This window comes from Paenibacillus sp. FSL P2-0322 (assembly GCF_037975315.1).
Classification (GTDB): domain Bacteria; phylum Bacillota; class Bacilli; order Paenibacillales; family Paenibacillaceae; genus Paenibacillus; species Paenibacillus polymyxa_B.
Window position 1 is genome coordinate 5615686 of sequence record NZ_CP150243.1, and the last position, 57478, is coordinate 5673163.

General features: G+C 48.0%; 60 protein-coding genes, 2 pseudogenes and 1 riboswitch (2 of these 63 running past the window's edge). Of the genes and pseudogenes, 16 read left to right on the forward strand and 46 right to left on the reverse strand.

Features of this window, described 5'->3' with window-relative positions:
* The 5 genes from MKY24_RS24815 to MKY24_RS24835 form a co-directional block, all read right to left on the reverse strand.
* Positions 1–607, reverse strand: partial view of an LLM class flavin-dependent oxidoreductase gene (locus MKY24_RS24815; RefSeq protein ID WP_028540726.1) — the 5' portion only. 407 nt of this gene lie to the left of the window's left edge; only the first 607 of its 1014 coding nucleotides appear in the window; the start codon lies at positions 605–607; the stop codon falls past the left edge of the window.
* A 104-nt stretch (positions 608–711) separates the two neighbouring features.
* The gene (locus tag MKY24_RS24820) at positions 712–1875 is read right to left on the reverse strand and encodes an AI-2E family transporter (protein WP_023990752.1); all 1164 of its coding nucleotides are present in this window, start codon (positions 1873–1875) and stop codon (positions 712–714) included.
* Between the two features lie 150 nt (positions 1876–2025).
* Positions 2026–3039, reverse strand: coding sequence for an LCP family protein (locus MKY24_RS24825; RefSeq protein ID WP_013312376.1), 1014 nt, complete (start codon positions 3037–3039; stop codon positions 2026–2028).
* Positions 3040–3130: 91 nt separating this feature from the next.
* A complete protein-coding gene (locus tag MKY24_RS24830) occupies positions 3131–4033 on the reverse strand; it encodes a cation diffusion facilitator family transporter (protein ID WP_023990753.1) in 903 nt (300 codons plus the stop codon).
* 209 nt (positions 4034–4242) lie between these two features.
* Entirely contained in the window at positions 4243–5892 is a 1650-nt protein-coding gene (locus MKY24_RS24835; RefSeq protein WP_339201075.1) for a DEAD/DEAH box helicase, read from the reverse strand.
* Between the two features lie 350 nt (positions 5893–6242).
* On the opposite strand from MKY24_RS24835, the gene MKY24_RS24840 reads away from it, so the two are divergent.
* From MKY24_RS24840 to MKY24_RS24870, 7 genes are all read left to right on the forward strand, one after another.
* Complete coding sequence (locus MKY24_RS24840) at positions 6243–6851, forward strand: hypothetical protein (RefSeq protein ID WP_226887729.1); 609 nt, start codon at positions 6243–6245, stop codon at positions 6849–6851.
* A gap of 39 nt (positions 6852–6890) precedes the next feature.
* Positions 6891–7535 carry an immunity 50 family protein gene (locus MKY24_RS24845; RefSeq protein ID WP_023990756.1) on the forward strand — a complete coding sequence of 215 codons (645 nt, stop codon included), beginning with the start codon at positions 6891–6893 and terminating at the stop codon, positions 7533–7535.
* Entirely contained in the window at positions 7528–7935 is a 408-nt protein-coding gene (locus MKY24_RS24850) for a hypothetical protein (RefSeq protein ID WP_053326289.1), read from the forward strand. The genes MKY24_RS24845 and MKY24_RS24850 overlap by 8 nt, the downstream gene beginning before the upstream one ends.
* A gap of 177 nt (positions 7936–8112) precedes the next feature.
* Positions 8113–8742: a hypothetical protein gene (locus MKY24_RS24855; protein ID WP_053326290.1), complete on the forward strand. Its 630-nt coding sequence runs from the start codon at positions 8113–8115 to the stop codon at positions 8740–8742.
* Between the two features lie 82 nt (positions 8743–8824).
* On the forward strand, positions 8825–9352 hold the full coding sequence (locus tag MKY24_RS24860; protein ID WP_049828352.1) for an SMI1/KNR4 family protein: 528 nt from the start codon (positions 8825–8827) through the stop codon (positions 9350–9352).
* Positions 9336–9896, forward strand: a complete 561-nt coding sequence (locus MKY24_RS24865; RefSeq protein ID WP_023990760.1) for a hypothetical protein — start codon at positions 9336–9338, stop codon at positions 9894–9896. Before MKY24_RS24860 ends, MKY24_RS24865 begins: the two co-directional genes overlap by 17 nt.
* A gap of 2 nt (positions 9897–9898) precedes the next feature.
* Positions 9899–10342, forward strand: a complete 444-nt coding sequence (locus MKY24_RS24870) for an immunity 26/phosphotriesterase HocA family protein (protein ID WP_339201076.1) — start codon at positions 9899–9901, stop codon at positions 10340–10342.
* A gap of 62 nt (positions 10343–10404) precedes the next feature.
* Here MKY24_RS24870 and MKY24_RS24875 read toward each other — a convergent pair whose 3' ends face one another.
* Positions 10405–10944: a hypothetical protein gene (locus tag MKY24_RS24875; RefSeq protein ID WP_023990762.1), complete on the reverse strand. Its 540-nt coding sequence runs from the start codon at positions 10942–10944 to the stop codon at positions 10405–10407.
* Positions 10945–11374: 430 nt separating this feature from the next.
* On the opposite strand from MKY24_RS24875, the gene MKY24_RS24880 reads away from it, so the two are divergent.
* Together MKY24_RS24880 and MKY24_RS24885 are read left to right on the forward strand one after the other, a co-directional pair.
* The gene (locus tag MKY24_RS24880) at positions 11375–12034 is read left to right on the forward strand and encodes a hypothetical protein (protein WP_339201077.1); all 660 of its coding nucleotides are present in this window, start codon (positions 11375–11377) and stop codon (positions 12032–12034) included.
* A complete protein-coding gene (locus MKY24_RS24885) occupies positions 12015–12374 on the forward strand; it encodes a hypothetical protein (RefSeq protein WP_023990764.1) in 360 nt (119 codons plus the stop codon). Before MKY24_RS24880 ends, MKY24_RS24885 begins: the two co-directional genes overlap by 20 nt.
* Here MKY24_RS24885 and MKY24_RS24890 read toward each other — a convergent pair.
* A complete protein-coding gene (locus tag MKY24_RS24890) occupies positions 12364–13998 on the reverse strand; it encodes a DUF6138 family protein (RefSeq protein ID WP_076295251.1) in 1635 nt (544 codons plus the stop codon). The two genes, MKY24_RS24885 and MKY24_RS24890, sit on opposite strands and share 11 nt — an antisense overlap.
* Positions 13999–14156: 158 nt before the next feature.
* On the opposite strand from MKY24_RS24890, the gene MKY24_RS24895 reads away from it, so the two are divergent.
* From MKY24_RS24895 to MKY24_RS24905, 3 genes are read left to right on the forward strand one after another with little or no spacing between them, the layout of a single operon-like run.
* Positions 14157–14933, forward strand: a complete 777-nt coding sequence (locus MKY24_RS24895; protein ID WP_023990766.1) for an SMI1/KNR4 family protein — start codon at positions 14157–14159, stop codon at positions 14931–14933.
* 17 nt (positions 14934–14950) lie between these two features.
* On the forward strand, positions 14951–15574 hold the full coding sequence (locus tag MKY24_RS24900; protein WP_339201078.1) for an SMI1/KNR4 family protein: 624 nt from the start codon (positions 14951–14953) through the stop codon (positions 15572–15574).
* Between the two features lie 33 nt (positions 15575–15607).
* On the forward strand, positions 15608–16372 hold the full coding sequence (locus MKY24_RS24905) for a hypothetical protein (RefSeq protein ID WP_339201079.1): 765 nt from the start codon (positions 15608–15610) through the stop codon (positions 16370–16372).
* Positions 16373–16440: 68 nt separating this feature from the next.
* On the opposite strand, the gene MKY24_RS24910 is transcribed toward MKY24_RS24905, so the two are convergent.
* Together MKY24_RS24910 and MKY24_RS24915 are read right to left on the reverse strand one after the other, a co-directional pair.
* A complete protein-coding gene (locus MKY24_RS24910) occupies positions 16441–17055 on the reverse strand; it encodes a TetR/AcrR family transcriptional regulator (protein ID WP_023990768.1) in 615 nt (204 codons plus the stop codon).
* A gap of 25 nt (positions 17056–17080) precedes the next feature.
* Entirely contained in the window at positions 17081–18565 is a 1485-nt protein-coding gene (locus tag MKY24_RS24915; RefSeq protein ID WP_339201080.1) for an NAD(P)/FAD-dependent oxidoreductase, read from the reverse strand.
* A 423-nt stretch (positions 18566–18988) separates the two neighbouring features.
* Here MKY24_RS24915 and MKY24_RS24920 point away from each other — a divergent pair, with 423 nt between their 5' ends.
* Complete coding sequence (locus MKY24_RS24920; RefSeq protein WP_075154869.1) at positions 18989–20221, forward strand: PHB depolymerase family esterase; 1233 nt, start codon at positions 18989–18991, stop codon at positions 20219–20221.
* A 383-nt stretch (positions 20222–20604) separates the two neighbouring features.
* Here MKY24_RS24920 and MKY24_RS24925 read toward each other — a convergent pair whose 3' ends face one another.
* Both MKY24_RS24925 and MKY24_RS24930 read right to left on the reverse strand, forming a co-directional pair.
* Positions 20605–20712 carry a putative metal homeostasis protein gene (locus MKY24_RS24925; RefSeq protein ID WP_158451783.1) on the reverse strand — a complete coding sequence of 36 codons (108 nt, stop codon included), beginning with the start codon at positions 20710–20712 and terminating at the stop codon, positions 20605–20607.
* Positions 20713–20957: 245 nt separating this feature from the next.
* Positions 20958–21318, reverse strand: a pseudogene (locus MKY24_RS24930) (hypothetical protein).
* 167 nt (positions 21319–21485) lie between these two features.
* Between MKY24_RS24930 and MKY24_RS24935 the strand changes: the two are divergent.
* Positions 21486–21728 carry a helix-turn-helix transcriptional regulator gene (locus MKY24_RS24935; protein WP_023990771.1) on the forward strand — a complete coding sequence of 81 codons (243 nt, stop codon included), beginning with the start codon at positions 21486–21488 and terminating at the stop codon, positions 21726–21728.
* 483 nt (positions 21729–22211) lie between these two features.
* Here MKY24_RS24935 and MKY24_RS24940 read toward each other — a convergent pair whose 3' ends face one another.
* The 11 genes and pseudogenes from MKY24_RS24940 to MKY24_RS24990 all read right to left on the reverse strand — a co-directional run bounded on the left by MKY24_RS24940 (position 22212) and on the right by MKY24_RS24990 (position 31224).
* Entirely contained in the window at positions 22212–23087 is an 876-nt protein-coding gene (locus tag MKY24_RS24940) for a cysteine ABC transporter substrate-binding protein (RefSeq protein ID WP_025721633.1), read from the reverse strand.
* An 18-nt stretch (positions 23088–23105) separates the two neighbouring features.
* Complete coding sequence (locus MKY24_RS24945; RefSeq protein ID WP_025721631.1) at positions 23106–23861, reverse strand: amino acid ABC transporter ATP-binding protein; 756 nt, start codon at positions 23859–23861, stop codon at positions 23106–23108.
* 18 nt (positions 23862–23879) lie between these two features.
* Positions 23880–24557, reverse strand: coding sequence for an amino acid ABC transporter permease (locus MKY24_RS24950; RefSeq protein ID WP_023990775.1), 678 nt, complete (start codon positions 24555–24557; stop codon positions 23880–23882).
* A complete protein-coding gene (locus MKY24_RS24955) occupies positions 24538–25203 on the reverse strand; it encodes an amino acid ABC transporter permease (protein WP_023990776.1) in 666 nt (221 codons plus the stop codon). Before MKY24_RS24955 ends, MKY24_RS24950 begins: the two co-directional genes overlap by 20 nt.
* A gap of 219 nt (positions 25204–25422) precedes the next feature.
* Positions 25423–26871: a SulP family inorganic anion transporter gene (locus MKY24_RS24960; RefSeq protein WP_068938975.1), complete on the reverse strand. Its 1449-nt coding sequence runs from the start codon at positions 26869–26871 to the stop codon at positions 25423–25425.
* 288 nt (positions 26872–27159) lie between these two features.
* Positions 27160–27546: pseudogene (locus MKY24_RS24965) on the reverse strand (PIN domain-containing protein); the annotation flags it as partial.
* Between the two features lie 18 nt (positions 27547–27564).
* On the reverse strand, positions 27565–27804 hold the full coding sequence (locus MKY24_RS24970; protein WP_339201081.1) for a hypothetical protein: 240 nt from the start codon (positions 27802–27804) through the stop codon (positions 27565–27567).
* Positions 27805–27870: 66 nt separating this feature from the next.
* A complete protein-coding gene (locus tag MKY24_RS24975; protein WP_339201083.1) occupies positions 27871–28428 on the reverse strand; it encodes a hypothetical protein in 558 nt (185 codons plus the stop codon).
* A 23-nt stretch (positions 28429–28451) separates the two neighbouring features.
* The gene (locus MKY24_RS24980) at positions 28452–30122 is read right to left on the reverse strand and encodes an AarF/ABC1/UbiB kinase family protein (protein ID WP_023990781.1); all 1671 of its coding nucleotides are present in this window, start codon (positions 30120–30122) and stop codon (positions 28452–28454) included.
* Position 30123: 1 nt separating this feature from the next.
* The gene (locus tag MKY24_RS24985; RefSeq protein WP_013312404.1) at positions 30124–30483 is read right to left on the reverse strand and encodes a phasin family protein; all 360 of its coding nucleotides are present in this window, start codon (positions 30481–30483) and stop codon (positions 30124–30126) included.
* 102 nt (positions 30484–30585) lie between these two features.
* Positions 30586–31224 (reverse strand): ThuA domain-containing protein, encoded by a 639-nt coding sequence (locus tag MKY24_RS24990; RefSeq protein ID WP_023990782.1) that lies wholly within the window; start codon positions 31222–31224, stop codon positions 30586–30588.
* A gap of 439 nt (positions 31225–31663) precedes the next feature.
* Here MKY24_RS24990 and MKY24_RS24995 point away from each other — a divergent pair, with 439 nt between their 5' ends.
* Positions 31664–32113, forward strand: a complete 450-nt coding sequence (locus MKY24_RS24995) for an AbrB/MazE/SpoVT family DNA-binding domain-containing protein (RefSeq protein WP_023990783.1) — start codon at positions 31664–31666, stop codon at positions 32111–32113.
* Between the two features lie 135 nt (positions 32114–32248).
* Here MKY24_RS24995 and MKY24_RS25000 read toward each other — a convergent pair whose 3' ends face one another.
* From MKY24_RS25000 to MKY24_RS25090, 19 genes are all read right to left on the reverse strand, one after another.
* The gene (locus MKY24_RS25000; protein ID WP_339201084.1) at positions 32249–33706 is read right to left on the reverse strand and encodes a cobyrinate a,c-diamide synthase; all 1458 of its coding nucleotides are present in this window, start codon (positions 33704–33706) and stop codon (positions 32249–32251) included.
* On the reverse strand, positions 33699–34787 hold the full coding sequence (locus MKY24_RS25005) for a cobalamin biosynthesis protein (RefSeq protein WP_053326305.1): 1089 nt from the start codon (positions 34785–34787) through the stop codon (positions 33699–33701). Before MKY24_RS25005 ends, MKY24_RS25000 begins: the two co-directional genes overlap by 8 nt.
* Positions 34780–35574, reverse strand: coding sequence for a precorrin-4 C(11)-methyltransferase (gene cobM / locus MKY24_RS25010; protein ID WP_053326306.1), 795 nt, complete (start codon positions 35572–35574; stop codon positions 34780–34782). The genes MKY24_RS25005 and cobM overlap by 8 nt, the downstream gene beginning before the upstream one ends.
* Positions 35571–36287: a precorrin-2 C(20)-methyltransferase gene (gene cobI, locus MKY24_RS25015; protein ID WP_023990787.1), complete on the reverse strand. Its 717-nt coding sequence runs from the start codon at positions 36285–36287 to the stop codon at positions 35571–35573. Before cobI ends, cobM begins: the two co-directional genes overlap by 4 nt.
* A gap of 31 nt (positions 36288–36318) precedes the next feature.
* The gene (gene cbiE / locus MKY24_RS25020; protein ID WP_339201085.1) at positions 36319–37575 is read right to left on the reverse strand and encodes a precorrin-6y C5,15-methyltransferase (decarboxylating) subunit CbiE; all 1257 of its coding nucleotides are present in this window, start codon (positions 37573–37575) and stop codon (positions 36319–36321) included.
* Positions 37568–38713 carry a cobalt-precorrin-5B (C(1))-methyltransferase gene (locus MKY24_RS25025; RefSeq protein ID WP_160788661.1) on the reverse strand — a complete coding sequence of 382 codons (1146 nt, stop codon included), beginning with the start codon at positions 38711–38713 and terminating at the stop codon, positions 37568–37570. Before MKY24_RS25025 ends, cbiE begins: the two co-directional genes overlap by 8 nt.
* Positions 38714–38787: 74 nt before the next feature.
* Positions 38788–39432 (reverse strand): precorrin-8X methylmutase, encoded by a 645-nt coding sequence (locus tag MKY24_RS25030; RefSeq protein ID WP_013312413.1) that lies wholly within the window; start codon positions 39430–39432, stop codon positions 38788–38790.
* A gap of 379 nt (positions 39433–39811) precedes the next feature.
* On the reverse strand, positions 39812–40591 hold the full coding sequence (gene cobK / locus MKY24_RS25035) for a precorrin-6A reductase (RefSeq protein WP_053326309.1): 780 nt from the start codon (positions 40589–40591) through the stop codon (positions 39812–39814).
* Positions 40588–41661 carry a sirohydrochlorin chelatase gene (locus tag MKY24_RS25040; RefSeq protein WP_279833572.1) on the reverse strand — a complete coding sequence of 358 codons (1074 nt, stop codon included), beginning with the start codon at positions 41659–41661 and terminating at the stop codon, positions 40588–40590. Before MKY24_RS25040 ends, cobK begins: the two co-directional genes overlap by 4 nt.
* A gap of 92 nt (positions 41662–41753) precedes the next feature.
* On the reverse strand, positions 41754–43550 hold the full coding sequence (gene cobJ, locus MKY24_RS25045) for a precorrin-3B C(17)-methyltransferase (RefSeq protein ID WP_053326311.1): 1797 nt from the start codon (positions 43548–43550) through the stop codon (positions 41754–41756).
* Between the two features lie 310 nt (positions 43551–43860).
* Positions 43861–44048: riboswitch (cobalamin riboswitch) on the reverse strand.
* 56 nt (positions 44049–44104) lie between these two features.
* Positions 44105–44659 carry a TIGR00730 family Rossman fold protein gene (locus tag MKY24_RS25050; protein WP_023990794.1) on the reverse strand — a complete coding sequence of 185 codons (555 nt, stop codon included), beginning with the start codon at positions 44657–44659 and terminating at the stop codon, positions 44105–44107.
* A gap of 206 nt (positions 44660–44865) precedes the next feature.
* Positions 44866–45717, reverse strand: a complete 852-nt coding sequence (locus MKY24_RS25055) for a uroporphyrinogen-III synthase (protein WP_160789013.1) — start codon at positions 45715–45717, stop codon at positions 44866–44868.
* A 101-nt stretch (positions 45718–45818) separates the two neighbouring features.
* On the reverse strand, positions 45819–46973 hold the full coding sequence (locus MKY24_RS25060; RefSeq protein ID WP_339201087.1) for an endospore germination permease: 1155 nt from the start codon (positions 46971–46973) through the stop codon (positions 45819–45821).
* Positions 46974–47016: 43 nt separating this feature from the next.
* Entirely contained in the window at positions 47017–47241 is a 225-nt protein-coding gene (locus MKY24_RS25065) for a hypothetical protein (protein WP_023990797.1), read from the reverse strand.
* A complete protein-coding gene (locus MKY24_RS25070) occupies positions 47234–48451 on the reverse strand; it encodes a Ger(x)C family spore germination protein (RefSeq protein WP_028540746.1) in 1218 nt (405 codons plus the stop codon). Before MKY24_RS25070 ends, MKY24_RS25065 begins: the two co-directional genes overlap by 8 nt.
* On the reverse strand, positions 48451–50076 hold the full coding sequence (locus MKY24_RS25075; protein WP_023990799.1) for a spore germination protein: 1626 nt from the start codon (positions 50074–50076) through the stop codon (positions 48451–48453). The genes MKY24_RS25070 and MKY24_RS25075 overlap by 1 nt, the downstream gene beginning before the upstream one ends.
* A gap of 180 nt (positions 50077–50256) precedes the next feature.
* Complete coding sequence (locus MKY24_RS25080; protein ID WP_028540747.1) at positions 50257–50595, reverse strand: hypothetical protein; 339 nt, start codon at positions 50593–50595, stop codon at positions 50257–50259.
* Between the two features lie 15 nt (positions 50596–50610).
* Complete coding sequence (locus tag MKY24_RS25085) at positions 50611–51339, reverse strand: pirin family protein (RefSeq protein ID WP_339202405.1); 729 nt, start codon at positions 51337–51339, stop codon at positions 50611–50613.
* A 43-nt stretch (positions 51340–51382) separates the two neighbouring features.
* On the reverse strand, positions 51383–52240 hold the full coding sequence (locus MKY24_RS25090; protein ID WP_023990802.1) for a LysR family transcriptional regulator: 858 nt from the start codon (positions 52238–52240) through the stop codon (positions 51383–51385).
* Positions 52241–52421: 181 nt separating this feature from the next.
* Between MKY24_RS25090 and MKY24_RS25095 the strand changes: the two genes are divergently transcribed.
* Positions 52422–53402, forward strand: a complete 981-nt coding sequence (locus MKY24_RS25095; RefSeq protein ID WP_226887718.1) for a DMT family transporter — start codon at positions 52422–52424, stop codon at positions 53400–53402.
* Positions 53403–53520: 118 nt separating this feature from the next.
* On the opposite strand, the gene MKY24_RS25100 is transcribed toward MKY24_RS25095, so the two are convergent.
* The 5 genes from MKY24_RS25100 to MKY24_RS25120 form a co-directional block, all read right to left on the reverse strand.
* Complete coding sequence (locus tag MKY24_RS25100) at positions 53521–55509, reverse strand: methyl-accepting chemotaxis protein (protein ID WP_053326316.1); 1989 nt, start codon at positions 55507–55509, stop codon at positions 53521–53523.
* A 154-nt stretch (positions 55510–55663) separates the two neighbouring features.
* Positions 55664–56071 carry a DoxX family protein gene (locus tag MKY24_RS25105; protein ID WP_023990805.1) on the reverse strand — a complete coding sequence of 136 codons (408 nt, stop codon included), beginning with the start codon at positions 56069–56071 and terminating at the stop codon, positions 55664–55666.
* Positions 56072–56188: 117 nt separating this feature from the next.
* Positions 56189–57049 (reverse strand): M56 family metallopeptidase, encoded by an 861-nt coding sequence (locus MKY24_RS25110; RefSeq protein ID WP_023990806.1) that lies wholly within the window; start codon positions 57047–57049, stop codon positions 56189–56191.
* Between the two features lie 3 nt (positions 57050–57052).
* A complete protein-coding gene (locus MKY24_RS25115) occupies positions 57053–57466 on the reverse strand; it encodes a BlaI/MecI/CopY family transcriptional regulator (protein ID WP_023990807.1) in 414 nt (137 codons plus the stop codon).
* Positions 57467–57476: 10 nt separating this feature from the next.
* Positions 57477–57478: a 2-nt sliver of a hypothetical protein gene (locus MKY24_RS25120; protein ID WP_256703601.1), read on the reverse strand. It continues 124 nt past the right edge of the window; only 2 of the gene's 126 nt are visible here; its start codon lies off the right edge, out of view — the gene reads right to left on this strand; only part of the stop codon is in view: it crosses the right edge, with 2 bases visible at positions 57477–57478.

The window sequence follows — 57478 nt, forward strand, 5'->3', positions numbered from 1 at the left end:
TAGCCCCTGTGCCGCCTTCACCATTAATGAACTGCGCAAACGCAAAGCCCACGCCACGCTCGGCTGCCAGACCTGCGCTATCACCGCTGGAGCCGAGCAACCACATTTCCGGTACAGTTTCTATGAGCGGCATCGCCTGTAGCGAACCGAAACGGTGATCATTGCCTGTGCTGTCATGTAAATAAGCTAACAGGTCATCCAACTGCTCAGGGTATAGATCTACGCCACCTCGCATTTTGCCTTCTTGCAGTGCTCTGGTAGCAATGGGCATTCCTCCAGGCGCTCGTCCCAGACCCAGATCAATGCGTCCCGGATACAACCCCTCCAGCACACGAAAGTTTTCCGCTACTTTATAAGCGCTGTAATGAGGCAGCATCACACCACCCGACCCCACTCGAATGGTTGAAGTCCGGGCGGCCAGATGTGAAATCAGTACCTCCGGACTGGACCCTGCAAGATTTGCGGCAGAATGATGCTCTGATACCCAAAAGCGATGATAACCCAAGCGTTCCGCCTCTATAGCAAGCTCAGCGGTCTTTTGTAATGCCTGCGCATGCGTCATGCCTTCCGATACCGGAGATTGGTCAAGAATGCTGAGTTTTATCATAAAAGTCTGACCTTTCTATTTTGGAATAAGGATAGGCATTAATTATAGCACGCGTAGCCACAGTTACCCAAGGGGGACCCATATCAATTTTATAGTGGAAAATTTTATTTCTCGTAAAGACTTGCATTCTCTTTATCCGCCTCATAGAGATGCGAACGCTTTTTAAAGAAACTATACAGATGTGTAACGATTACTTTCAAGACAGCATATCCCGGAACCGCCAGTACAATTCCCACCACACCAAACAAATTGCCTGCGGTCAGAATAACGAAGATAATCGTGATCGGATGTACTCGAAGAGATTTGCCCATAATTTGTGGAGAAATAAATTTACCCTCAATGAGCTGTACGACTGTCCATACGATAACCATCTTGAGCAGCATAATCGGTGAGGTGACCAAGGCTACAATTAACGCAGGTGTAATGGCAATGACGGGACCTAAGTAGGGGACAACGCTCGTAAAGGACGCAATGACTGCAAGCGTCAGAGAGTAGTCTAATCCAATGATTAGATAACCAATATACAACAGCGCCCCAATACAGAAGCTGACAATAATCTGCCCACGAATATAGGAACTGACCTGATGGTTCATTTCAGTCATAATGCGATCTGTTTCTTTACGAAACATAGGCGGGAGCATTTTCAGGATAAACTGTGGCAGCTTGTGTCCATCTTTTAGCAAGTAGAACAAAATAAATGGAACCGTGGCAATCGCAAGTACCGTTTCTGTAACCACGCCCAAGAAGCTGCCCACGCCCGTCCATGCATTATTAATAAAACTAGATAACTTTTCAGAAGCTTTGGAGGCCAGCTCAGATGGATTAATTTGAATGGTGTTCTGGAACTGGTTTACAAAATCGCTGCCGATCAGTTTCTCGAATTGTCGTTGTACTTGCTCGCTATAGGCAGGGAAATTCTGGATAAGCCCCTGTATTTGATCGCGGATTACAGGTACCACCGATGTAACCACAATCGCAATAACCCCTATAATGAGCAAAAACAGTACAATAATGGAGTATATTCGTTTCACCTTATTGCGCTCCAGTACATCAACCAACGGATTGAACAGATAGTACAACACGCCGGATAAAATGACAGGGAGAATTATCGTTTTCAGCAGCACCATGACAGGTGTGAATATGTATGAAATTTTGGTAAGCACCAAGATATTCAAGCCGATCAGCAGCAGTACCAGCAGGAATAACACAAACTTGTTGTTCAGAAAAAACTTCTTGAATCGGTCTTTCCATGCCGGAGTTATTTCCACACCACATTCCCCTTCTCTTTACACAATTGAGTATACGTTCTTCATAGATACGATATATTTTTGGAACAAAATATACAAGGTTATACCCAAATAAACACAAAAGCAAACAAAGTTGTACGTCATCGTACGAACTTCGCTTGCTTTCGAGGGTTATGGAGTATCATTTATCGTGGTTGCAGCATCCACCGTCGTGGTCACAGGTTTGTTCTCCTGTTCAAAAAGATTCTGTATGAAGCGCTTGAGCTTTCTTTCGTCCACACCCAACACCTGCGCACCCTTAATGGTTTCCCCGCGTACCAATTCATTTGGTGGGATTTGCTGCTTCGCTACTGTTGTTGCATCGATATTAAAGCCCAATGAAGCCAATTGCAGCATTTCCGTAGTACTGAGATTCGTTTCAATATAAGGAGAAATGCTATTTAAAATACTTGGCAGTTTGATTAGAGATGAGGTTGACTGAATTTTACCGCCAAGCTCGGTAATGAATTTGCGTTGCCGCTCCGTACGCGTAAAATCGGAAGTCGCATCATGACGGAAGCGTACATATTGCAAGGCTGTTTTACCGTCCATGTGCTGCATTCCCTTTTTCAAATCAATATCAAACTGGTGTTTATCTGCCTTGGAGGTATAGTGCATATCTTTTTCGACATCCAGGTCAATACCACCCACAGAATCAACCAACGCAATAAAGCCATTAAAATCAGTATATACATAATATTGAATCGGTATCCCCAACAGGTCGCTCACGGTCTGTCTGGTTAAATCCGGTCCACCGTAGGAAAAAGCAGCATTCAATCGACTTTGCCCATGACCTGGGATATTGACGTACGTATCACGAAGAATCGACATAAGTGTAGCCTTTTTCGTAACCGGATCAATAGAAGCAACCATAACGGAGTCAGAACGCCCTGAATCCTCTCCACGGGAGTCGCCGCCTAGCAGCAGAATATTCACTCTTTCTGTCCCATCCCATTCTGGTGGGAGCGATACCTCTACAGGTTGTACATTGGTTTGAGTTTGTGCCTGCGGTTTGAATTTCGAATCCTGTCCGGAAGCAACCGAAATTTGGTTCGTAAAATGATATATAGAATACGTATAATATCCGCCCACTAAAAGAACAGCCGCAGTCACAGAAATGCCTAACCATTTTAAAAATTTTCGCATATTTTCGGGTAACCTCGCTTTTATTCATCATCGTTCGGCTTTTAAAAGCATACCCTCCCTGCAAGTTATCTGTCAATTCGCGTCGTCTGTTCTAGTGGTCGTCTGGATACCATGGATTCAAATGGACAAGCACCTCATAAACCCGCGGTTCCTGCTTCATGACAGCCCCCTTAATCAGTCGGATAATATCGTGTCCCTGCTGAATCGTCAAAGAGGCATCCACTGAAGCGCGGATATCCACGATAATATAATGGCCGTGCTCACGGGCACGGATACGGTCAATACGTTGAACCTCGGCTACACTCAGTGCGGCTGCGGCGTAGCTTTCAATTTCCTCCGTTGCAATCGCTTTTTCCATAAGCACATCTATGGATTCACGGCCCATTTCCCACGCCAATTTCAGAACTAGCAATGCCACTACGAATCCCGCAATAGGGTCGCCGTAAGATAAGATTGAAATGCTCCAGTGCTCCCCAATCAGCCCCAAACCGATACCCAGTACAGCAGCCCCAGAGGCGTACACATCAGCGAGATGATCTTTTGCCGTTGCGATAAGACCCTGACTATTGGCCGCTCTCCCGATACGAATCGTGTAGATATACAACCATTGTTTCCAGAGCAAGGAAATAATGGCGGCCACCAATGCCAGTATATGCTCCTGTGGCATCGGTTCGAACAGTGCTGCAATCGAATGATAGCCGATAAATATGCCCGCTCCAAACAATATGACCGCCACCACGCTTGCACCGATCACTTCTGCTTTGCCGTGACCATAAGGATGATCCTCATCCGGCGGCTGGCTGGATATGCGCATCGCTCCCAGTGCCGTTGCAGAGGCAATCACGTCCCCTGCATTATGCACACCATCGGCCACCAGCACCTTGCTGTTGAACATAAGTCCTGTAATAATTTTAATGCCGGTTAATAGGATGTTGCTAATCAGGCTGATCCATGCTGAGACCATGGCGCGCTTGCCCATATCCTGTTCCTGCATGATGTATAACCCCTCCAAATTTATCTTTTGAAAAATGTATCCTGAACGCTGATCATTTATTTCAAGGTAGCTCCGCTGATCATGTCATCTTATGGTGCTGCTCCTTCAAGCGTTATGGGTGAAGATTACAATAGCCCCGGAAGATGAGCCTCCCCGGGGCTATTATGATAACCATAGTGGAGTATTCTATGAGAATACTCCTGTTTTATCTATCTGGACCGTCCGCGACGGCCGCCTTGTCCTTGACCACCACGCGGGCCGCCTTTGGCTTGTCCACCGCGGCCACCTTGGCCTCCGCGTGCAGAACCGCCGCTGCTGCGGTCATATCCACCACGCTCGCTGCTTTGCCCTGCCGAGCGGCCTTGGCCTCCGCGTGCAGAACCACTGCTGCTGCGGTCATATCCGCCACGCTCGCTGCTTTGTCCTGCCGAGCGGCCTTGGCCTCCGCGTGCAGAACCACTGCTGCTGCGGTCATATCCGCCACGCTCGCTGCTTTGTCCTGCCGAGCGGCCTTGGCCTCCGCGTGCAGAACCACTGCTGCTGCGGTCATATCCGCCACGCTCGCTGCTGCCGCGGCTAGAACGACGTTCGCCGCCTGTGGCATCACGACGACCCGCCTGTTCGCGGCCGCTGCCCCGGCGTCCGCCGCCGGAGTCGTTGCCGCCGTAGGAACGGCGGTCGTTTCTGCCCGAACGGCGTTCTCGACCCTGTCGATCAGCCGTATCGGAAGCAGGTCTACGCTGTCCGCCGCCCTCACTGCTGGTGAATGTGACACCAGCAACTTTCTGGATGTTCCGAAGCTCTGGAACATCTCTTGGCGTAGCGAGCGTCACTGCCACGCCTTTGCCTCCGGCACGGCCGGTACGCCCGATGCGGTGGATGTAGCTTTCGGCATCCTGTGGCATGTCATAGTTAAAGACATGCGTGACGCCTTCTACATCCAGGCCGCGCGCAGCTACATCAGTCGCTACGAGCAATTGGAGTTTCGCTTCCCGGAACGCCTTCATCACTTGCTCCCGCTTGTTCTGGGACAAATCTCCGTGAAGCTCACCGCTCTCAAAGCCCATCTCTTGCAGCTCTTCGTTCAGTTTGGCAGCCCGGCGCTTCGTACGGCAGAAAATAACAGCCAAGTACGGGCGATCCGTATTCAGCATATCCACCAATGCCTGTTGCTTACCACGGTCTGTTGTTTGCACAACGACCTGACGGATTTGGCTCACCGGAACGGAAGAAGCGGATTTCACTTTGACATCTACGGGTTCGTTCATATATACACGAGCCAGCTTGCGAATACCGGCTGGCATCGTAGCGGAAAACAGCATCGTCTGTCTCCGGTAAGGAACCTCCTGAAGAATCGTCTCCACATCGTTCAAAAAGCCCATGTGTAACATTTGGTCGGCTTCGTCCAGGACCAGCATTTTAATGCCACCCAGATCCAGCGTGCCACGTCTCAGGTGATCCAGCAGTCGCCCAGGTGTACCAATAATCAGTTGTGCGCCGCCTTTCAGTTTACGAAGCTGACGCTCTACGTCCTGTCCTCCATAAACAGCCAGTAATGACAAGCTTGGCTCTGTAGCGGCCAACGTGTTCGCTGCCTCTGTAATCTGGAGCGCCAGCTCACGCGTCGGTGCAATCACGAGCGCTTGTGGATGACGCTTGTCCAAATTCATTTTTTGCAAAATGGGTAGTAAGAACGCAATCGTCTTCCCGGTTCCCGTATGTGCCTCGGCGATAACATCCTGACCTTCCATCAACAGTGGAATCGACTCCTGCTGTACAGGAGTTGGGGATGAAATTCCCTGTTCTTTCAAGGCTTCTACCCAATGCTGCTCTACGCCTAATGCTGCAAAATTCTTCAAGTGGTATTCACTTCCCTTATCTGTATTCAATATGTGTCACGTAAAATAGGTTCATGTGCCATATGACATCTATCGTTCCATAGTTCAGAATTCCCATTTTTGTATCGGTTCTCATTCTACCCTTTTCAGGAAGGGAGCTTATCCGTTATCGTTGAATCTGTTCATGTAACCAACATACGGCCGCAATGCGGCTCAGGCCCGTTCCATCTATGACTTTCCTAGTATACGCGAAGTTGAACTGGTTTCCAAACGATTTTAATGAACAGTACCACAGTCAATGTAAAAGGTGAATTCGATCTTCATGTCATATATTATGGTATATGAATTGGTAATTCATGAATAAAGGATGGATGCTTGTGGTTAACAACCTGCATTATAATTTCATAATGACCGGTTCCTTGTCGGAGAAGCACACTTTGTTTGCCGAAGAGTGCTTTACTAACCTGTTCGATTGTTTTGAAACGCTCCTGAATATATCAGGAATCCGCAATACCCGTGTGTCAGTCTATCAAGCCGGGGCTAAAAAGGCCAAACACGGTAAGATTCGCTGGGACAAGCAGGAGTTGCTTCGTATTGTAACCGATGATGAATTGATTCCGCTTATGCTAGCTATCGAGGCTCCCAGTATCAAATCATCCTATAACAAAGGGACAACGCCGGAAGTGTACATTCTTTTGTCCAATGACCCCATGTGCCAATCTTCTAATCATTGCGGCATGCTCGTTTCAATCCGTCAGGACGTTTATGAAAGTATCGACCAAGCAATCGTCGAAGACGTTATGATGAAGCTGAGCCAGTGGTTAAAGGCAAACAAGCTGCTACACAGCTCGCGTAACTTTTATGCTGGCAGTAAAGCACGCGCTATTATGGATATTCTTCCATTTATGCTCGAACAGGATACCCCGGATATGAAGTATGTTTTTCAAACGTGGACTCCGTTCCCTTTACCACACACTTAAACAATCCGTCATACCATTAACCCCAGGAGGCTGCAATTTATGCAAATTCAAGTTCAAAAGGTTGAAAAAAAAGAGAACGAATATCTCATTCATTATCAAGCCGGGGGAGCGTTGCCGTTCGTTCCGCATGATATTGTTCTGATCCATGGCAAACAGTATTTTATAGGGACGATTTTGAAAGTAGAGCCGGAACAAGCCCTTGTACGTATCAATCCAGAATATGAAGACCAACTGGCAGGGTCCATCGGACTGGAACTGGCTTTCTCTCCAACCGTTTCTATTCAAGGAGCAGACAGCATTGTCGAGAAGCTCGGCTATTTCCCTCCCTTTCATTATGACCGAATTACAGCTGCTAATATGACGAAAGACCAGATTACGCTGACGATTGAGCTATCCTACGCTAGCGTGCTTGTCCCTAAATCACCGGATCTGGAGCCTTCGGCTGAGGCACCTGTAATCCCTGAAGCTCCAGTAAAAGACGTCCCACGCTATGCAGTGACTTTTACATTTCTGGAAACCAAAGAGCATGTATTAACTCCTGTAGAAACAGAAAACATCATCTTGCAGCTTGATTTCCGCTATGAAGAAGCAGACATGGTCGTTGATATCGATGCCTTGTCGGGACTGTCAGGTAGCTTTCTGTGCAGAGGTATCCGCGCAGAGATTAAGGAGCTGAATGAATAAACAGGAGGCTCGCGAGCTGTTACGTTGTCATTCTTTTATTCACGATGATCTGGAGCATCCCAAAATGCAAAACGGATTTCTAGGGATGCTCCGCCCCTTTCAGGGAGAACTGATCGAGGACAACTTCCATGAACTGATGACCATCATTGAAGTTCTCGCAGATGAGTTGGAGAAACCATCCGTAGAACGGGAGCTGATTGCCGCTCTGTGGGGGATATGTCAATATACACGGGCATGGGCATTGTATCCTGATAGTATGCTGCAGCGAAACAACCTGCTGACCGTAGAGCAGATCAACACCCTCGACGATTGGATTGATACGATCTCCTATGCGGTTATGGTGCTGCTGGAGGGTGGCGGACGGGAAGAAGCTTTATCGAACTACAGACATGAGAGTTGATCCGCAGTGATACATATATCTTAGTCAAGGAGGCCGCTTGTGCACTGCTTCGCGCACATAAAAGCATGCCTTTCGCACAACATGCTCTGAAGCAATTATCGCAGCATGAGAATTCGGTGCATCTGCCAAACGGGAGCTGTCCACATAATCGACAACCAAAGGAGAATCACTCTACTTATGCGTGTAAGAATATTTATATTCATATTGATTATCGGGATTATATGTGTGCCTGCCTATTTCATCATGAGCAGCTTTGGATTATTTCAAAATGAAAAGGTGCTTTTACATTACAAGCTTGCCATTGAGGTAAAGGATAAAAAGTATGATGCCTGGCCTTTAATCAGCAGCTATACCGCTATAGATAAAAAAGGGGACAATCGTCAGCTCTACTATCAGGCGGAGGGCTCAGGCATAGAGTATCTGTTTCAACTGGCGTATGGACAATATGAACTCCGACCCTCCAAGGAAAATCCTTTTCTGGACGGGGGAGTCCACTACACCATGGACCATCCTGAGTATGTGCGTGAGGAAAAGCAGTATGAGAATGCTAACGACTACACGGAATTAACCCATTATTACAATCAGCAGGAACAGATTATTTATACCTATAATCCCAAAGCCAAGCTCGATAAAACATACGTCCGTTCCATCATCACCGCTGGGATGACTCGCACGACCGGTAGATCAAGCCGTGCGGTAAAGGATGACTATATCAATATCAGTAAGCTGTTTAAGGACAAGCTGGGAGTGAATGTGAAGGTAGATGTGGATGAGGACAACAAAATCGTCACCCTATCCATGACATGATCTCACAAACGATGCACCGCTGCGTCTTCTCATTTCCAAAAAGAGGTCTATGGTTTACTAGGATCAAGGAGGCTGGTTGTTGATGTCATTCGCAATTGAATCAGGGCTTTCGCCTGCCCAGATCGCGGCATTGGAGGAACAGATACAGCATATATTGCCCGCTGGCTATACACGTTTTCTTTCACAATATAACGGTTTTTATGTAGCCGCCCCTTTTTATTGCAATGTGCCCTTCGATCGCGTGGATAACGGAGACATTGATTTGACTTGTTTTTTCGGATATGAGGTATCCAACAAAAATCATGACCTTCTAGCGATTAATGATGAATTTCTGGATGAAATCAATCATGTCCAGAACGCTTTGTTGATTGGTGCAGATGCGGGCGACAATTTTTACGTTCTAATATGTAATGAATACACCCCGTATGTGTACTACTGGGACCGCACACATCTTCATGCTTATGATGACAAACTGAACTATGATATTGCAGAGCAGGACGAATGTGGACATTTGTATCTGGTGGCAACAGACTTTACAACGTTTTTTAATCAGGTAATTGAACGACTCAACGAGCAGAAAGGGAGGCCTACTGATGACAGAAATACATAACCCTAATTGGGGACCGGCTTATTTAGAAGGTTGGGTTGTACCCGAAAACCCAGAGGCATGGGTCGAGCAGGAGTGGACAGGTACGCTTCGTTCACAGGCAGGACATACGAAATTCCACATTTTTTATTATGGAGAACTTATGGACGAGCTGATCACTGGAACTGAATTTGCCCCCCAACTCATTATTGCAGAAGAGGCAGTCACAGGTGAACAGATCGTGATTTTTGACGGAACCCGCCATGGTTACGATGCTCTGCTATGCGAAGTTTATACCAAGGAACAGCAGAACAATCGTACTCCCCTGCTGCCCTATCTGGACGAAGATGGTGAAGATACTTTCGAGGTAAGCTTGACCGCTTTTTATAATGTTGATTGGGATGACGAGTTTGCAGACGATGTGGATGAGAATGGACAGTTAGAGCTGATCAACGGCGAACGATGCGATTTTGAAGATGCGAAGCGGAACGGCTATGATGCGATCAGCATTACGATTACCAACGCTAAAGGTCTAAAAACAGAGATCATTCAGGAAGAGCTGGCCTGACGATGGTGTTCAAAAGAATCAAACATCGGGAAGGCGATATTTTTGTTATCCCCATGCATGACGGCCGATTTGCGGTATGTCAGGTGATCTGCGCACTGTATGGTAGATTCAAAAAAGCGTTCTCCTTCGGGGTTCTATCCATAGGCCAGAATCAAGCGTACAAGGGTGAAAAGACATATCTTACGTTCACAAATTATCGCGGCCGATTTGAAGTTATATTCACCGCCACCCAAAACATGACGAAGGGAGTATGGCCTATTATCGATCAGCGCCCTCTATCCGAGGAACAACAGCAGCTAAAATATTTTAATTGTGCGGGCCATCTGTATTGCGGGGATGAATATATACGCAATCTGGAACTGGAAGAATATAATCAATATACTGTAATGGGCGTGGCTGGATATGAGTTGGTACAGCGATATTTAGCCCAATACGAAGACCACTAGCAGAAGAATAGCAGCACAAATAACCACCTTGAAGTTTGATACCAAGGTGGTTATTTACGCTGCTAAAAGGGCTCGAACGTATAAGAGAATGGTGTACGCTCTGTCCCTAATACTGACTTCACGCGCTCTTCATCCACCAACGCTTCGACGAGGCTATATAAATCCGAGGCTGCATACCGAAAATTGCCCCATGTGCATAGATTCAAAGCATAGATTGGGAATTCTCCCCGTTCATCAGGCGATTGAATATCCCAAATCAGCAGGTCATTCCCTTCACTGGAAGCGAAGGGAACCGCATGCTCCAAAAGCTCCGGAAAACCATCTGGCTCCAGCGCCGCTTCTTGTAGAACCTCTTCCGATCCCAGTAAATCATCAAACCAGGCCCGCCAGTTATGATAACGATGAAGCCATGAATCCGGGTGATCGCCAAGAGGAATATGAATGTTCCATAAGCCACATAGTCGCCCGTAACCAAGAGTTTTGACATAATCTATATAAGAAGGCGGAAAGCCCATACCATTTTTAAAACGATGCTCTATTAGAAAAACCTCATCATAATAAGCCTGAAACTGCGGACGTTGCAGCCCTGTAAAAATGCTCATGTTCGCCCTCTCCTTTTGCACGTCCTATTCACCTTTTCACCCTTCGGCGCATTGAAAAGGCCATTTTCAAGTGTTAAAATGGGAATAAGATGTATATTCTAAAAAAAGAGTGAAGATGCGTCAACATCCTCACTCTTTGGCAACAGCCGCTTTTAAGGGCGGTAGCCGTGTCAAAGGATGATCATTGAAATAGACCGCTTGCCTTTGTCGAGGGCGGTCTATTTCTTTTTATGGAAGGAAAGAATTAGGATCACCAACGTTGCGAATTGAATCATCAACATTAGGGTGTCTTTAACCTCCACAGGCCTCACCTCCTTTACAGGAGACTAGCCGACCGCCCATCTAAGCCATTCTGTTGTTGAGGAATATTATAACATAAGACTCGTAAAACGTACGTTTTTACGCTCTTTTCGAAAAAGGAGGAACGAATATGGAGCAAAAGCGCTTCAAAGATGAACATGGATATAAATATGACTTTAGCGCCGTGATCCGGAGAGGAGAACAAGTAGCTGTTCACTGTCCCCGTTGTCAGGGCCAAGCTTTTATTTCCAACTCAAAGGAAGACTGTCATTACGTCGTTCGATGTTCTCATTGTTACTACACGTATCAGCAGCCAGAATCTTATACATTCTATGCACGCGGCGTATGCAACCATTGCGAGCGGTATTTTAATATCGAAATCCATGATGACCGAACGAAACTCCATAAAAATACGAATATAAACTGTCCGCACTGTGAGACACGCAATCAGGTTCCGGTGCATCGTGTTCAATCACACGAATGGCATACAGACGTGGTCCAAAACGGAAAAGACCCTATTTTCCAGCTTCAGCTGTACTTCCTTGATTACTACCGGGGGAAACCTTTCTGGGCTCTTAACCGGATACACCTGAATTACCTGCTCTCCTATATCTCTGCCGAGTTGCGAGAAAAGCCTACATCCGGTATGATGCGTACGGCTTCCCATTCCATTCCCAAGTACATTAAGGATGCGAAGAATCGACAGGCCATCTTGAGAATATTACAAAAGCTACAGCATAAGCCAGCGACTAAGGGAGGGGCCTCCATACATGAGCATACAAACTTTTGACAGCCTTGAAGCATTGATTCGTGCCGTTGGCCAAACAGAGATCAATGAATGGGTATTTGCCAATCTGGAACGTGTTCAAAGTAATCCGCTCAATTCTACCTATTACATCATCCCCGAGGAAGAATTGTGGGAACTGGAGGATGCCGGTCTCACCGTCACCAATCATCGTGATGAAAGTATACCTGCATCTCTACCAGACCATCACGTGCAATCTTGGTTGGAGGTGGCGACTGTACAGGATGTCATTGAAGTGTTACGCCACAGCGGAAGCGAGCCGGATATTGAACGCATTGCGCAGGGACTGCGATATTATCATGAATATGATGCTTTTATGGAATAAGCGTTTCCAGCAGCTCTTTTACCTCAGGGGCAGCCTGCTTCAGGCTGTTTTTTAGTTTCTTCGCGCCACCCCATATGCGATAAACAAGCACCTCTTGTTCATAGTCCTCCAGCTTCTCAAGCTCCTCCACCAGTACCTGTGCCTGCTCTACAGTTTCGATTCTGGATGACTTCAGTGGTTTGGCAGACTCGTTGCCTGCCAGTAGAACCCTCGTCCAAACGGGGATCGTGTCCGGTGTCAGTCCGTGTGCGTCAGCAAATACAGCGGCGTAACCGTCCTGTACGGACTGATGTTCACTGTCCACCAGCTTCATATAACGATTCACTAATGGGAAATAGTTCTTTCCTTTTAGGCCCAGTCCCATCACCGCATAGGTTCCCGGCATCGCCGACTTTTCACCGGGCTCTACATCGTTATACCACTTGAACTCTTCCATCACGACCTCAGCATATTCAGCCAGCAACGGATGCAGCGCAGGGTATTCAAGTGCATTGGCGAAGAAACGATGTAACGTAGATTTAGCCAACTTGGGTACAGGCAGGTAGTCTTTCACCTTGCTTTTGAACTTCATCCGATATTCCTTGGTAAAGCCCTTTCTTAAAATATCGCATAAATATACGAGTGCTTCTCTATAGCTCTCTTCTTCCTCTGAACGAATCTGAACCTCCAGCGTTTGCAAAATATCATTGGCTTGGCAGATGACTCGCTCACTTGTATATAACGCTGGGATGCTTCCTGATCCGCTCTCAAGCCACACGGAAGCCTGCTCCGAGCCTAGCTGTGCAGCAATCTCCAAATACTTCTGCCGTGCATCGGCATCGGTCGAGCCCACCCGCATCGCGGTAAGCAGGAACATCTCCATGGCTGGCGCAGGAATTTCCGAAGGGAGAATATCGGGCTTCACTTTATAATCCAGCCCATAGCTTTTTTCCCGATCTGTATAATTGGCCAAAAATTCATCCTCTGCCCAATGCTTCAAGCCACTGCTGAGCTGATACCTCCATGCTTCCTCACGCTTGCGGCTGACCTTCACTTTGGCATCCATTCGATTCAGCAGCTCATTCATCCACTGGGCGTTTACAGGGTACAAATGAGGATCAAGCAAGTGCCTTACTAAGAAAAAATCGTCCTCTTCCTTCGGCACAGCTTTACTAGAGGGGTTGAGTTTCTGCTCTACAAACTGTTGGATAGTGGCTAACAGTTGCTGCCGCTTATCTTCGTTCAGGAGTGAGAATGTAAAATGACTAGCCTTATTCTCCAAGACTACTTCCAGATGAAATTCCAGCCGATAACGAAAGAACATGGAACTAAATTCTTTCGACTTAAACAGAGCCTCTATCCGTTCCCTAAACACAGGCATCCATTCGTCCTGTACCTGCTGCAATGTTACCCCATCTGTAAACCCAGAAATTTTCATATCCGGTCTACGATGATCCCAATCAAACGGTTCGTAGGTATCCACCCACAGCCCATCCTTCTTACAGGTAACTTTTAAGTATTCATGAATCCCTTCGTGAAGGACACTTTTGATTTGGAATTCGGCGATGCGCTTTTGCTCAGAAGCGTACGCCTCATCAATCGCCTCAAAAATTGGATCTATGTAGGCTTGTACCCCTGATGTCATAAGATGTGTTCCTCCTTCGTCCCCTCACAAATTGTAGTTCCTATGAAATTAAGATAGACTAATCTATAACTATTTTATTTCCTGATTATAGCATATCTCTCATTTACTTTTGGGCTCTATCCCTATAGATAGAGTGCCGGAAAGCAGGTGTATTCTACATGTATTGGGTTTCCACACAGCACACACCGGTGGCTACCGATGAACTGACAAATATTGAGCATACCTATGGAATAACTTTACCACCTCCCTATGTAGCATTCCTCACCCGCTACGGGCCGGGCACCTATTGTGGCCTGCTGATAATTGAAATGCCTGATCCTCAACTATTGCAATCCTATACGGATTACGAACTGTGGACGCATGATGATAACTGCCCAATTACAGCACAGCAGCTGGGCGAGTGCGTGGTCATTGGCAGCTCCATAGATGGTGACTTCCTAGCGATTCACCCTCAGGTTGAAGGCTTAATGTGGCTGCCACGACACTCGGAGATCATTACTACGAAGACTTTAGATGTTCAAGTTCCATTCACAGAGACATTAGGACATATACTACAGGATGAATTTGGAAGAATGGAGCCATTCCCCCGTTATTTCGAACCTGTCAGCCAAGACAAAACCGCTACATTCCTACTGTTTAGTCCCCTGGATACGGCCGAGGCCTACAATCCAGCCAATCCGAGCGATCAGGCGCTGAATTTTGCTCCGGCATCCTTACAAGCATTGGCTCAGCGATTTAAACAGCATTTTAACTCAAATCTATGGATTGAAAATGAGCATATCTGCATGGCTTTTCTTCAGACTCTTGGCGGATACGTGCGTTTTAACTATGCATATGGACGCGAAGTGGCGATCATTTATGAATCCAAAGCGATAGCACTTCGTGATGAAATTTTATCATTCTTGCAAAAAGAGCATTGCCGGGTTGTAGAGTAAGAGGAGGGCGAATACGAATGACCGTACATTTTGCACAAACCTTAGAAAAACTGGAACAAATCGTTGATCGTCTGAGACAAAGTGGGATGCCTGACGTGGTATACCAATGGACGGAGGGAATTTCTACAGGTGAACTAACTGAGCTGGAGGAACGGCTGCAGATGCATTTGCCTGCCTCCCTGTCTGAATTGATAAAGCGGTGTGGCAGCTTAAATTTACTATGGTGCCTCCCCCAACACTGTATTGTAGCTGATGGACCAGAGTGTTCATATAAAAACAGCAATGATCTTGAACAAGAGCAGTGTATCCTAGACGATATCACAGGAGAGTTTGGATGGAATCATGAGTATATTGGCTATTTTACATCCTATGGGGAAGATACCGACTCAGCAGCGGACGAGCAACGATATCTGATCCTTAATTATAATGGTGCGGGTGATCCGATACTGCTTGATATGGCAACATCCGCAACAGAGCCAGCGGTTTTCTGCTATCATCACGAGCTGGATCAGTTCACGCTGCTCGCGGAAAATCTACCCGCCTATATAGACACCATGCTCACCTTGCACGGGCTATGGCTATGGGATTGGTTTAAAGTGACCGATGAGCATGGCATTCAGCTAAACAGCCCACCACTGTAACTGTGGCAACGCTGGTTGAACATGTTTTGCACGATGAAGCTGGAGGATGCACAGTCGTTGGAGACGCTAATCCATTACACCACCATGCATGGCGTAGATTATCCTGCTGTGTTGCAGGCTTTTCAAGCCTATGATCCAAAGGATATTTTTCTTGCCTGGGAGCAGCACTGGCAGAACATTCAGCATAGCCAGGTTCCATTCTCTACTTGGGCCGTTTTGGTAGGGGAGACTGCGGGGATTGAGGCTGCTGAATGGGTCCGCTCCTTGTGGGAACCGGAAACCGCGCAAGCATGGACATCTTTAGCTCAAAACAATACCCTACATGCTAAGGGTGCATTTGCGTCCACACGTGCTTATCTAAGCGCCCGCTGCCTACCCGAGCAGGAAGGCTTGGTATGTGTTTGCAATCACCTGCTACAGCATTTGGTCGCAGAAGACAAATTAGAAGGATACACCGCTAATGGGCAGCTACAACATTTTCGTTCACCACGGATCATTAACTGGATGCGGGATAAGGTCAATCATCCGGTGGATGGCTGGGCAATACTTTTCGCTCACTCCCGTCCTACAGCTGAGCAGTTGATTGAATGGCTATCCGATAGCGAGCTTCATCAAAAAATTGCAACCGAGGCGCTGGATATTATGATTCATCGGGATCCTCTTCCCGCTCTGGAAGCAGACGCTTGGGCCAATATCACAGATCTGCTTCTTGCTTCTTTGCAGCTCGTTATGCTCAAAAAAGATAAACGTCGTATTGAAGCCGTGCTTAAGCAGCTTTCAGATTTGGAACTTCGTTAATCTTTCGGAATGGTTGTATGCGGATTCGCATGTACAGTGGTGTGAGGTAAAGAAAGTTAGCCGCTGCGTCAGCGGCTTAACCCCTTGAGGAAAGTATCTATAGTGAATGCGATCAATTCATCATTGGATTTTGCCATAGGAAGTTCAAAATTCAGGAGCAAAGAAGTCAATCCGTGCAGCATGCTCCATACGGATCTGGCGATCAGGTGCTCATCTCCTTGAATGATGCAGCCCTCCTCCATAGCAGCTTTGAGCCCCGCTTCAAGCAGCTCAAAGCCTTTAAAACTCCCACTGTCTATAAGACTGACCAAGCTTACAGATTCCAGGTTGCTGATAAACAGGATGTTGTAATATTCCGGGTTAGTCGTTCCAAAACGAACATACGCATCAGATACCGTTTTCAATGTGTCCAGCGTATTCAATCCCGCTGCCTGTGCTTCATCCACACGCTGCAGAAGAGCCTGCAGGAACAAGGTATTTCCTTCTAGCAGCAGTTCACGGACAACGGCTTCCTTATTGGCAAAATAATGATAAATAGTCGTTGGTGAATATTCGATCTGATCCGCAATTTTGCGCATGGAGACTTCGGCATACCCCTGATTCAGGAAAAGCGACCGGGCGGCCTCAATGATTTTCCGGCGGATCTCACTGCTTTCACGTTCTCGGCGTTTGATATGTTTCATGAGTAGATGTACTTGCCCCTTCTGCCTACCCCAATTTGGCGGCGATACGATCAGCTTCCATTATACCCGAGTTCATAGCCCCTTGAAACCCGCCCCCAGGCTGTGTCCACGCCCCTACCAATGACAGACGGTCTACTGCTGATTTGTGCTTCAGTCTTTTTATGCCGGACTGGCGGACCGTTTGTGCGTAGCCATAAACGGCCCCGTCGGGATTAGCGGTATAACGCTGCATCGTGCGCGGTGTGCCCAACTCGGCCACCACTACCTTGCTGCGAAAACCAGGATACAGCTGTTCTAGGCATCCCAGTATCTGCTCTGTCACGGCTTCTTTTTTGGCTTTATATTCGGGACGTGCGGCAGGCCAGTTCTCCAATCTGTCCAAAAATGTAATTGCAATGACACCCTTCCCCGGTTCATTGAGCTTAGGGTCCATAGCGTTATAATTCGTGAGCATCCAGTTGCCTTTAGTGTACTGGCCGCTCATCATAACTTCATAATCTGTCTCCGAATCCGGCTCATTACGTAGGATTAAGTCTTCTTCGGTGATGCCAAGCTCATGGGGTTCACATGATAATCCCAGATATAGCTGGGTGAGAGACGTGCCAGCCTCCAAACTGCTGACAGCTTCCAGCTCACGACGGGCAGCATCATAGTTTTCCAGTAGGCGGCCATAGGTATGATGGGGACTGATACCAGACACAATCCAGTTGGCTTTATATACATCCCCTTTCTTCAGACGGACACCAGCTGCTTTACCACGTTCGAGCATAATCTCAGACACCTGACTGCGCAGGTGAACTTCTCCTCCCGCTGACTTAATAGTGTCAACCAGTGCATTGGATAAAGCCTGTGCGCCTCCCTCAATGTAATACGTCCCCTCCAAATGATAGCCGATCCAGGGAATGAAAAAATACAAGGCCGCAAGCCGTTTTGGAGGCAATCCATAATAGGCCCACAGCGCGGTGAAAAATTCCGTGAATCGGTCAGACAACCCGAACTGGCTTACAGCTTCCCAGGTAGTCATCTGCGTCCAGCGGAAGAAGGTTCCTGCTTTGAGCAGGCCAGCCGCCCTGCGCCAGGAAGTGAGGGAAGAAAAAGCAGAGAAGCCTGTTTCAAAACGGCGAATGCCCGCGAATAGACTGTCAATGGCTGCCACCTCAGCAGGAAACATGTTTTTGAGGAGCTGCACATACTCCTGAACATCGGACGGAATATCAATGTTCTGCCCTTCCCAACGAATGGAGTAAGGGTGCTTTTTGCGGAGAGGAACAATTCGCTGGTCCGCATTGCAGTCCTTTAACAGCCGACCGAAGCTGCCTTCCTCGAGTCCACCGACACCATGCAAGGAGACATCAAAAGTGTAGCCCTTTCTTGTAAATTCAGTTGCGAAACCTCCAGGCAGAGTGTGGCTCTCAAAAACAGCTGTTCGGTAACCGAGCGCGGAGAGTCTTGCTGCACAGGACAAGCCACCCAGTCCTGCACCGATGACAATAGCATCATATTGGTTCATGATTTCATCTCCTTTATTAACATTGTTATATAAGTTAACGGTGTTAAGTTAAGAAGATTATATACCACAACATTCCCGTTGGAAAGCCTCGGTTTCTTATCTTCCTGTCATAGACGAATACAATCTTTTCGATCTATCTATTTGCTGATTACAAATCTCTTCAATGGATTTTTGCAAAATTCTAAGTTGCGAAAGTAGAATTTTTTATAAAAAAGATCCAAAAATGTAGCGCTTTCACTTGTCAGATTCCAATGAAGGTGCTATCCTTCAAGTGGGATTGTTACTGAAAAGGCAAAACCCGAGTACACTTGTGTACCCGGAGTTTGCCTTTTTTTTGATTTGTATGAATTCCACAGCATACAATCAACCATCCCGAACATGTAGTAAGCGCTTTAAAAAATGACACCAAAGGAGATTAATCTCATGCAAAGAAGACGTTTTGCCCTTGTTTTATTATCTTTCGTGTTCCTGCTTACGATCTTTTTCCCATCCTCCAGCTCTGCCGCAGCAGCCGATGTCCCAGCGCCACAGGCTACCCTGCTTACGCAGGTACAGCCCTTGGGTGAAGTTGTTTCTGCTGTTGTACTGAAATACAGCACTAATATTGACGGGGCATCCTTATCCACTTCCAGCTTTCAGGTTCAATCTGTACTCAATGATGTATATACAGACAGAACCGTGACCGGTGTATATACCAATGATACCGGAGCTATCACCAACCGCAGTACTCATGGTAAATATGTCGTGATTGAGCTGGATACGCAAGATAAAAATGCAAGTACCCTTACTTATGATGCAACAAGCGCAGTTAACCGCATCAACACGTTGAATTATACGATTAGTCAAAAGAAAGATATTGCAACTTCAAAGAAAACAGTCATTCCAGCCTCTGCACAGACTGTAAAAGCAACGGATAAAATTACACCGATCGTGGACGATTTCCAAAAAAACACCTTTGAAAATAAAGAAGGCTTCAAGCTGAACTACTTTACGTTTGAGCCTAAAGTAGAGCCCGGCAAAACCTACCCTCTGGTTGTGTTTCTGCACGGAAACGGCGAACGTGGCGACGGAAACGGAGTAAACCTGCTGGCAAATGCCGGAGCTGTTACTTGGGCTTCTCCTGAGCAGCAAGCCAAACACCCATCCTTCGTAATCGCTCCACAAAGCCCGATTGACCTGGAGCATAAATTCATTTGGGCGGATGAGCCACGCAACAGCGCTGTAGCCGATTTGGTACGTGAAACGGCGTTAAAATACCCGATCGATACCAACCGAATCTATATTGTTGGTATTTCTCAAGGAGCCATGGGGACGTGGAGATTGTTGGAGAAAAATCTTGACTTGTTCGCCGCAGGTGTGCCGATTGCCGGTTTGACCAACTATGAAAAAGCCGTTAACATGTACGCGCCTGTTGAACCTACACACGTCGAGGTATTGAAAAACGTTCCTATTTGGGCCTTCCATGCTGCAGACGACACCACAGTAAGTCCTAAAAACTCGCAAGAAATGGTCGCTGCCATTAAAGCACAAAACGGAAACCTCATTCACTTCACTGAATACGAAGCAGGGATTATCAAACCTACAGGACACTTCTCCTGGGTTCCGGCTCTGCAAAATCAGGATATGATTGAATGGCTGTTTGCACAAAAGAAATAAATGTAGTTTTTGTATTAAAACCGAACTTAAAAGTTTCATATTGTGCCACTACGCAGTCGGATAGTGCTTCCCATCGCCACCGCCCCCGGATTTCTTGAACAAAGCCTTTTATAGAGTAGTAATCCGGGGACAAAAGCGATCGCTTCGCTTGTACAGCACTATTCCGTCTACTCCATTTTTATGTTCATTTTAAGTTTGGTTTTTTTATATCTCCAAATAATGCGCCAGAACGGTTCGATACCCGTCTGGCGCTTTTTTATATCATTCAAAAAAAGGCACCTGCCTTCCTGTGTACCACCATCAGGAAAGCAGGTGCAATATCAAAACGAGGAGACTGAAAAATTTGACACTGGTATTGCCATTTGCAGTTAACTTGGAACCTGCTACTTCGCGCGTTTCGCAGCTTTGATCGTTCTCAAAGCTCGTCTGCGAGTTACCTTGTTCGGACTCCGAAGCTGTCTTCTGGCAGTTGCCACATCTGCTTTAGCCATGTGCACATCACCATCCTATTCACTTAGGCTCATATTGGGAGCATGCACCTAAAGACTGTTAGTAATGATTATGATTCTCATTATCATTTAAGATTATATAATGAAATCTACTAGCATGCAAGAGCTTTTGGGTAGAGTATGTATCTTTATTAGGACGGTGTTCATTTCACCCTTTTACGCTTCTGTGTTACATTATATAAGTAAAACGAGAACAAAAATTCGAATCAGATTTACGTTCGCCATTTTCATAGTCCTTTATTCCGAACTAAATCAAAGTCTATATCTTCCCGACATGTGTTCCATAACAATTCATCTGTAAGAAAACTTAATGCATCCATGTTGCGCAATCGTTCGACCAACTCAGTAATCACATCTATGTCTTCACGTTGTACATGCCTTGCAAGAGTGAATTCCTCCCGTGTCACCATCAACATATAGATGCGAATGATTTCTTTCCTTTTTTACATGTCGAAGAGTAAGCACGCTATTGTCGATCATCATGACGTAACGGTCCTTGATCAGATAGCCTTCAAAAAGCTCATACATATGCGGAAGATCACAGGGACCAAGAATGACACTTACTTTTTCAAAATTACTTTTGTTCATTTAGATTTAGCTCCCTTCACATCTATTAAAACGGTCTTTACTAAAGATTAGATTTGTAAATTTTATAACTTTTAAAGATTAACCTTTGTAGTTATTTTATATCCTTTAAAGATAAACTTCAATAGTTAATGTTAGTTCTATTTAAATTTCTATAATGAGGTGTATGTATGGGAATTGTTTTTAAACTTGAAGAATTACTTCGAGAAATCGGGATTACTAAAAACGCTCTCGCTCGTGAGGCAAAAATCAGGCCTAATACCATCTATGAGATGTGTAACAATACATCCAAGCGAATCGAATTTAAAACATTTAATACCGTGATGGAAACACTGATTCGGCTCTCTGGTCGTCCATTAACTCTACATGATGTTCTCGAATATATACCTGAAAATGAACTAGAGAAACACTAATTCATTCACAGAATAGTCCGCTGCACCTTATATCTCTGCCCCTGGCAGGGATATTTTTTCCCTTGTTATTTAGCATAATTGCTATCATTATTTCAGAGTACGTGTAACTAGAATCTATACTGATAAAGGAGTATTTTTCAGAAGCAAAAATACGTCCGGCTACCGTAATAGATATGGTAAATGGCAAAACCAAAAGACTTGAACTGGAAACACTAGTCCATATACTTGATGCTTTGAATAGATTTGCCCGCCAACGAAGATTTACAAGGGCTATTACTCTCGCTGATATTATAGAATACATTCCTGAAGATGGAATTGAGAGACAGTGAGACTGTAACATGAGAATGAGGATTACTATTAGCCCAGTGGGCATTTCCATGACAAAATAAGAGGTTGCTAAGGCCCTCTTTTCCCCATATTAAAGAAGCGTTGGGCTTGTTGTCCCAACGCTTCTTTATGGTAAAACAACAACTTATACTATGATTAATCCACTTTGCCGCCCTCTACAACCAATTGATCTGTAAAGCCTTCTCCATAAACAGAGGTCAATGTGTCCTTGTAGGCTTGATGCACAAAGTTTTCCTTGCCTAATGTAGCCAGCTCATTGTTGATCCAGTCTAACAACTCCTTATTTCCCTTTGCTACTGCGGGTGCAATTGTATCTTGACCACCAAAGGCCGGGATGGTTACGGTAAAGCCGGGGTTGGCCTTGGCCCAGGCGATCAGCTCTGTATTATCGTTGGCAATGGCGGCACCGCGTTTGTCTTTGAGGGCTGAGAAGATTTCTGTGTATTGATCGAATTTAAGCAGCTTGATGTCAGGATAATTTTTCGTGAAATAGGTTTCAGCCGTCGTTCCCTTTGCGACAATCAGCTTCTGGTCCGAATTCTTTAATTGGTCAATCGTGGTGATTGGAGCGCTGTCAGGTGACACAATGCCAAAGGATAATTTCATATATGGATTGGCAAAATCGACTTTTTCTTTACGCTCATCCGTCACCGTAAAGTTAGCCATGATGATATCTACCTTGTTGGATTCCAAATAGGCGACCCGGCTGGCAGCATCCACCAGGACAAATTCCACCTTGGACTCGTCACCCAAGAGATCTTTGGCAAACCGCTTCGCAATGTAAACGTCAAAGCCTTGATTCTTCCCTTCCGAATCCACGTAGCCAAAAGGCGGCTTATCTGCAAATACACCAATTCGAATCTTGCCATTCTTTTTAATGTCCTCAATCGAAGCAAATTTAGCCGAGCCTGAACTACCGTTGGTATTTCCGCCTCCTGCACATCCCGCCAAACCAACAAGCAGCAAGCTTAAAGCCAGTAATAACGTCGTGAACTTCATTCCTTTTCTCATCTGTATTCATCCCCCTGTTTATATCGTTTCGTACTGAAATATATCCAGAAAGTGCTGGGCACGCTCTGTTTCCGGTTGGGTAAAAAATTGCTGCGGTGTAGTCATTTCACATATCTGTCCTTGATCCATAAAAACGATACGATCTCCTACCGACTTGGCAAATCCCATTTCATGCGTCACGATAATCATGGTCATGCCCTGTTGTGCCAGCTCTCGCATGACATCCAGCACCTCTCTGACCATTTCCGGGTCCAAGGATGCGGTGACTTCATCAAAGAGCATAATTTCTGGGTTCATACACAGGGCGCGCACAATCGCAATCCGTTGCTTTTGCCCGCCTGATAATTGTCTCGGATACGCATCTTTGCGATCCAGCAGACCCACTCGCTCCAATAGCTGCTCCGCTTGCTCAAGTGCCTCCTGCTTGTTTCTCCGCTGAACTTTAAGCGGGCCGAGCAATATATTTTCTAAGACCGTCATATGCGGAAACAATTCGTAGTTCTGGAACACCATTCCGATATGCTGCCGCACCTCGCGCCAATTCACTTTCTTATCCGTCAGGTCCTGCCCTCTATAACGGATAGCTCCGCTCTGGACTGGTTCCAGACCATTGAGACATCGGAGGAGTGTGCTTTTTCCACATCCCGAAGGACCGAGAACGACCACGACTTCCCCCTTCGTTACATCCAGATTAATCTGTTGCAGTACTTTTCGGTCTTCGAAGCTTTTGTGCAGCCCTCGAATTTCGAGTAAAACCTCCACAGCCTCTCCCATGACACCCACCCCATCCTGCTAATTTTGCCATCTGCGTTCAAATCTTTTGGAAAGTCTGGATAACGGATAGCATACGAGAAAATACAATATGAAAATAAAGCCGTACACCCAGAAGGATGCCGAGGGCGCTTTGATTACACCGAGCTCAATAATCTGCTGTCCGACCTTGACCACTTCCACTACACCGATCAGCACCACTAATGAAGTGGTTTTGATCATCCGTGTCGCCAGATTAATAGAACCGGGAAGCATTCGGCGCACCGCCTGGGGAATGAGCACATGGCGGTATAACTGTCTATATGTCAGTCCCAGTGCCTGCCCGGATTCCACCTGATGCTTGGGCAGTGATTCCAATGCACCACGAACGATGTCACCAATCTCGGCCGCTCCCCACAGGCTGAATACGATAATTGCCGTCAATTCCCCGCTGATATTCACATTCAACAAAGGAGTAAATCCAAAATATACGACATACAACCACACCAGAATTGGAATAATGCGGAATGTCTCCAAATATAATTTCAGCACAAACCGAATCGGTCTTGATTTTAAGGTGCGCAGCAACCCCATCAAAATGCCTAATAGAGTACCGATAATAATGGAAAGTAGCGCAATCTCCAGCGTAACGAGTAATCCCCCTAATAGACGCTCGAAATTGGAACCTTCAAAGAGCACATTAATCCCCGAATTCAGCATATCGCACCTTCCTTTCCACCCACGTCAGCAGTATCGACAAAGGTAAAAGCAGGACGAGATATGCCAATACCAGCAGAATTAGTGATTCTGTTGTTTTGTAGTACATGCCGATCAGGTCTTTTGCCACATTCATCAGATCTAATAAAGCAATGGCGCCAACAATGGAAGTCTCCTTGAGCAAAAAAATCGCATTCGCTCCCAGAGACGGAACACTGATGGCAAAAGCCTGTGGCAAAATAACATATCTCGCCAGTTGTATCTTGGACAGCCCGAGACTCAGCCCGGATTCCGTCTGGGTTTTACTCACTGCTTCCATTCCCCCACGGAACGCCTCAGCCATATACCCCCCGCCCAAAAAGGTCATGCCCACAATGGCACACGTCATTTCGCTCATATGCAGACCTATTTTCGTAAACCCATAATACAGAAAATATAACTGTACAAGCAGCGGCGTATTTCGGGAAAGCTCAATATAGGCAACAATGATGCCGCTAATTCCCCTTACCTTGTAATACAGCACTGTGCTGCACAGCAAACCGACGACTAATGAAAATAGAATAGCAAAAAAGGCGATCTTCAACGTCAGCCACATAGCTTCTCCATATAACGGCAAGCTCTCTACAATAAACTCCCAGTCTAAGTTCATATGTGCATACCTTTCGATTTTCGATTATTCCTATGTATTTGCTTTGCTTAATAACAATGATTGTATTCCTGCCCAATTATTACGTCAATACTTTGATGAAAATTTGTCATATTTATCTATGATTTAGGAAGAAAAGTGTTGTTTTATTTCAGAAATAAATAAAAAAAGCTTGAAATGAATAAATTTCATTTCAAGCTTTGATTTATGCTATACGATTCATCACACGAGTGGCTCTGTAACTACAGGACCGCCAAGCTTCTCTATAATTAAACGGCTTTCCTCATTTAACCCTTGCAGGGTAATAGATTTGCCGGATTTCGTATACTTTTGCAGCACCTTGCCGATGGCAGTAACCGCCGAGTGATCCCAAATATGAGAATGGCTAAAGTCCACAACGACACGTTCTGGATCATCCGAAGGTTCGAAATGATCGACAAAACGAGTTGTTGATGCAAAAAACATCGGACCCCTGACATGGTACACCTTCTCATCGTTGTTCTCCGTCGCGCTAATGCGAATTTTAGCCATTTTCCAGCCAAAATGCAGGGCACTCAGCAGTACGCCCACGATCACGCCCTTGGACAAATCATGCGTAGCCACCACGATGATCACCGTAACTACCATAATTAACGTATCTGCTTTCGGAACCTTGGCAATGTTTCGGAGCGATTTCCAATCCACAGTTCCAATACACACCATGAACATGACTCCCACCAATGCGCCCATTGGCACTTCCTTTACAACCCCGCCAAGCACGAGCAGCAGAAAGGCCAAGAATACCCCAGCCGTAAAAGTGGACAAACGCCCTCTTCCGCCTGAGCTGACATTAATGACGGATTGTCCGATCATGGCACAACCACCCATGCCACCAAAAAAGCCATTTACAAAGTTGGCAATCCCTTGGCCGCGGGCTTCCCGGTTTTTATTGCTTTTCGTTTCGGTCATTTCATCCAAAATACTGGCTGTCAGCAGCGATTCCAGCAGTCCAACCAGTGCCATCGTAAAGGAATACGGCAGCAAAATCCGCAAAGTATGCCACGACCACTCAATTTGCGGCAAATGGAATGAAGGCAGCGAGCTGGTTAGCGTACCGATATCTCCTACCGTTTTCACATTCAATCCAAATACATACGTAATGATCGTCATAATGATGATTGCCGTCAATGGAGCAGGAATGCTTTTCACAAATCTCGGTAAAATATACACAATGAGCAGCGTCCCCGCTACCATCGCGTACATGATCCAATTAGCTCCATGAAAGTGGGTGAGTTGCGCCATAAAGACGAGGATGGCCAGCGCATTCACAAATCCGGTCATGACCGGCTGCGAAATAAAGCTGATAAAACGACCTATTTTCAATACACCCAGCAGCACTTGTATGATTCCTGCCAAAATGGTAGCTGCAAACAGATATTCCACGCCATGATCCTTCACCAGGCCAACGACCAATACAGCTACGGCCCCGGTCGCTGCCGAGATCATCGCCGGACGTCCACCTGCAAAAGAGATGACAATTGCCATCGAGATGGAGGCGTACAGTCCGACCATGGGATTGACCCCCGCAATGATCGAGAAGGCAATCGCCTCAGGAATTAGTGCTAGCGCCACAGTCATGCCCGCAAGTATATCGGCCCGGATATTACCGAACCATTGTTGTCTAAGATTCATACTGTCTCGTTCCAGCCTCCTATATTTACAGAGAGTAGCGTGTTGACTCGCAACCCGTGTGTTTCGGGCATCCGTCCAGCTGCCAATCGCCAAGGCTCTCCTATCATTCAGCTCGTCTCTCTCAAACGAACCCGGTCCGTTACATTCAGTCCATCATTATAACGTAAGGAATTCGCAGAGACGAATGAGTTAAAAGGCTGTTTACAGAAAGAAATCATCTATTTCCTTGAAATATCGATCATTATCTTCATCTTATTCGTTTTCTTATAATTAAAATTTTCGCAATTACTAAGATGCTAACCTGCTAAAGTTTATCACCTTAACTTCATACTCAGACTCCGCGAACTGTAAATCTTGATCCGCCGTAACCAGTACCAATTGGTTTATAATGGCTGTCGCAAGAATCAATGCATCTGGGGTCTTGAGCTTTCTTGCAAACTTATCTTTTTGTTCTCTTCTGATACGCCCCGCTTTAACTGCGATCTCTGAATTAACTGCAATAAATTCCCCGCCAAGAAAAGGTATCGAATCTAAGTCAGTATCAGTGGGCAACCCGGCTATAAACTCGGACTGAGTTATAACAGAAAAGAAAATATTTTCTTTATCTTCCTCAGCTTGTCGTATCACTCTATCCAAAGATGAGTCAAGCCTATGAAGGGCAATAGCTGCATTCGTATCAAATAAATACCCCCTCTAATCCCAATCCTCTCTGGATTGTTTAACACTCTCTTCGATCTCAAGTAATTGCTCCTTACTTAGGCTGCCTCGGGAATTTAAAACAGCTTGCAACCCTTTCGGTAACGGGGACTCTAAATCAATAACCTCAGTTTCCCCCTGTTTATTTTCTATAGTAACTTTTGATGGTTCAAACCCAATATCACGAAGGAGACTTAGGAGACGTATTCGATGTATATCAGCTAATTTTTTTGCCACTAAAATCACTCCTTAGCAAAAGATTAGTTTCCAGTCATAGCTCGATAGATTCGTTTTTTTATTATTTTAAAATCCCCGCAATTTCTGTACAAGCTCCGATAGGGTTTCAGCAATCTCCGAGTCCGCATGGTGCTGAAGTAGGCTTTCAAAGTCAGGCAGTGCTTTCTTCAATAATCGATAGCTATAGTCATAATAACTCCAAAAAGCTACCGGATCATAACCGCGTGCTTCTTCCTCTTCCCACTCCAGTTCATCTTCTTCTGGATCGCTGTCTGCCGGCCATAGATATTTTTCGTCCAGCAGCATGGTTAGAGATTCCACAGACTTCTGTGAATCCTCTTGTGCATTTTCCATGTCCAATGCTCCAACAACCGCATGGTACAGTTCCAACTCACTCAGCGTGATATCATCCGAATTTCTCGTATGCATATTACGCAATAAGAAAAGTAACACCCATGGCGTAACCTGCCACAGTGTGCCTTGATGCTCTATCAGATCAGCAATTGCTGCGTACTCCCCGTTGGATATCAATTGTGGCAACTCCGTGCCCCTACCATAAGGAGTAGTCAGGCGGTGCCATGGCACATCTGCAATTAGGAGATTATTCATCTTATGTGTATCCATAACCCCTCCTTCCTGGTCGGTATCTAAAACCTTCCCGATTTAAAAATGGAATACAGTAAAAAGGCAACCATTAAGAGAGCTACAACAAAGCCGATTTCAATGGCAGGTACATTCCACAGCATGGTCGCCTGATGATTCAGCGATGAACCGATAATCAGTCCCACCATAATAATGCTGAACGCTAACAGCACGATACTGAATGAGAGGCGGTTGCTGATCTGATCCAGCCTGCGCAGAAGCATTTCCAGCTCCGGCACAGTAACCTCCAGCTTAAGCTTGCCCTTGCTGATAATCGAGGCCAAATGTCTCGCCTGTCCTGGCAGTTCCATCAGCGTCTCCACCAGCTCGGTTGCACCACCCAGTAGCTTGCCTCGGATACGACGACCACTGAAGCGTTCCTTCAACAGCTTGTTACCAAAGGGCTCAGCCAAAGCGATAATACTGAGATCAGGGTCCAGATGCTCCACGACCCCCTCCAGTGTCAGCAACGCCTTGCCTAGCAACAGGACGTCCGACGGCAAACCAATCCGATGGCGCTGCGCTGCGCCAAATAGGTCGTTCAAAGCATCACCAATACTGACCTGTGAGAAAGGAACGTCTGAGTAATCTTCGCGTATCTTGTCCAGATCGGCACGCAGCGCATTCAGGTCGGTGTCCGGTTCGACCAGACCCAAACGTTCGATAGACCGAACCATGGCATCGGTATTTTTGCGCATCAGGGCAATAATGAGGGAAGCGAGATGATTCTTCATCTCTTCGCTCAGCCTTCCCGTCATGCCAAAGTCCAAATAAGCGAGACTGCCATTTTTCAGAACGAGTAAATTCCCCGGATGGGGATCGGCATGAAAAAAACCCTCCATAAAAATTTGATGCAGCATGCTGTTCACCAGCCGCTGCGCCAGTTCTTTCAAGTTATATCCACGGCGTAATAGCTCTTCACGACTACCTAAGTGAGTTCCGTCTAGAAACTCCATGGTCAGTATACGGGAAGAGGTATGATCCCAGTATATTTTCGGAATATAGATATGTGGGTCCTGCTCAAATTGGAGCGCAATCTTCTCTGTGTTACGGGCTTCATGGTTGTAATCCAGCTCCTGAATGAGCGATCTCCCCAGCTCCTCTACCATCTGGCGAAGCTGATACCGCTCTACCCATTCCCAGCGCTTGGCTGCCATAGCGGTCAGTTCCCGCAAAATGTCCAAATCTCGCCGAATAATGCGATTAACGCCAGGACGCTGGATTTTAATGGCGACCATTTCGCCGCTGTGCAGCTTGCCCAGATGCACTTGCCCGATCGAAGCAGCGGCCAGCGGAACATCGTCAAAACGAACCAGTATGTCCTCTAATGACGTGTCCAGCTCCTGCTCCAGAATGCCACGCGCTGTTTCAGATGAAAACGGCGGTACCTGATCCTGAAGCTTAACCAGCTCACGGATAATAGGCTCCGGCAGCAGGTCAGCACGTGTGCTTGCCAACTGTCCAAGCTTGATGAATGCAGGCCCCAGATCCTCCAGCACAAGTCGAATCCGTTCACCTAGCGTTTTGGACTCGGGAGTTTCTCTCGTCAGCCACTTGCGAGGCAATGACAGCAGCTGGAACAGTCCCATTTCTTCCACCATATAGCCAAAGCCATGACGCGCCAGCGCCATGGCAATTTCCCGGTAACGACCGGCGTGCTTCATACGAACCGCCATTTTAATCCAGCCGGTTCGCTTCTTCAGCGTCGCTCGAACCCGTAAGCGCCGCCTTTTCTTTTTCCAGCTCCGCTACCTGTTTTTCCAACAATGCCACACGTTGCTCCAAACTTGTAACATCATTTTCGGTAGGTACTTCCAGCTCCTGCAAAATGCGGCTAACCTGTTCGCGGATCACTGTTTTGAATTGTCCCTGTTCCTCTGCCCCTCGTTCGATCAGACGATCGACCAGCGCTTTGGATTCCGAGGGCGCAAGTTCTCCCCGGTTTACGAGATCCTCGACGGCTTTCTCCACCTTTTCTTTGCTGACAACGGTGAGGCCCCACCCCAATGAGATGGCTTTTTTGAACAAATCGCTCATAATATATCCTCCCCTACCTGTGATTACCTATAGTATAACCTGAAAAGGGGAGCCGCATAAAGCTCGCAGCTCCCCTTCCTCAATGAATGGAATGATCTATGTTTAACCTGGAAAGCGTCCAGCCCACTTGGCAGCCTGAAGCAGCAGCTTGCGGTATCCCTCGTGCTGGAAGCTTGGCTGATTATGTCCAGGCATCAAATAGACGACCCGACCCAAGCCATAGGACAGTGACCATGCCGCCGGCCACCACTCGCCCTCGTGTTCATATTCCATCAGTAGTGTTTTTTCAGTGAATGGATCAAAGTCAAAACGATACGGTTCCTCTTGGATCTCAAACGGCTCGATTCCTTCCATAATCGGATGATCCGGCGCCGTTACTTTGAAGGAAAGTGGTCCGGCAGCCGGATGCCGCAAGAAACGCGCCCCCATTAATTGTGCAATCTCATACCGTCCTTGCAATGTGATTCCGTTATGCAGCACAAGCAATCCACCCCCGCCGCTAACATAGGACAGCAATCCTGCTGTTTGTTGAGGAGACAGGACCTCCTTGCGGCTATCACAGTACGAGATACATAGATCGAATGGGGTTAGATTTTCCTTGAGCAGCATTTTACGATTCTCACTGCATTGTACGGTCATCCAATCCTGTAAAATATGGCTAATCTCTTCGTCCACCCCTTGCAGCGGGTGAAACTCCGGATACGAATAATCTCCTAACAACAATGCTTTTCTTTTTTCCATGATAAATCCTCCTTGCCTGACTTGTATATAAGGACTTTAAAGGCGGGACCCGTGTCATTTATTCTTGTTTGTGGGGTCAAAACGCTCAGAAAATTCCGTTTGGCCCTCATCCATTTCCCATAACACCGCCATCATTGTCCGAGCTACGGCATATATAAATAATTCTACAGACGGCCTATTAAATCCTTTAGCAGAAGATTATAGCATATATGTTCGCTCGGGATAAACTTATTTAAAACTTATTCAAAATTTATAAATCTGAACGATGGCGATTCGGCCTGTTTATGGTATACTCGTAAGAAAAAAAGTGCGTCCATGCTTGATTAACAATAAAGGGCCGCTTTTTGTAAGAATTTATGCTTGCGGTTATAGAATTGATAAGAATTGCCTCAAACCTTATACATTCTATAAATCTTAAAAAACCGGGGAGGTTGCATGAATGAAAAGGACTGGAATGACCCGGCCCTTGGACAGCTTGGGGCGAATTGTGCTACCTAAAGAGTTGCGCATGACGATGGAGATTGACATCGGCGATCCATTAGAGTTTTTTATTGAAGACCAGACACTCATGCTCCGTAAGTACAAATCAACCAACTGTATTTTTTGCGGTGCGGTTGATACCAACACCTACTTTAAAGATCAGTTTATCTGCGATGAATGTGCAGCCTCGATGAAAACGGAAGATTTACTTCCGGTCACAGCGACTGAAACCCATTCACCCCCACTTAAGCAAAATATGCATATGAAAAAAATTTATCAGCGCACGGACGTTATTTTGGAGAAAATGAGAGAGCTTATGGAAGAACATCCAGCATCTTCACAAAAACAACTCGCCTCCATGCTTGGTGTGAGTCAGGGAAGGATTTCCCAACTGAAAAAGCTCATGTAAGCGAATCACCAAAAAAGTAATGTATACGCTTCCAAACTATGTAAGGTTTAAGTCTATTGATATTTAGAAAAGCCGGACCCTTTAGGGGAATCGGCTTTTTTTCGTTTTTATGAAGTAGTGGACTCGTTTGCAAAACTATTGACCGTAAGCCCGGCATTGTTCAACCCAGCGTGCTGCCGCTTTGGGAAGAGAAGCGAGATGAACATGCGTGTAGGCTGCCAAAAGGTTCCCTTTCGCATAGCCCTCGCTCTGGAGACCACGCATCCCCTTGGTTTGATAGGCATAGAAGTAGGGGGCGGATGATTCATCATAGTGCATGACAGAATAATGAAATTCATGTCCCCGAATTGTCTCTCCAGCCTCCAGCAGCAAGCAATCCTGCAAAGCGGTTGCTTCCCGGTATCCCAGTGCGGCCCGTTTCTCCTGCATGCGGACGTCCGACGGAATAACCCCGGCCATGTGATGGGCATTACCCATACGATCCGTAAGTGTCCGTGCCAGTACCATATAACCGCCGCATTCTGCGAATACTGGCATATCCCGGCTCACCGCGTTGCGGATATCTTCCAAAAAGCCTGTATTTGCAGCGATATCTGCGGCAAACTCTTCGGGGAAACCGCCGCCCAGATATAGGCCGCTTGCCTGCTCAGGTACGCGTTCTCCCGCCAGAGGACTGAAATAGACAATCTCCGCTCCCGCCTGACGTAGCAAATCCATATTTTCCGGGTAGTAAAAATTGAAAGCCGCGTCTCTGGCGACGGCGATGACGGGACGTTCCTCGGTATCAGCTTCATGCCCTGCTGATGGAAGCCAATCCGGGGAAAACAACGGTTGTGCGGGCAGAGACAACGGCGGAGCCGAATCTGCCAATGCCCGCAGTGCATCCAGATCCGTACCCGCGCGGATCAGCTCTGCCGCCCGTTGGAAAAGCGGCTCCAGCTCGCCGCGTTCCACAGCAGGTACTAAACCCAGATGACGCTCGGGAATATCCAGCCCGTCATCACGCTTTAACCAGCCGAGCACGGGGATGCCGCACTCCTGCTCAATCGCCTTTTTGACGATGCCATAGTGCCCTTGGCTACCGCAGCGATTCACAATTACGCCCACAATGCGCAGCTTGGGCTCCAAGCGCTGAAAGCCGAGCACAATAGCGGCGGCGCTTCGTGCCATACTGCGCACGTCGACCACCAGCAATACAGGGCTGTCCGTCAGCATGGCGATCTCAGCGGTCGAGCCGGTGTTGCTGAGCGGGTCCTTGCCGTCATACAGCCCCATGACGCCTTCAATCACGGAAATATCCGCGCCTTCAGAAGCACGGATAAAGATTTCACGCACCGTATCTGGTGAGGTCATCCATGAATCCAGATTACGGGAAGAAGTCCCGGTCGCGGCAGTATGATAGGTCGGATCAATATAATCCGGTCCGCACTTAAAACCCTGCACTCGCAGGCCGCTATCGGCGAACGCCTTCATCAGCCCGAGGGTAACCGTCGTTTTGCCTGCACCGCTGCCTGTGCCAGCAACAACAATACGGCTTCTGCGCGTAGCGGCAGACGGATCAGGCTGTACAGCCTGCTTCATGACGTCAGTCATAGGAAACCCGCGCTACAGACAACGTCATATTGCCGTTTTTTTTCTTCTCCAGCAGCCAATGGTCTGCACCAGAAGACAACAAGGCTGATGGTTCGCTGACCCCATATGCGCCAGTGTATTTGAAGACGGTTTCCGATGGATTGGGAAGCTGCACCGTATTCAGCTCTGACGGGGTGTACGTCACCAGCTCCCAGCCGTATTTGGCGCAAAGGGCAAGTAAGCCCTCTTCGTCCTTTTTCAGATCAATAGTGGCAATATTCCGTACGCTTTTCACGGACAAACGCAGTTCTTGCAAGGTGTCCAGCACACCCGCCTCCAGCTCCTCTAATGCAGTCCCACGGTTGCAGCCGATGCCAAGCACCAAGCTTTTCGGACGGTACAGCACGCCATTAGAAAGAAGCTGCTCCTCTTCCTCCGGCTCCAATAAACGGTCACTCACGACCAACGCGGCGTTAAACGGTTCTTGTAAGGCTTCTGCCGTCGAAGCATATACCTTGATATGTCCAGGTACAGGCTTGTCATAACGCCACCAGTTCCGTTCGCCTGTCTCTTGTATGAGCGCAACAGGCTCCTCGTTCACAACAGCGGCGCTCACCGGAGTGGCCTTGTCGAAGCTATCGACCACCCAACCCAATTCCCGACCAAACATGTCCACCGGAATCGTGCCCTGCACGTCTGATGCAGTCGTGATTACAGCACGTGCGCCTAGTACAGTCGCTACATGGCGGGTCAATTCATTGGCGCCACCCAAATGGCCAGACAATACGCTAATGACATGCTCGCCGCGATCATCAATGACAACTACCGCTGGGTCTACCTTTTTATCCACCAAAATTGGTGCAATCATACGAACTACTGCACCGAGAGAAATAAACAAAATAATACCGTTATATTGTTTAAATAAATCCGGCAAAATCAGCTTGACCGAGCCTTCGAACAACTGAATGCCACGCTCCTGCTCGTCGCCACGCTCAAACTTGGACATGTAATACACATCCGTGCCCGGAAAGCTGGCTCCCAAATTGCGGACCATTTCCACTCCATGCTTCGTGATCGCCACAGCGGCAAATGGATTACTCACCGGACTTCACTCCCTTCCGGTAGCCATGGGTGAACGACTTGTCGTACAGCTTGGAACGATGCGCATCCTTGTCCACCAGTCCCGGGTCCAGCGCCCAGCCTGCCAGAATCATGGCATGCATCGTAATACCTGCTGCACGCAGATCAGCTGGCAATTGGGCAAGCGTCGTGCGTACGATCTTTTGATCCGGCCAGGTCGCTCGCTGTACAACCGCTACAGGCGTGTCCTCGCTCCAGCCTGCCGCCAGAAACTCAACAACTACCTTCTTCGCCAGCGTTGCGCTGAGGAATAAGGCCACTGTGCAGTGATGGGAAGCCAAATCACGCAGCTTTTCCCGATCTGGTACAGGTGTACGGCCTTCGGCACGCGTCAGAATGACGGTCTGCGTCAGGTCAGGCACAGTTAGCTCTGCACCCAACACGGCCGCAGAAGCAAAGACCGAGCTGACGCCCGGCACGATTTCGTATGCTACTCCGCGCTGCTTCAGCAACACCATCTGCTCCAAAATGGCTCCGTACACTGCCGGATCGCCTGTATGTACGCGAGCTACACTGCGTCCAGCCTGCACAGCCTCGCTCATGATCTCGACCTGCCGCTCCAGGTCCATGCCTGAGCTTTGCAGTACCTGCGCCTCTGGTTTGGCCGTGGCAATCAACTCGTCGTTCACGAGTGAATCCGTGTACAATACCACATCGGCCGTGCGTAGAATCCGGGAGCCTTTGACAGTAATCAACTCCGGGTCGCCGGGACCTGCTCCTACAATATATACTTTGGGCTCCAACGTCATTTGCTCACCACCATTAAACTCAAATATTCAAGTTCCTGTCCGCGCAGCTCACGTGCGTTGCGCCATACCATTTCATAAGGAGAAGTGACCTTGGTAATGACAGAAGCACGGTCCCCAAGATGGAGTTCATCCAGCACATCCAAAATCAAATCCAGCACCTTGGCAACCTTGATAAACACGACCGTATCGTGATTCTCAATCGCCCGCTTCATCGCTTCCCGATCATCCGTAGCCGGAATTATACCGACCTGCTGATCTCCGTCTGCCAAAGGCAATTCCAGCGCTGCCGCCGCTCCCAACACAGACGAAATGCCCGGAATAGATACAATCGGCACCTCTGGATGGAGATCCTTCATGAGCCGTGCCAAATGAATAAAGGTACTGTACAGATTAGGGTCTCCCTCTGTGACAAAGGCTACATCCTTGCCTTGACTCAGTGCCTCCCAGCAAGCAACCACCGTTTTGTTCCATTCACGCTCCAGTACAACCGGGTCCTTGGTCATTGGAAAAATGAGTCCCAGCATCTCCTTTTCCTCCGGGTTGACGTACAACTCCACGATCTCGTGAGCATACGACTTACCTCCCCGGCGTTTCTTCGGATAAGCCACAACTGCACATTCCTGAATCATGCGATACGCCTTGACTGTAATCAGCTCGGGATCACCCGGCCCCACGCCTACGCCGTAAAGTGTTCCTGTTGCCGCTGTATTCATGCTGTCTCTCTCCCCCTCTTGAATTACCAGCTTACTCCCCTGAAACTTCATCAGCCACGTCCACCACCGGCTGTCCTGTAATAACATATATCGGATTGAGTCCATCAAAACGAGTCATATTCAAAATCGGCTTGCTACGCGCTGTTTGCAGTAACGTCACCGAAGTATCGAGTCCTGCTGCTTGCATCGCCTTCATACCGTCATGCAACGTCTCAATCGTTGCAGCATTCACTACAATTCGTCCATCCTTACGTAGACGGGAAGCACACAGACGAATCAGCTCAGCCAATTCTCCCCCGCTCCCACCGATAAACACCGCATCCGGGTCTGGCAGATCTTCCAATCCGGCAGGCGCTTTGGCATGAATGACCGGGAAATCGGTACGGAATTTGATTTTGTTTGCTTCGACATTAGCCAGATCGCCTTCATTCTTCTCAATGGCAAATACTTGCCCATACCTGGCCAGCCGCGCACATTCCACCGCTACAGAGCCGGAGCCTGCGCCGATATCCCATACGATGCTTCGTTCGGTCAGACGCAGCTCGGACAAGCTGAATACGCGTACTTCACGCTTCGTGATCAGCCCTTTTTCCGGCTTGCGCTGGTGAAATTCCGCATCCTCGAAGCCAAATCCCCGACGAATTGCAGGCACGTCTTCTCCCTTACGGCGGCGTAAAATAACCACATTCAATGGTTGGAACGTTCTCTGCGCCATCTCTTCCAGCGTATAATGCCGATACGCCTCATCCGGTCCGCCCAAATGCTCGCCGACAAAGGCATCATATTCCGTCATACCATAATGCAGCAAATAGGCAGCGACTGTGGCGGGATGATTTCGGTCATCCGTCAGCAGCGCGACCTTGTTCTGTCCGTCGATCCGCTGCGCCAATCCGGTCATCGGACGGCCGTGTACGCTTTCCAGCACCGCATCCTGCCAGCTTTCACCGAGACGCGCAAACGCCAGCTGAACCGAGCTGAGATGCGGCAAAATATCCAGATGTTCAGCCCCCAGCTTGGCAGACAAATAACCTGCAATTCCAAAAAAAAGCGGATCGCCTGACGCAAGCACGACAATATCCTTGTCATTGCGCAACCGTCCCAATTCTTCTACCACGGCAGATAAGCCGCTCTTTAATGTTCGTTTTTCCCCTGCGAATGCCTTGAAAAAGGCTAGCTGGCGTTCTCCACCAACCAGCAGGTCGGCACGCTCAATGTGCTCCAGCGTCTCCTGCGACAGACCTGCCGCTCCATTTTCACCGATACCAATGACACGAATCACTCTACTCACCGACTCTCGCCCTCCCCAGCACGTTCCCTTTCATCGTTACCAGTACCATTTCCACGACAATTCCACCACCTGCATGGTCCAGACAATGCTGACATCCATAGGTACACAGCTTTTCAAAAAAGCTCAGCGCATTCGCTTCGGTCATCATATCTGCCACCTGCGTAGCTGTATTCGCCTCTGCCACTGCCGCTGCAAGCGACTCGTCCACACCTGCTTCACGCGCGACCTCAGCCAAAAAGCCAAAGTCCACCGGTGCGCTCTTGGAGTGAACCATCATGACACCTTGAGCTACCTTCGACAGCTTGCCGGGCATACCGACGAGAATAATCTTTTTCATTCCCAGCCGTTTCCCGTGCTTAATGGCAAAGCCGACAAAATCCCCCATCTGAATAAAGGCCTCTTCCGTCAGCTGATCGTACATTTGCATGGCATATTTTTCACTGCTGCCACCTGTGGTCAGGACTATTTCCTGGCAGTTCATCGCTTGCGCAACCGATATGGCCTGCACGACACTGGCTTTATAAGCTGACGTGGAAAACGGAACGACCACACCACGCGTGCCTAGTATGGAAATACCGCCAAGAATGCCAAGTCGCCCGTTCAACGTTTTCTTGGCAATTTCTTCACCGTCCGGTACGCTGATGACGACACGGACACCTTTGGCCGATCCATGCTCTTCAAGCACGCCTGTCACAGCCTCCGTAATCATCCGGCGCGGCACCGGATTAATCGCTGCTTCCCCGACAGGCACAGGCAGACCGGGCTTCGTTACCCGCCCCACGCCGATGCCACCGTCCAGCTCAATGCCCGGCTCCTCGCGCCAGCTAACGGACGCGATAATTTTCGCCTGATGCGTGGCATCTGGGTCATCGCCACCGTCCTTGATCGTCGTGCAGGAAGCTTCGTCCGCGTCCAACACAGGCTCAATCAGCTCAAACGCATGATCAAAGCCCGCGGGCAGCGATATCACTGCTTCCTTCGGCGGAATGCCCGTGATGAGCAGTTGTACCGCTCCTTTGGCCACTGCAGCCGCACAAGCTCCAGTCGTAAAGCCTGACCGCATCGGCTTGTCCGGTGCGGGAGCTTCACCGCTTTTCATCCGTTTGGGCCTGTCGACGGACGCCGCTTCCTTTTCCATGCCAATTCCTCCTTAACCTCTTCTGCTGATCATGTTCCAATTCATTTCATGATACAGCAAACGGACAACCGCATCTAGCGGACAGCCATTAAGGAGATCGCATTCAATGCTGCTACAACAATTGTACTGCCGCCCTTGCGTCCAATATTCGTAATGAACGGAATATCCAGCTTGCGCAGCTCGTCCTTGGATTCTGCCGCCGAGACGAAGCCTACGGGCATGCCAATTACCAGTCCGGGCTTAGCTGCTCCTTCTTTCACCAGACGAATTAACTCCAGCAACGCTGTCGGCGCATTACCAATGGCATAGATACCGCCTTCGCCCGCCTGAATCGCTTTGCGCATGGAAATAATGGCGCGTGTCGTATTCAGCCTTTTCGCTTCTTCCATGACGTCAGGGTCAGATATGTACACATGCACATCCCCACCAAATTGACGGATACGATCCTTGCTCAGCCCCGCTTGAATCATTTGCACATCCGCCACTACCTGCTGCCCTGCGCGAATAGCTGCAACCCCGGCTTCAATCGCTTTTGGATGAAACACCATGCTCCGGCCCAGCTCAAAATCAGCAGATGCATGAATGACACGCTGTACAACGGGATATTGCTCTGCTGTAAAAGGATGCTCTCCCAGTTCTTCTGTGATCATCTCGAAGCTTTTGCCTTCAATCTCCTGCGGCTGTACCGTTAGCGGTTTGAAATCTGTTTTAAAATCCATCGTATCGACCACTCCCTTATGGAAAATTAGAAAATTAAATTAGCTTAGAACATTAAAGTTACCTATTGTTCCACTACGCAGTCGGATGGTGCTTCCCATCGCCACCGCCCCCGGATTCCTTGAATAAAACCTATGATCAGCGTAGAAATCCGGGGACAAAAGCGACCGCTACGCTTGTACAGCACCATTCCGACTACTCCGTTTTATGTTCATTTTTCAAGTTCGTCTTATATAGGGAAAATGACATTCATGTTAAGGAGTTACAAACACCTCTACACAAAAACTGCACATTTTAAGATGACTATATTTTAAATACACGCCAGAAATCGTTCTGAATTCATCGGATTGACTGGACCGACCAACTTCATAGGCTTATGTCTTAAAGCACAGACTCCTCTTTGTCTATACGCAGTGCGTCGATGACTCCGTCGAAATGATCAAATACTGTGCCAAATTCCACTTCCGGCCTGGAAATCAAAAGTACGTGAATCCCCAGCTCCAATGCAGATTGAACCTTTTCATCCACTGCTCCCGTGCGTCCGCTTTCCTTGGTGACCATCACGGTCGTGCCATAGTGCTTGTACAATGCTTCATTCATCTCGCGGGAAAAGGGTCCCTGCATGGCAATAATATTCTTTTGCTCCATGCCCAGTTCGCTGCATTTCTCCATATTGTCCAAGCGCGGCAGCATGCGTGCAACCAGACGAATCTCCGGGTCTCCGAGTAAATGCTTGGTGAACGTGCCGAGCGTCTTACTGCCTGTCGTAAGCATTACAGAGCCTTTGAGTTGCTTCGCTTCTAATGCGGCCTCTTCATAGGAAGACACGATGTGGAGCAACGGATGATTGTCATATACCAGTCCCGTTCGCTCGTAGCGAATATAAGGAACTCCGGATACGCGAGCGGCTGTCATCGCATTCGCATGTGCTTCTTCTGCAAAAGGATGACTGGCATCAACGACGGCCAGTATTCCCTGCTCCCGAATCATTGCAGCCATTTCATCGGCTGTCATTCGGCCTGTACGTACGTCTAGTCCCACTTCGGACAAGCTGGCTGCCGCGCTTTCGGTTACGACCGAGGTCAATACGTTGAAGCCATTGTCACGGATTTGCAGCGCCAATTCCCGAGCGTCGCTCGTTCCGCATAGCATGAATATCATGAGCCCTTCACCTGCCCGCTTCCGTTCACTACAGATGGCGTATGTGAATGCTCGTGATGGTGATCATGGTCATCATGGCTGTGAGCATGGACATGCTCATGAGTGTGATCGTGGCTGTGTGTATGGTGATCATGATGATCGTGCTCATGTGCATGATGATGATGTTCATGGTCGTGCTCATGCTCATGATGGTGATCATGATCGTGATGGTGATCGTGGTGATGATGGTGGTGCTCCTGCGCCTCCAGACGGAACTGGCAGTTATCACAATTGGCCGTAACCTTGCCAAACAAGCCTTCCTTAGCTCGCTCCAGCACCAGTTCAATCAATTGGGGATGGAAACCAAAATATCCGCCCATCTCCACTTGTAATGTAGGGTGAGCCTCGGCAAATTCCTGGGTCATTTCTCCGATGCGCTTAATCAGCACACCCGTGAACAGAAAATAGGGAAGCACGATAATCTTTTTGGCCCCCAATCGTACACAACGCTCCAATCCATCGGGAAAAGAAGGCTGCGTCACACCGATAAAGCTGCTCTCTACCCACGTATAAGAAAGCTGCTCCCACAGCATACGGGTGATTTTGAAAAAGTCACTGTTCGCATCTGGATCGCTACTTCCGCGTCCTAACACAAGTACCGCCGTTTCTTCGTCGGATACCTCGGGAAATGCCTCTACAGCGCTATTCATTCCCGCTGGAATCGCAACCGGACGGGCCTCTTTCAAGCGGCTTTGCAGAATGCTGACGATTTTCTCGTGAACGCCAATCGGGCGTCCGTATACAAATTCCACCTGCGGATATTTTGCTTTTGCCCGGTCAATAGCCATCGGAATATCAATTTTGGCATGTACCGCTGCGAACAAGATAATCGGAATAAGAACGACACGCGTCGCCCCTTTCTCCACACATGTTTGCATCCCTTCAGCAATGCTGGGACGTGCCAACTCCAAGAAACAGGTTTCCACGCACATATCCGGTACCCGGTCTGCCACTGCCTGTGCAAATTCCAGCAGCTCCTGGTTCCCCTCCGGGTCCCGACTTCCATGTCCAACCAACAATATTGCATCCACTGCTGTTTTTTCCTCCTCTTTAATAGGGATAACCTGCATGACGCCCTATTTTATATATATGCTTGTATCCAGTTCATCAGGCCTTCATTCCATTAATCACCACAAACCGCATTCACTTCTACCGTTGCTGGTGCATCTTCATGCCGGAAACCCGCAACGACACCTACACGTTTAAAAAATTTATGAAAACGCTCATTCGGATGCCCTTTTTCCTTATATTCAGCAATGACGTTCTCCACGATATCAGTAATCTGATCACCCGGAATTCCTTCCGCTACAGGCTGAGCAGCATGAGCATTGCGGCCGAATTTTTTGCCGCCGAGGAAGAGATCGTATCCTCCCTTGCGATAGACGATTCCGATATCCTCCAGCACCGCTCCATAGCAAGCCATACCGCATCCGTTCAATGCAATACTCGTTTCCTTGGGTGCCTGTAATCCGCCAAGTACAACCTGTAGATGCTCAGCCACAGGTACAGCGTCATCCTTCTCCATATTACAGAAGTCGCACGCCTTCACCTTAAACACATCGCCAATCGGCATGACAATGAATCGTTCATCCCGCAGCCGTCCGACCAGTTCCTCGGGGTCTGCACACGGCACGCGCAGCACGATCTGATGATCTGGCGTGTATTCCAGCTCGCCGTCATCACCCGCTACCTCGGCGAGCAGCGCCATCTGACGAGCGGTGAACTTCTTGTTTCCCACACCCGGGGAAACGCCCACCTCAAACAGCGCAGGCTTGCCAAAGCCGCCTGTCGCCATTCCAGCCGTAGCCCCCGCTCCGGCCACCGCTGACGTTCCGGCGGTGCTCTCGGCGGTAGGCGCTTGCCCGCTCCAGCGAGCGTTGGCTGCGCCAGGCAGCTTGCCGCCGACAGCGAGGCGGCTTAGTGCCTCTGCCGCCAGCGATGCTGGGGCTGCGCCGGTTTGCACAGCATTCGTTGCCTGCACGGCAGCCATCGCTTGCGGGCGTGCCTGCGTCGCAACCGCAGCGCCGCTCGCGGAGGGTCCAGCGGGCGTAGTCGGGGCTGCGCTTGCCTGCGGTGTATCCTCTTGTGCGCCCAGCGACCACGGCTCCGCTTCCGTGCGGAGACGCTGGTGCGGCTTGAGTGCCTGCTCGGTCGCATCTAATGTGTATTTGCGCTGATATCCGCGCGGAGTCACGATCAAGCCGTCATACACTGTCGTCGAGGAATTGCCGATGATTACAGTCGTCAGCATCCCAATGTCATGGTTCAGCATATCTTCCAGCGTCGTTACAATAACTTGCTGACGTTCACGATAAGCACTTTTCACCAACCCGACTGGAGTTTGCGGATCGCGGTAACGCAGCAAAATGGACTGCGTCTCCACAATCTGGCGGGTACGCCGACCACTGCGCGGGTTGTATAATGCAATCACAAAATCGGCCGAAGCCGCTGCTTCTACGCGCTTCACAATCGTTTCCCATGGGGTCAGATGATCACTCAGACTGATCGTGCACGCATCATGCATAACTGGCGCCCCCAACAGTGATGCACAGGACTGAATAGCCGAGATCCCCGGTACGACTTCTACCTCAACCCCGTCCTCGCGTCGCCAGCCTTTTTGCATCAGCACCTCATACACCAGCCCTGCCATACCATAGACTCCCGCATCTCCACTGGAAATGACAGCTACCTTCTTGCCCATCTCTGCTTGGCGAACCGCCTCCTGTGCACGGCTCACTTCCTCTGTCATTCCTGTGCGTACAATCTCCTGTCCGTTCAACAACGGACGGATCAAATCAACGTAGGTATTGTAGCCGATAATGACCTCACTTTCGGCCAGCGCATCCAGCGCCCGTTTTGTGATATGTTCCATATCTCCTGGTCCAAATCCAATCACCAGCAATTTTCCTAATGGGCTCATCGTGCTCCTCCTATTCATCCTTTTCAGGGCAGCTATGCTATCTATTTCAATGATTTATGCACATCGTGTAACTCGAAAAAACCCCATCCTGCCCGGATGGGGTTTCTATGTACGCATCTCTCATCAGACGAACAAACAGCGTAAGAAGACACTATTTGTCTTCCTCCAGCCTGCCGTTGTTTTCCATCTGACTGTTTACGCTTCAAACGCTGCTGCACGTTCAAATCCACGCAAACCTCTAGCCAACATGGAAAAAGCAACGTGTGCCTGATTTCCTGATTTCGTACACCCATCCTCTCCGCGAAGGTTAACGGTGCATACAGATCAAGGTAGGTCTCCTGGCTTGGCATCAACGGATTCTTTCGTCTTCCCCGTTTTTCACGAGTGACCATTTTAAAAAATCCTCTTCCTTACAGTGGCGGGACCGCTCGGGATTTGCACCCGATTCCCTGTTACCCTTTGCTCAACCGCAAAGGCACCTTGTCTGTCCGCTATTTGATTATGGGTCTTATCATAACCTTGCCTCAATCAGTTGTGCAAGCACGAAAAACGCTTTATTTCAAGTTCTCTGCTTTATTTTTTAACATATGTAGCAATTCGTCCGGGTCCGCAGAGATACTTAATAACGCTGGGTGCTCGGCCCCGGTAAACCCTTCTTGCACGCTATGACGCACCATTTCTACTAACGGGTCAAAATATCCATTCACATTCAGCAGCCCAATCGGCTTGCGATGAATCCCGATTTGCGCCCAGCACAATACCTCGAATAGCTCCTCGAAGGTTCCCAAGCCACCCGGAAGGGCGATAAACGCATCGGCCATCTCGCTCATTGCCGCTTTACGCTCATGCATGCTTGCTACCTCAATAAATTCGGTAACTCCCCGATGAATGATCTCTGCATCAAATAACAGGGTGGGCATAATGCCAGTGACCTGACCGTCACCCGCCAGCATTCCATCCGCCACCTCTCCCATCAGCCCCCTGCTAGAGCCACCATAGATCAGACGGATATGATGGCGAGCCATGGCTTCCCCCAGCTTGCCTGCAGCCTCAACATATACCGATGAATGTCCAGGTCTGGACCCGGCAAATACGCAAATAGAATTCATTAACGTCTCAGCTCCTGTCCTAAGTATCATGCATCGAAACTTATTCATTATATTAGATAAACATTTTCGCTATAACAAAAATCTTTGTCGATGCATGTCCAACAAAAAAAGATAAAGACCTCGTAGGCCCTTATCTTTATTTTACTCTGTATCCCAAAATATAAGTTCATTTTTTAGCATACTGCATTTATAATTTCTATCTCATTTCAATGACCATTCACGATCTTCAGACCACAGCCATGCACCGAATCGTTATGTTCAAAATATTTGCCCAGCTCCACCATCATCGCGCCCATGCGCTCTTCGGTTGGAAACACGACTCGGTCAATCCCTTCTTCCACAATGGACTGTGCAGTCACCTTCCCTACGGATACAGCAATCACATCCTCACGAAAAGCTTCCAGTAAATCCTCGATTCGATTTTGCTCTCTGGCATATTGGGCCAAAAATCGGATTTGCGGACCACTTGTGAACGTAACAGCATCAACATTACGATGGATAATATCCTCCAGTAACGCCTGCAACTTTGCTTCCTCAGGTGGGATATGCTTATAAGGAAGTACCTGGCGGGTCACTGCCCCCTGCTCGTCCAGCCACTTTACCAACCGTGGAGCTGGATCGCCATGCAGTTGCAACAATACTTCCTTCCCCTTCAGATCGTATGGGGCGAAAGCTCCTGTCAATCCGATCAAACTTCCGTCCTCGTCTCGTACTGCTGGCGTAAAGCCACGCTTTTTGAGTCCATTGACCGTCTTGTAGCCCCGCGCTGCAATGTTGGAGGATTGCAGCAACTCCATAATCTGCTCGGCCACGCCCATATCCTCTGCCATATCGAACAAGGCATCCAGCCCCATTCCTGTCGTGAAGATGTACCAGTCTGGAGGGTGCTTCACCCACGATACAACAGCGTTGCGCAGCTCGATATCATCCAAAAAAACGGTGCCCTGGGCCGGGCGCTGTACTGGCTCACCCCCCATCTTCACAACTAGCAGCGCCATTTCTTCTGCCTTACGGGGACCAGCAAGAGCGACTCTCTTACCTGCCATGCGTTGTGCCATTCTGTTGCCTCCCTTGTAGAAGTCATATTTCTTTCTACCAAGTATACAATCAGAGGGGTAAAAGACAAATAAGAATTACTTTTCCGATAAATACAGTAATCTTATAAGTGGTCGTGTCCTGTTCTGCCTCCATGCTGGCTTTCTTTCTGACTACTGCTATCCCGCTCTCCGTTAAATGGCTTATCATCTCCGCCTCTTCCTTTAGATTTGGATCGGAGCAACATCCATAGCAACAAGGGCATGATAACAAAAAAAATGATCATCACCACGGTCCACTCCCGGCTGAAATCATAAATTTGCACGATGTTGGAGAACAGCATAAACGAGCAGACGTAACCCAACAAACCTACGGGCCAAACCATCAGACTTCCCCATGCATGGGCAAACATACGCTTTACCGCCAAACTGGTAACGTACAGATCAACCCCAATCTTCGTAAGAAAGGTCGGTACAGTCAGTGCTGCCACGAACAAGTCGAACCGATCCAGAAAGTCCGTTAGCTGCAATTGACGCACTAGTTCATAGGATGGATAAAATAGCCGGGACAAGATAGGGACACCAATAACCAACTCCGACAGCAACACCAGCGTGATCAGAAATGCAGTTCCGAGCAAATGCCCATACCACGCACTACGCCCATTATAGCTCTTCCCAGAAATCACAAAGGGAACCATCATGATATCGGCCATATATCCCAGCATGCGCCAGCTGCCCTTGATCACTCCCTCTACTTCCGGATGTAAATAGGGTCTCAGTACCGAAAAGTCCATATTACGCCCGAAAAAAAGCGGCATGGTCAGCAGCGTCAGAATCAACAACGGTACAAAAAGCTCCGCCATATTGACGATGGTGCTTATTCCACCTTTGGCCATAAATGCCAGAGTCAAAAGCAAAATAAGAGATACGACAACAATCGGAGTCAGCGGCAAAAGTACAACCTCCACCAAATCCGTGATAACTCTCAAATCCCGTGCAAAAATGATCAGAAATAAAATAAGGTAGACTGCAAGCAGCATACGTCCTAGCACAGGGTGAGAGCTCACCATGGCCTGCATCAGGTCCTGATCAGGAAAACGCCGCTTGAGTTTCAACATGGCCCAGATCGGCAAGCATAGCACGATAGCCGCAATTATACAGGTCCAGTAGGCATGTTGATTCGCGTAATCTGCTGCCTGCGCCGGAGCATGTACAAGGGTAATACCGACCTCCATCAATACACCAAGCAGCACGATTTGTCTGGTTGTGAACTGTCTCATGCAGGTACATCCTCCTTTTGCCCGCAGGCATCCATTACACGATTTACAACGTAGGGGGGAGCCACATGTCAATAAAACGGGCCAGCCATGTAGCCACATAAACAGTGCTCTTCGTTGATGTTCCGTAAATCCAGACACCAATGCTAATGACATACAATACGCGTGAGATCCAGCGATTGACGGCAGGCGCATCCCTAATACTTTTGCGGTCAATCAGATACATGAAGAGCATAGCCAGCAATAAAGGTAATAGAAATACTTTATTCATTCTGGATTTGCTCCTTTTTGACCCCGAATGGTTTGGTGACCGCACCGATATTTTCAATATGCACGACCGGATCTATAGTGACCTCCACCTTGGGATACAGTTGATCCCATTGAGGTTTAATCCGTTCCCATTCATCCGGATGACTCGTAATAATAGCCCGGCCCAAACCAAGTACGTCTGAGTGATATTTTTGCTGGATCACCTTGACACCCTCTCCCAGCTCCCTCTTAATTTCCTCGGCTGTCTGCTGTTCCAGCCACTTCAAATTTTCCTCGTTGGAAATATCGAAATCCGTCTCATTTTCCTTCACATTCCCGTTACAGTTCATATGAACGGTCATGCGAATATCGTTCCCACGAATATATGGCTTGATATGGACATTATTTTCGATGAGGTGTACAGATATGTAGCCTCTACCTTTGGGAGGGTGGATAAATATTTCTGTCTCCTTGGCTTGCTCCATACCCAAAAGCAGGAATCGACTGAGGTGGTTATCTATAATCCCTGTTAACCTGTCTTTCCGAAATACAGCTAGCCCATCGACCTGAATATTTGTCTTCTTGTCTTTAAGATTAGAGGGGCCATTCTTCACCAGAGACATCACCGGCACCACCGGGTCAATACCATCCAGCAGGACGGAATTTATCAGCAGCTTAACAGAACGAGGTTTTTTCATATAGGAATAGTTGAGCTCACGCACCATTTCTGCCGGATATTGCTCAATCGGGGCATCTGCCTGAAGCACTTCCATCGCTGATCCCTTCGTAATAACAACCAGGGAAGACAGACGGTTTTGCGGAATACGCGCCAGTACATCCATCATTTTGTTAATCCCTTCCCGCGCCAGCGTCTCACCGAACAGCAGCACCCGTCGATGGGAGTAATTCAGCGTTCGCGAAACCGCACGCTGTTCCTCGGTGCTTGCTCCCCGGAAGCTTGGGCCTGTTTTGGACTCCAGGTAGTAGGATTTCGTACCACTTGTACCTCCCCCTCCTCCTGTACTGCCCGAAGATCCAAGTTGTCCGGGTAAAGCGATTTGCATCGTTACCCGGTATTGATCGCCTTCTTTATCCAGACCCGTGCCCATCACAAAGGCCACATCGTTCACTTCACGGCGATCCCAGCATCCTCCCAAAAGAACAGAACAAAGCAGCAGACAACAGAGCACAGCCGCTTTACGTATTTGTTGTGCATCGGATTTGGGCTTCATCACCATCCCTCCTCGGTTGTAGGCGATCCATTCATCTTTTCCTTCGCTCGTTTGTTGTTGTCTTTACCAATCCAGGAAGGACGTTTAGTCATTTTCCACCAAGGCGCACGAACGACGATATCCTTTTGATCCATATGTTTGTATGGACTATATCCGCTCATATAAGGAACACCAAACGATGTTAGCTTGGTTAGATGCGTAGCAATCAGCGTTGTCGCAATAATGATCCCAAACAATCCGAATAATCCCGCCATCAGCATAATTGGAAATCGTAGCAGACGAACCGTGATGGCAAAGTTAAAACGCGGGATGGTAAACGACGCAATACCTGTGAGCGACACAATAATGACCATCGGGGCCGATACAATCCCTGCTTGTACAGAGGCCTGACCGATGACGAGCGCTCCAAGGATACTGACAGCCTGACCGACCGTTTTGGGGAGACGAATCCCCGCTTCTCGTAACGCTTCAAAGGAAATTTCCATCATTAGTGCTTCCACCAAAGCGGGGAAAGGGATAGACTCACGCGCTGCCGCAATACTCAAAATAAGCGTCGTCGGCAGCATATCATGATGATAGGTCGTCACCGCTACATATAATGCAGGCAGAAAGAGAGCCAATATGAGAAAAAGAAAACGAATCCAGCGCACCATATTACTGATAAAAAAGCGCTCGTAATAGTCTTCGCTCGCTTGCATCATCTGCCACATCGTGACTGGCCCAATCAGGGCAAAGGGCGTTCCGTCTACAAAAATAGCAAAACGTCCTTCCAATAATTGCGCAGTGACGGTATCCGGGCGTTCGGTGTATTCCATTTGCGGAAACGGCGAAAACGGGTGATCCTCAATCAGTTCCTCAATATATCCAGTCTCCAGAACACCATCAATTTTAATATCGCTAAGCCTTTTTTTAACATCCTCCACCAGTTTTGGATCTATGATCCCTTCAATATAAGTAAGGACGACGCTCGTTTGAGTTTCTGTTCCGATGGTCATGCTGTACATCTTGAGCTTGGAGGTTTTCAATTTGAAACGTAACAGTGCCGTATTGACGCGAAGTGTCTCTGTGAATCCTTCACGCGGTCCACGAATAACCGATTCGGTCTGCGGTTCCTCCACTCCACGGCGGACACCCCCCTTGGCGCTAAAAATATACGCACGAGGCGTGCCATCTACAAACAAGGCGGCATTGCCGTCCAGTATCGCTGCCGATACCATCTTCCATTCGTCCATCGTTTTGGTCTGGGACATGGAGATACGAGTTTCATCCAGCGGCTCCAATTTGCCGTTCACTTCAGGGTCCTTGAGCATCATGCCCAGAATGACAGGCCGCAGAATATGGTCCTGCAAATCCTCCGATTTTACCGTACCTTCAAAATAAGCCAATAACCCTTTGCGTTCAGGGGAAATCATGAGCTCTCGATAGACGATATCAGAGCAATCCTTGAAAATATCACGCAAAGCAATCAAATTGTCTTCCACACTGCTACGCAGCGGCTGTTCTAGCCATGAAGACTCAGGCAGTCCTTTAGGCACATTGAAATTTCGTGTCTTGCGGTCTGCGGCTGGAATCGCTCGCCGGCTCCACGGTGGCTTCGGCAACTTGGGAAAGCGCCCTTTCTTCATCGTTATTCCCCCTTTACGAATGAGCCGAACAGATAATATGACATATAGGATGTACCAGCCTGCAAAGGATTATGTATCCAATGAACTCAACATGTTGAACAGATAACAAAAAAGGCCCTGCAATGATGCAGGGCCTTCGAAAATCCATTATAAATCTGAAAATTTATGATAAAGGAATGATTAATCTCCCCAATACTCCTCGGGATGGTATTCAATCTCAGAACTAGCTTTGAACGTAAGCTCATCTGTCTGATCATGATATTCCACGCTTTCCGGGGTGACGTAATACCAATGCTTCACCACGGGTCCATCGTCTACCGGCGTTACAAAACGAAATACGTTCAACTCCCCGCTATAACGCACAATCGCCTCCGCCGTCTCATGCGGCAGTCCTTGAAGCGTAAAGCGAAACACGCCGTCCGCCGATTCCAAATGGCAATCGAAAACCTGCTTGCGGCTGTCAGCAAAGCTACGTCCCGTGACGGCATGCTTGATCAGCCATGTTTCCTGCTGCGCCATTGTGCGCACCTCCTTTTAGGGCAAATCAATCAACATATAAAAAACAGAATCTTCTGCTTTCAGTGAGAGCTTCGGCTCCTGCTCAATACGAGCGGAATCGCGTCCTTGCAGAATATGTTCACCGTTCACACGCAGCGAGCCTTCGATGACGAATAGGAACACGCGCCGACCCTCGGCCTGTGTGAATTCTACTTGCTCTCCAGGCTGAAGCTTGCTTAAATAAATCGTTAAATCCTGATTGATTGCAGCTATTTCACCCTCTGTGCCTGGTACGCGCTTTCCGGCAACGACAGGCAGAAGCTGACCGTGAAGACGCTCAGGATTGAACGCTGTAGCCTCATATGACGGTTTCAGGCCTTTCGTATGCGGGCTAAACCACAATTGCAGTAGACTGACATCCTCCATTTGTGAAGCGTTGTGCTCCGTATGAATGATGCCGTGGCCAGCTGACATTCGCTGAATGCCTCCAAAACGGGTCACCGCTACATGTCCACGGTTGTCTTCATGACGCAATTCCCCATACAGCACAATCGAAACAATCTCCATATCACTGTGCGGATGCGCCCCAAAGCCCCGTCCCGGTGTGATGACATCGTCATTACAGACACGCATAGGACCAAACTCTGTATTGTTCTCATCCTGATACTCCGCGAATGAAAAGCTGTGACTCCCCCGCAGCCAGCCCTTATCGAAGCTGAATCGGGAAGCCGCCGGATATAATAGCCCTCCTTCAGGAAGAAAAATGAGATCAAATCCCTCTCATTGTACCCGAGCCCAAGCAATAAAGCTACGCCTCTGTCTGAGTGATAATCTCGTCTATAAAAGACTGCAAAGTACTGGTAACAAAGGCTTCCTTACGCCGGATAAACACCGTTGTTACTTCATTGTACGGCTCAGGCATCGCATGACCGCAGACAAGGCCTTGAGCCACCAGCCCGCTGATCGAAGATTCGGGAAAAACGGTCATTCCAATACCAGCCGCCACACTGCCGATAATTGTCTCAAATGTCCCAAACTCCATAATCTGCTTGGGAATAATCCCCTCCATCTTGAGCCAGGTTTCCAGCCGTCCCCGGTAGCCGCAACCTTTTTTATACAGCAGGAGTGGACGGGTTGTAAGATCCTCAACAGAAAAGTCATCTCCTTGGGATACGAGGACCAGCTTTTCCTGAAATACATCAAACTGTTCAATCAGCGGATGCTTCACCGGCCCGGTCACAAAAGCTCCATCCAGCCGCATTTCTGCAACCTCCTGCACCAGAGACTCTGTAACCCCGGCCTTGAGGGACAACTCGACATCCGGGTACTTGCTATAGTAAGCATGTAAAATGGCCGGGAGGGCAATGACAGTCTCCACAATGCCAATCTCCAGCACCCCCGAAGGTGCAGAGGTATTCTGAAACGCATGTTTCATTTCCTCGAATTGCGATAAAATGCTTTTCGTATATTGCAGCAGACGCTTGCCCTCGGCATTGAGGATCATTCCCCGCTTATGTCTATTAAATAAAGGCGTTTGCAGTTCCTTTTCGAGCAGCTTGATTCTGGCCGTTACATTGGACTGGACATAGCTAAGCTCGGCTGCAGCCTTGCTGACACTGCCATGCGCAGCCACCGTCTGGAAAATGTTTAAATCGTTCAGATCCACTACTGCTCCCCCTTATTGTGAAGGACAATGGGCCATCAAAATTGACGCGCCTTGTCACTTATTATCATTTTAAATGATCATAATGTTTATTTTCAATCATTTTACCAACAGCTTCCTATCCTTTATGATGTGTCCATAAGATATGTCCGCTGAGACCGGCAAGGAGGAGCTTTTGTACACCATGAACAGACAAATCATGACCGGATCTTTATTATGCCTAATCGCCAGTATGTCCTGGGGGGCGATGTTTCCGGTTTCGCACATTGCATTACAACATATCAATCCACTGTACTTTTCATTTTTGCGCTATTTATCGGTTACACTCATTTTAGTCGTGCTATTGTGGCTCAAAGAGGGACGGACTGCATTTCGCTTTGAGGGCAAGGGTAAGACGTTGTTATTCTTCGGGACCATGGGATTCACCATTTATAATATGGCCGTTTTCCAGGGGCAGCACGCGATGGGGGCAGCAGGTACTCTCGTAGCCTCTATAATGGAAGTTCTAATGCCGATGATTTCCATTGCGATGGTGTGGATCATGACCCGTAAAATGCCTCCGAAATATACACTAATCAGCATGGTGATTGCGCTGGCTGGGGCTTTACTAGTGATCACGAACGGAAAATGGACCTTTTTCACGCTTGCCGGACAACATTTACTGCCGCTGCTGCTTATTTTCGTAGGCGTCGTCGGATGGGTCGTATATTCCATGGGAGGCAGCCATTTTGCAGGATGGTCTACTCTTCGGTATTCAACTCTAACCTGCCTGCTCGGAACTCTCGTCTCCTTCGTAGTCGTCACATTTGCCTCTGCGTTCAACTGGATTGTGGTACCGGACTGGCAGGCTGTGTGGTCAGTTAAATACGAAATGAGCTTTATGATCCTGCTTCCAGGGCTAGCCGCCCTGCTTAGCTGGAATGCCGGAATCCGAAAGCTGTCTCCACTGAACGGAATTCTATTTATTAACTTTGTACCGATTACCACGCTGGTACTCATGTACTTCCAAGGTTATGCTATTAGCCGTTTTGAACTATATGGTACAGTGTTAGTCATTTTCGCACTGATTCTGAACAATATGTTTCAGAGAAGTTCGCTGCGTCCTTCCGACAGCTCACGGGATGTCCGTTTCCGTCTGGATCGCCGCAAGTCCTTCCAACGTTAACTTCTAACCCTGCAAACCAAAAATTTGCTAAAAACATTAAAAAAGCGCCTGGATACAGAGTACAATCTCCTGTATCCGGGCGCTTTTTATCATTTCAGGATTTTGCGAAATCCTCATTTTAAGATTTTCCTTCAACCTGAAAACGTCCAACCAGTTCGCGCAATTCCTCTGCCATTTGGCTCAGGTCCGCTGTAGATGAAGCAATTTCCTCTATAGAAGCGAGCTGTTGCTCAGCTGCCGCTGAGATCGACTCGGTGTTGCTCGCTGCCTCGTCCGAAATGTGGGAGATATCGCTCATAATATCTACGACACCTACAGTCCCCCGTGCCATTTCCTGAGTCACTCCGGTAATGTCATTGATATGCTCCATAGCTCGTTCCACGGCCTGGCTGATTTCCGCAAAGGATTGCTCAGACGTGGTTACCGAATCAATGCCTTCCGTCACCCGTGTCCGCGCTTGATGCATAGCACCCAGAGCATGATTCATATCCACCTGCATCGCTTCAATGCGCTCCGAGATCAAGGTAGCCGATTTGGCGGATTCCTCAGCTAGCTTACGCACCTCCGTAGCGACCACGGCAAATCCCTTACCATGATCCCCAGCGCGTGCGGCCTCAATGGACGCATTCAGAGCTAACAGATTGGTCTGTTTAGCGATACCGGATATAACGCTGATAATATTCACGATTTCACCGGAGCGCTCATTCAGGGAGTCCATGGCTTGTCCGAGATCGTTAACGGTCTCGTCGATGTCATGCATCTTCTGTACAGCCTGCGTAGCAGCCTTGCTACCCTCCTGAGCCGACTCGGCGTTCATCTTCACATGTTCAGATACGCCCACCATACGCTCGGATACGTTCGCTGCTTGCTGAGCAAGCTCCTCCATATGTACAGAGCCGTGCTTGACGCTCTGCACCTGACGTTCGCTGCCCACAGCTACTTCCTGGATAGCAATGGTGACATGCTCAATCGCTTGGGTCGTCTGATCTGCACCCGCAGCCAGCTCCTCCGCTGAAGAACTTACCCGATCTGTCGTTTCGTGTACGCTTCGAATCATCGTGCGCAAACTATCGACCATAGTTTGGAAGTGAGAAGACAATTCGCCTACCTCATCCGTTTTTCCAGTTTCCAAATCGCCCGTCAAATCTCCTTCACTGATTCGTTCTGCTGATTTTTGCAGCTTACGAATCGGTACCAGAACAGAACGGGTGATCAGGAAAATCGCGATAAGCGCAATCACCAATGAGGCAGCCAACACAAAAATGGTTACATAACGTATGGCAGCGGTGGCATCGCTAATCTCGGATTGATAGAAGGTACCTGCTATTTTCCAGCCGGTATCTTTATTCGTTACATAGTTCAGGTACTTCTCTTGGCCTTCATACACATATGTATACTGCCCGCTCTGCGCAGCATACATATCATTTATAAAGCTTGCATCAAGAGATGTACCCGGCTTAGCCGTAGGGTGGACTACAAATTTTTTCGTATGATCCAAAATGATGATATACCCCTCCTGGCCGACTTTGATGGAGGCCAGTTTGCGTACACTTTCCAGATTTAGAGAAATCCCGATAACCCCGGACTGGTCGGAAAGCGTCTGAGATACCACCACAACAGGAATACCCGATGAATTGATGATAACAGGGGTGATCGCTACCTTACCGGGTTGCTTCATCGCTTCGATGTACCATGGCCGTGTGCGAGGATCAAATGTCCCTTCGTCCTCCTTGGGCACCCCCCGAATCATCAGCCCGTCCGGTGTTCCAACAAAAATATCCGTCGCATCTTCGTGCAAGCCCTTGTATTGAATCAGTTTGGGCTGAATCAATGGGCTGTTTCGACCATCTATCATTGAGGCGTCCAGACGCTCCGCCAAATACTTCGCATCTTTAATTTTACTGGCGATTGCGTATTCAATAATCGAGTTAGCCGTCGCTACACCCTGATTTGCACTGCTGTAGAGCTGTTTTTCCATAGCATTATATGATGATTTATAGGTCGCAATGGAAATACTTAAGCTCGGAATCAGCAAAACAAGCAAAAAGCCTAAACTTAGCTTGTTCCTGAGTGTCCATATAGTTTTTCTCTTTCGCGTTGTTCCCATGTTTTTTCCCCTTTGCTCATAAAACGATATATTTGAATTACATTCAGTGTTAGTTATATCGGTTGAAAGTAACAAATGATTTACAATAAAATTTCACAAAGGAGAAAAACAAAAACCGCGCCCTATGAGACTAAGGACGCGGTTATATGAACATTTAGACCTGTACGTTACTGTTTTCAGCCTTTTTACGGCCAAATAACTGATCCACTGCCAGAAAACGTCCACCGACGAGCGCTTGCTGAAGGCTGGTGAACAGAATCAGCAGATCAAATTCAATCGAGCCAAAAGGCTGTCCTTTTTTAGCGGTTAGCAATACACCAATCATAACAATGGTCAATGCCGCTCCAGCCACTCGTGTTCCGATACCCAGAACCAGTGCAATTCCTCCAACCAGCTCAACCGTAGCGACCACAGGGGCCATCCAACCAGGGAGTCCGATACTTTGGAAGAAGCCAGAGGTTCCGTCTAATCCCTGAAACTTTTGTGCACCGTGAACGATAAAAATAACCCCTGTAAAGATTCGTACCAATAACAATCCAATATTCATAAGCGTTTGATTCATTTGCTCATCTCCTTTTAAGTTGTATAAAAATCCTGTAACAAACTACATAATGTAGTGTATTGTACATCGAGAATCAGGAGCGCGAAAAGCGCCACCCGTAGGAAACATCTTATCCAACTAGATTAGCGCCAGTGCGAACATAAGTGTCAGCATCACTAGCACATAGCTGGAAAACATAATCGAACGCCAAGGCATTTGAATGACAGGTTCTTGCTGAGGGTCTAAAATACGTGAGATACGATAATTAATGGACGTTTCTGCAAACGAGGAACAAGCGGCGGAGTTTACCAGGCGAGTATTGGCAGGCGTCATACTCAGAAGCTTGAGCAATGCGCTCCCAATCCCAACTGGTGAACCGGCTCGATGAATCGCTTCGTTATCAGCCAAAATTTCACGGGCCGTCTTATAATGATTGGTAATGTGACGCAGAACCGGCAAGTAAAATAGCTGTTTAGCACACACTTGCAGCAACCAGGTCTTCAACGGATCATAATGTTTCATATGATAGGCTTCATGGTATATGACCGCTTCTTCCTCGTGCTTGTCCAGTACGGACAATAGTGCAGAGGACAATACAATACGTGGCTTCCATAATCCCATGGTGAAGGCGGCTGGCTTAGGATAATCAATGACCCATATCCGATCGGTCCCGAGTTCACGATATCGCTCACCCAGTGCTTCGGTCAGCGGCAGGTCACGCATTCGGTGCAGTCTGCGAAAAGCTGCCCTGGTAGCCATACACTGTCTGACTGCTTCTCCTCCGGCGATAGTGAAGGTAACGAGAACCAGCCCGCTGAGCGCATCCACCATGTAGCCGATTCCGTAGTGCTGCAACAAGCTTCTGCATATTTGAAACACGTTATAATTCAATTTCCAGCCGAAAACATGCTGCCCGGCGTACATACCCATCTGTATAAGGGCGAAACCCGAAATCAAGGCGCCTGCTGTAAACAGTAATTTAGAACGTGTTTTCCACATCGTCTACATATCCTTTTTCCATTGTTTAATTTTTTGTTCCAGACGTTCGATCAACTTCGGATCGGCCACCTCCAGAGCATCAATCATATGATTGACAGCAAGCGGACCAAATTCATCAACCAATTCGTGACTCAGTCCCTTGGATTGCTCATCCATGAACTCATCCCTGCTTAATACTGGACGATATAAAGACGTTCTCCCACGTATACTCTTACTCAGTATTCCCTTTTCCACTAAACGGTTCATCACGGTCATTACCGTATTGAAGTTAAAGTCCCGATCCCCCTCCAACGCGGTCTGCACTTCTTTGATACTCCGATCCGAAGTGGACCATAAAATATCCATAATTTTGGCTTCCAGAGGTCCGAAAAATCGGTTAAGCCCGGTTTCGCCAGCTTTAAAATTCAGTCGTTTCATAAGAAGCACCTC

Excerpts from the sequence above, each read along its gene's own strand:
- MKY24_RS24880 (WP_339201077.1), top strand. The coding sequence starts at position 11,375 with ATGGAGCAAAAGCGCTTCAAAGATGAACATGGATATAAATATGACTTT.
- MKY24_RS25060 (WP_339201087.1), bottom strand. The coding sequence starts at position 46,973 with ATGAGACAGTTCACAACCAGACAAATCGTGCTGCTTGGTGTATTGATG.
- MKY24_RS25070 (WP_028540746.1), bottom strand. The coding sequence starts at position 48,451 with ATGAAGCCCAAATCCGATGCACAACAAATACGTAAAGCGGCTGTGCTC.
- MKY24_RS24920 (WP_075154869.1), top strand. The coding sequence starts at position 18,989 with ATGCAAAGAAGACGTTTTGCCCTTGTTTTATTATCTTTCGTGTTCCTG.
- MKY24_RS24870 (WP_339201076.1), top strand. The coding sequence starts at position 9,899 with ATGGTGTTCAAAAGAATCAAACATCGGGAAGGCGATATTTTTGTTATC.
- MKY24_RS25025 (WP_160788661.1), bottom strand. The coding sequence starts at position 38,713 with ATGGAAAAGGAAGCGGCGTCCGTCGACAGGCCCAAACGGATGAAAAGC.
- MKY24_RS25030 (WP_013312413.1), bottom strand. The coding sequence starts at position 39,432 with ATGGATTTTAAAACAGATTTCAAACCGCTAACGGTACAGCCGCAGGAG.
- MKY24_RS25100 (WP_053326316.1), bottom strand. The coding sequence starts at position 55,509 with ATGGGAACAACGCGAAAGAGAAAAACTATATGGACACTCAGGAACAAG.
- MKY24_RS24955 (WP_023990776.1), bottom strand. The coding sequence starts at position 25,203 with ATGAACTTAGACTGGGAGTTTATTGTAGAGAGCTTGCCGTTATATGGA.
- MKY24_RS24830 (WP_023990753.1), bottom strand. The coding sequence starts at position 4,033 with ATGCAGGAACAGGATATGGGCAAGCGCGCCATGGTCTCAGCATGGATC.
- MKY24_RS24850 (WP_053326289.1), top strand. The coding sequence starts at position 7,528 with ATGAATAAACAGGAGGCTCGCGAGCTGTTACGTTGTCATTCTTTTATT.
- MKY24_RS25050 (WP_023990794.1), bottom strand. The coding sequence starts at position 44,659 with ATGAATTCTATTTGCGTATTTGCCGGGTCCAGACCTGGACATTCATCG.
- cobK (WP_053326309.1), bottom strand. The coding sequence starts at position 40,591 with ATGATATTCATGCTATGCGGAACGAGCGACGCTCGGGAATTGGCGCTG.
- MKY24_RS24900 (WP_339201078.1), top strand. The coding sequence starts at position 14,951 with ATGACCGTACATTTTGCACAAACCTTAGAAAAACTGGAACAAATCGTT.
- MKY24_RS24895 (WP_023990766.1), top strand. The coding sequence starts at position 14,157 with ATGTATTGGGTTTCCACACAGCACACACCGGTGGCTACCGATGAACTG.
- MKY24_RS25095 (WP_226887718.1), top strand. The coding sequence starts at position 52,422 with ATGAACAGACAAATCATGACCGGATCTTTATTATGCCTAATCGCCAGT.
- MKY24_RS24990 (WP_023990782.1), bottom strand. The coding sequence starts at position 31,224 with ATGGAAAAAAGAAAAGCATTGTTGTTAGGAGATTATTCGTATCCGGAG.
- MKY24_RS24855 (WP_053326290.1), top strand. The coding sequence starts at position 8,113 with ATGCGTGTAAGAATATTTATATTCATATTGATTATCGGGATTATATGT.
- MKY24_RS24925 (WP_158451783.1), bottom strand. The coding sequence starts at position 20,712 with ATGGCTAAAGCAGATGTGGCAACTGCCAGAAGACAGCTTCGGAGTCCG.
- MKY24_RS24875 (WP_023990762.1), bottom strand. The coding sequence starts at position 10,944 with ATGAGCATTTTTACAGGGCTGCAACGTCCGCAGTTTCAGGCTTATTAT.
- MKY24_RS25110 (WP_023990806.1), bottom strand. The coding sequence starts at position 57,049 with ATGTGGAAAACACGTTCTAAATTACTGTTTACAGCAGGCGCCTTGATT.
- MKY24_RS25065 (WP_023990797.1), bottom strand. The coding sequence starts at position 47,241 with ATGAATAAAGTATTTCTATTACCTTTATTGCTGGCTATGCTCTTCATG.
- MKY24_RS24885 (WP_023990764.1), top strand. The coding sequence starts at position 12,015 with ATGAGCATACAAACTTTTGACAGCCTTGAAGCATTGATTCGTGCCGTT.
- MKY24_RS25080 (WP_028540747.1), bottom strand. The coding sequence starts at position 50,595 with ATGGCGCAGCAGGAAACATGGCTGATCAAGCATGCCGTCACGGGACGT.
- MKY24_RS24935 (WP_023990771.1), top strand. The coding sequence starts at position 21,486 with ATGGGAATTGTTTTTAAACTTGAAGAATTACTTCGAGAAATCGGGATT.
- MKY24_RS24860 (WP_049828352.1), top strand. The coding sequence starts at position 8,825 with ATGTCATTCGCAATTGAATCAGGGCTTTCGCCTGCCCAGATCGCGGCA.
- MKY24_RS24825 (WP_013312376.1), bottom strand. The coding sequence starts at position 3,039 with ATGCGAAAATTTTTAAAATGGTTAGGCATTTCTGTGACTGCGGCTGTT.
- cobI (WP_023990787.1), bottom strand. The coding sequence starts at position 36,287 with ATGAATACAGCGGCAACAGGAACACTTTACGGCGTAGGCGTGGGGCCG.
- MKY24_RS24910 (WP_023990768.1), bottom strand. The coding sequence starts at position 17,055 with ATGAAACATATCAAACGCCGAGAACGTGAAAGCAGTGAGATCCGCCGG.
- MKY24_RS25075 (WP_023990799.1), bottom strand. The coding sequence starts at position 50,076 with ATGAAGAAAGGGCGCTTTCCCAAGTTGCCGAAGCCACCGTGGAGCCGG.
- MKY24_RS24980 (WP_023990781.1), bottom strand. The coding sequence starts at position 30,122 with ATGGCGGTTCGTATGAAGCACGCCGGTCGTTACCGGGAAATTGCCATG.
- MKY24_RS24845 (WP_023990756.1), top strand. The coding sequence starts at position 6,891 with ATGCAAATTCAAGTTCAAAAGGTTGAAAAAAAAGAGAACGAATATCTC.
- MKY24_RS25105 (WP_023990805.1), bottom strand. The coding sequence starts at position 56,071 with ATGAATCAAACGCTTATGAATATTGGATTGTTATTGGTACGAATCTTT.
- MKY24_RS24985 (WP_013312404.1), bottom strand. The coding sequence starts at position 30,483 with ATGAGCGATTTGTTCAAAAAAGCCATCTCATTGGGGTGGGGCCTCACC.
- MKY24_RS25115 (WP_023990807.1), bottom strand. The coding sequence starts at position 57,466 with ATGAAACGACTGAATTTTAAAGCTGGCGAAACCGGGCTTAACCGATTT.
- cobJ (WP_053326311.1), bottom strand. The coding sequence starts at position 43,550 with ATGAGCCCATTAGGAAAATTGCTGGTGATTGGATTTGGACCAGGAGAT.
- MKY24_RS24950 (WP_023990775.1), bottom strand. The coding sequence starts at position 24,557 with ATGCTGAATTCGGGGATTAATGTGCTCTTTGAAGGTTCCAATTTCGAG.
- MKY24_RS24890 (WP_076295251.1), bottom strand. The coding sequence starts at position 13,998 with ATGACATCAGGGGTACAAGCCTACATAGATCCAATTTTTGAGGCGATT.
- MKY24_RS24840 (WP_226887729.1), top strand. The coding sequence starts at position 6,243 with ATGCTTGTGGTTAACAACCTGCATTATAATTTCATAATGACCGGTTCC.
- MKY24_RS24940 (WP_025721633.1), bottom strand. The coding sequence starts at position 23,087 with ATGAGAAAAGGAATGAAGTTCACGACGTTATTACTGGCTTTAAGCTTG.
- MKY24_RS24975 (WP_339201083.1), bottom strand. The coding sequence starts at position 28,428 with ATGGATACACATAAGATGAATAATCTCCTAATTGCAGATGTGCCATGG.
- MKY24_RS24865 (WP_023990760.1), top strand. The coding sequence starts at position 9,336 with ATGACAGAAATACATAACCCTAATTGGGGACCGGCTTATTTAGAAGGT.
- MKY24_RS24960 (WP_068938975.1), bottom strand. The coding sequence starts at position 26,871 with ATGAATCTTAGACAACAATGGTTCGGTAATATCCGGGCCGATATACTT.
- cobM (WP_053326306.1), bottom strand. The coding sequence starts at position 35,574 with ATGACGTTGGAGCCCAAAGTATATATTGTAGGAGCAGGTCCCGGCGAC.
- MKY24_RS25055 (WP_160789013.1), bottom strand. The coding sequence starts at position 45,717 with ATGGCACAACGCATGGCAGGTAAGAGAGTCGCTCTTGCTGGTCCCCGT.
- MKY24_RS24915 (WP_339201080.1), bottom strand. The coding sequence starts at position 18,565 with ATGAACCAATATGATGCTATTGTCATCGGTGCAGGACTGGGTGGCTTG.
- MKY24_RS24995 (WP_023990783.1), top strand. The coding sequence starts at position 31,664 with ATGAAAAGGACTGGAATGACCCGGCCCTTGGACAGCTTGGGGCGAATT.
- MKY24_RS24905 (WP_339201079.1), top strand. The coding sequence starts at position 15,608 with ATGAAGCTGGAGGATGCACAGTCGTTGGAGACGCTAATCCATTACACC.
- MKY24_RS25000 (WP_339201084.1), bottom strand. The coding sequence starts at position 33,706 with ATGACTGACGTCATGAAGCAGGCTGTACAGCCTGATCCGTCTGCCGCT.
- MKY24_RS24945 (WP_025721631.1), bottom strand. The coding sequence starts at position 23,861 with ATGGGAGAGGCTGTGGAGGTTTTACTCGAAATTCGAGGGCTGCACAAA.